This window comes from Sphaerisporangium rubeum (genome assembly GCF_014207705.1).
GTDB classification, from domain to species: Bacteria; Actinomycetota; Actinomycetes; order Streptosporangiales; family Streptosporangiaceae; genus Sphaerisporangium; species Sphaerisporangium rubeum.
This window is the reverse complement of the sequence record NZ_JACHIU010000001.1, coordinates 3,024,964-3,080,991: the sequence shown is the minus strand read 5'-3', so window position 1 is coordinate 3,080,991 and position 56,028 is coordinate 3,024,964. Positions and strand designations below refer to the sequence as shown.

Genomic DNA, 56,028 nt, shown 5'->3' with positions numbered 1-56,028 from the left:
TCAGCGGTCGCCGGGGGTGTCCAGCCGCGCGGACAGGCGTTTGGGGGCGATGAGGCGGTAGCTGTCCTCGATGAGCTCGGCGAGCTCCGGCCAGTCCTGGCCGGTGTCGAGGCGAGCGCCGACCCAGCCTTTGGCGCCGACGTACGCGGGGACGAAGTAGCGGTCCGGAGCGGAGGAGACCAGGGCCTCCTGGATGCCGGGGGCGGCCTTGAAGGTCATGGTGGCGCCGTCCTCACTGGTCATCACGAACAGTTTGTCGCGGACGCGGAACGACGGGGCGGTGTGGCCGCCGAAGGGCTTCTCCACGGCCTCCGGGAGGGCCAGGCAGATCTCTCGTACGCGTGCCAGGACGTCGTCGTCGCGCATGGCGGCCTCCCGTTTCCTCGGCGTTCACGAGGACCCTAGGGGAAGGGACCGACAGAACGGTGGCGTGGGTACGGCCGGCGGTGGGATCATGGCGGGGCGATGGGGACTTCCGGTGAGGATCGGCTGGCGGCGTTCGGTGCGCGGCTGGTCGAGGTGCACGACGCGTTACGGGACGAGCTCGACCGGTTGCGGGACGAGGCCGGGGCTCATCTGGCGGGCCGGGGGAAGCGGTCACGGGACCTGCGCGCGCACTGCCTGGCGTTCTGCGCGGCGGTCGAGCGACATCACACCGGTGAGGACGACGGCGCGTTCCCCGAGCTGGCGCGCGGCCATCCGCGGCTGCGGCCGGTGATCGAGCGGCTCGAACACGACCACACGATGGTGGCGGGCCTGCTGCGGCGCATGGAGGCCCTGCTCGACGGGGTCGCGCCGCCGGTGCCGGAGACGCAGGCACGCGAGGTGCTCGGCGAGCTGGACGGGCTGGCGGCGATCCTGGAGTCGCACTTCTCGTACGAGGAGCGGCAGATCGCGGCGGCGCTCGACACGCTGCGCGTCCCGGCGTGGACCGAGGTCACCCCGGCCTTCCTGCGGGTGCCGGGTGACGAGGAGACCGGCGGCTGACCTGACGACTCGCGCGGCGCGACCCGGCGAGGACGGCGGGCCGGCCGGGGTCGTTCAGGCGGTCTCGGTGGCCGGCTCGGACGGCGCGGGGCGGGTGGCGCGGCGGCGGGCGATCAGGCGGCGGCCGAGGGCCTGGCCGGGACGTTCGACGAGGCGGTGGGTGACGGTGGCGGCCAGCAGGACGGCCGTGGTGAACAGGGCCGCCATGGTGAGCTGGATGTGCAGGGGTGCGGCGCGCAGGTCGCCGGTGAGCTCGACGAAGTACTTCAGCAGCGGGTGGTGCAGCAGGTAGACCGAGTAGCTGACCGCGCCGAGCCACACCAGCGCACGCGGCAGGCGGCGGCCCCGCAGCGCCATGCCACCGGCGAACGTCGCCGCCGCGAGCGCGATCGTGAGGATCCAGACGTCCGGCCGCACCCACCACCAGCCCACCTGCACGGCCGTCACCGGGGCCAGCACCACGAGCGCGGCGGTCGCGGCGACCGGCCACAGCGTCCCCTCGCCGTCCTCCCAGCGGCGGATCGCGGTGCCGGCGAACATCACGGCGACCACGGCGAGCCCGAACCACGGCACGCGGCTGCTCAGCACGAGCAAACCCAGTGCCGTCAGGCCGAGCGCGCCGGCCGCCGCGACCGTGTACCGGCCCGCGACCAGGCAGGCCAGCCCGGCGGCGAACACCGCGCCTGCCACCCACGGCAGCCACGTGCCGGACAGCGGCGGCCCGGCCAGCAGCAGACCCGCGGCCACGGCGCCGAGGGCCAGCGGCACGGCAGGCGCGCGGTACGACCGGCCCGCGCGGGACGGGACGACGTACAAGGCGGTGACCAGCAGGTAGAACACCATCTCGTACGACAGCGTCCACATGGTGTCAGCGAGACCGCCGACCCCGAGGACGTCGAGCAGCATCGTGGCGTGCGCCGGCACCGCGGACGGGTCGGCCACCACGGTGGGACGTGGCGGCACCCACGGCGCGACGGCGAGCACCAGTGCGCAGACCGCGAGGTACAGCGGGTACAGCCGGGACAGCCGGCCGATCCAGAAGGCGCCGGGGTCGTCGTGCCGCCGCAGGGACGTCGGGATGATGTAGCCGCTCACCAGGAAGAACACCAGCACGCCGTAGATGCCGAGGCTGAACTGGTAGGAGCGCACGGAGGGGACCACCCACGGGATCATGTGCTCGCCGAACACCGCCATGGCCCCGAGGCCGCGCAACGCGTCCAGCCACGCCAGCCGTCCCGCCGTCACCCGTCCCGTCTCCCCACCGCTCGGCACACGCGCCAATGTACTAGCGGACCGGCGCGGTAGGGGTACCCCTGCGTGGCCGCCTGCCGGTTGAACCGCCGTGGTACGGCGGTGATGCTGGCGTGGGGGCAGGGCCGGCCTCCGTTCCCTGGCCGAGGAGGGTGTGCCGTGGTGCGGCGTCCTGATGTGCTGGTCATCGGTGCCGGGGTGATCGGCCTGACCACCGCGGTGTGCCTGGCGGAGCGGGGACGGCGGGTGGTGGTGCGCGCGGCGGAGCCGCCGCTGGAGACGACGTCGGCGGTGGCGCTCGCGGTGCTCATGGGGCCGTCGCTGGCGCCGCCGGACGAGGCGGACGCCTGGCCGCCGATCGAGACCACGACGCGGTGGCACCGTGAAGGGGTGGCGGCGTTCGCCGCGCTCGCGGAGCGGCCGGGGACCGGGGTGTCGGTCATGGCGGGCCGGTGGGTGAGCCACCGCGAGCAGGACGTGTCGTGGGCCGGAGGCCTGCCGGGGTTCCGGCCGTGTTCGCCGGAGGAGCACGCGGGGTTCGCCGAGGCGTTCTGGCTGTCGACGCCGGTCGTGGACATGCCGCGTTACCTCGGGTACCTCACCGACCGGCTGGCCGCCGCCGGGGGTGAGCTGGAGATCGGCAGGATTGAGTCACTGGCCGAGGCGGCGGCGCTGGCGCCGGTGGTGGTCGACTGCGCGGGTGCGCAGGCGGCTCATCTGGTGCCGGATCCCGATGTGCACCCGGTGCGGGGACAGCACGTGGTGGTGGAGAATCCCGGTCTCGACACGTACTTCTTCCAGTTCAGCCGGGCCAAGGCGATGACGATGTTCATGCCGCACGGCCCGCGCCTGGTCCTCGGCGGCACCGCGGGCCGCGACGACTGGTCGCGCACCCCTGACCCGGTGCAGACCGAGGAGATCATCGCTCGCTGCGCCGCCGTCGAGCCCCGGATCGCGACGGCCCGGGTCCTGTCGGTCGAGGTGGGGTTCCGTGCCTCCCGCGCCGCGATCCGGCTGGAGGAGGAGCTCATCGGCGGGTCGCGGGTGATCCACAATTACGGCCACAGCGGCGCGGCCGTCGCGTTCTCCTGGCCCTGCGCCGAGGCCGTGGCCGGCATGGTCCCGCTGGCCGCGCGCGTCTGAGGCCTTCACGGAGGATTAGATCCGCCAACGCCACCAATTGACCGAAACCTGGGGAAGTGTCCGGAAATAACTGACGCGAGATGTGCTGATTCTCGCGGTATTAGTGGCAATTATTTGGTTTTATCGGTGGGTGTCGCTTGCAGGGCTAACGGCCTTTAACGAGCGGCCGTTCGGCCCTGCCTGGTCGCGGCCCCTGGCGGCAATGTGGTCGAGGTGGCAAATGTGAGCACTGTCCCGTGCCGGGGCTCCGGCGCGGAGTGCGATTCCGGTCGGAGCCCAACGAAAGGGGAGAGACCGTATGTCTCCACCTGAATACGTCGTCGTGGGGATGGACGACACACCGCACGCCATCGCGGCGCTGCGCAGGGCCGGCGAGGAGGCACGGGAACGGCGGGCCCGGCTCGACGTCGTGCGGGTCGGCAAGGAGGACGAGGTCGTCACCGAGGCGGCGCGCAGAGCACTGGACGAGCTGGTGGCGTCGGTGCTGGGCCCGGCGGATCCGGTCGCGGCGCGCTGCCTGATCGCGTCCGGCCGGCCGGGGGACGTGCTCACCCGGCACGCGGCGGAGGCCGAACTGCTGGTGATCGGCGCCGGCTACGGCGGACGGCCGCTGGACGGCTCGACGGTCACGTCCGTGCTGAGCGGCGCGCCGTGTCCGGTGCTGGTCTGCACGGCGCCGGACCTGCCAGGCAGGATGTCCTACACCATACGGTTCCTCACCCCGGCACCCGCACCGGCGTGACGGTCACAGGCGAAGGGTGACCGTCACGACCCGGGGGGAGGTCGCGCGGCGAGGAGGTCAGTCCTGCTCAGGAGGCCGGACCACGGCGACGGGACAGCGCGCGTGATGCAGCACCCCGTGGCTCACCGAGCCGAGCACCGACGCGAGGGGGCCCTTGCCTCGCGAGCCGACGACGACCAGGTCGGCCTGCTCCGAGGCCTCGGTGAGCGCGGGAACGGGGTGGCCGACGACCACCTCGTCACGGATGTCGACCGCTGGGTTCTCCTCGCGCAACGCGTCCACGCGCTCGCGCAGCCGGCCCACCTCGGCGTCGAAGGACGCCTGGACCAGGTCGCCGAACGTCAGCGAGTACGGCGCCACCGGCGGCGAGGGCCAGGCGCTCAGCACGCGCAGCGGCACGCCGCGCAGCGCGGCCTCCTCGACGGCGAACGCCACGGCCGTCTCGGCGTGCGGCGACCCGTCGTACCCGGCCACGACCTCACCGCGCGGCCCTTCGGGAACCTGCCTGACCACGACGACCGGCCCGCGCGCGTGACCGGCGAGACCCATGCCGACCGAGCCGAGCAGCAGCTCGGCGAAGCCTCCCCCGCCCCGGCTGCCGATGACGACGAGCGCCGCCGTCTCGGACTCCGCACGCAGCGATCCGACCACCGTGCCGGCGACCAGGGCCGTGGTGACCTCGACCCCCGGCGTGTGCTTGCGCGCCGCGTCGGCCGCCTCGGCGAGGACCTCACGGTGCTCGCCGTCGGCGAGGTCCAGATGCGGCTCCTCCTCGCCGGCCCACGGCTCGCGCACGTGCACGACCCGCAGCGGCACCCCGCGCCGCGCCGCCTCCTCGGCGGCCCACTCGAGCGCCGCGGTGGCCGGCCCCGAACCGTCCACCCCGGCCACGATCGGTCCGGACATGATGACCTCCCTGTTCGAGGTCAAGTCCATCACATCTAGGGTACGCGGCCGACGCCGCAGAGGAAGTACGAGGCGATCTGCAGCAGAGGCGGGGTGACGTAGTCGGAGTCGGGACGCCACTCGTGCAGGTTGACGATGCCGGGGTCGGCGATCTCCAGACCGTCGAAGAACGGGGTGACCTGGCTCGACAGGCGTGGCACGAACGGAGCGGACGCGCTCTGGTAGACGCGCTCCACGCCGGGAGCGGCCGTGGGACGTTCGTCGATGACCACGTGGGAGAGCGCGAGGTAGCTGCCGGGGGCCAGCGACCGCGTGACGCGCGCGATGATGTCCTTCGGCGCGTCGGAGTCGGGGATGAAGTGGACGATGGCCAGCATCAGGACGGCGATCGGCTGGCTGAAGTCCAGGTGGGCCCGGATGTCGGGGTTGTCCATGATGTGGCCGGGCTCTCGCAGGTCCCCCTCGGCGACGAGCACCAGCGGGCTGTCCTGCAGCAGCGCGCGTGCGTGCGCGAGCACCTGCGGGTCGTTGTCGACGTACACCGTGCGCGCGCCTGGCGCGTACTCCCCCGCCACCTGGTGCACGTTGCGCTGGGTCGGCAGGCCGGCGCCGATGTCGAGGAACTGGCGAATGCCCTGTCCCGCGAGGTAGCGTACGGCGCGCTGCAGGAAGGCGCGGTTCTCGCGGATGCCTATCGGGACCTCGGGGACGAAACGCAGTACCTGCTGTGCGGCCTCGCGGTCCACCGGAAGGTTGTCCTTGCCGCCGAGGAAATAGTCATACATCCGCGCCGCATTGGGGATATTAGGGTTGAAACCGCCTCCGATCGCGGCAGGATTCATCGGTGTCCTCCTGGTCTCGGCGTCACGCGGTTGGATCCTAACCGTCCGGAGGCAAAAAACCCGACTTGTCGGTAAAAGCGTTGCAGTCCCCCCGCAGAATGTCATGATCCTCCCATGGCCGCAGACCGGACGCGCCGAGTACTCGGCGCGCAGCTCGCCGACGGGATCACCCGCGGCAACATGTGGGCACTGCTGGCGATGGCGACCGCCGGGACCGCGGTCATCTCGTTCCTGCCCTCGACCCAGCCGCACATCCTGACGACCGTCCTCGGCGTGCCGGACTCCGCGCAGGGCCGGGTCGTCGGCCTGCTCGGTTTCTCCGCCGAGCTGGCGATGATCGTCAGCCTGGCGTGGTACGGCGCGCTCGCCGACCGCTTCGGACGCCGGATCGTCGTGCTGGCCGGGCTGGCGCTGTGCGCGTTCGGCGTCGCGCTGTTCCCGTTCGCGGGGAACACGGCTGTGCTGGTCGCGCTGCGGGTGGTGTTCGGGCTCGGCGTGGCCGCGATCAACGCGATGCTGTCCACCGTCGCGATCGACTACGTGCGCACCCGGTCACGCGGCAAGTCGTACGGCCTGATCGGCGTGTTCGGCGGCATCGGCGCGGTGGTCGCCGTGCTGCTGCTCGCGCGGCTGCCGCAGATGTTCGAGTCGCGCGGCCTGGCGCCGGTGGCGGCGACGCGGCTGGCGTTCCTGCTCATCGCGGCCGGGATCGTGGTGCTCGCCGCGGTGCTGTGGGTGACGCTGGCCAAGCCCGCCGTCACCGCCGCCGGCGGCGAACGTGTGCCGCTGCCGCGCCTGGTGCGTGAGGGGGTGGTGCTGGCCCGCGACCCCGGAGTGGCCCTGTCGTACGCCGCGTCGTTCGTGGCACGGGCCGACCTCGCGATCGTGGTGGGCTTCATGACGCTGTGGATCACCGACTTCGCCGTGGCGGAACGCGGCATGTCCAGCGCCGAGGCCGTGGCACGCGCCGGCGCGGTGGTGGGGATCTCGCAGACGGTCGCGCTGCTGTGCGCGCCGGTGTTCGGCTGGCTCGGCGACCGGATGCCGCGGCAGAACCTCGTCATCCTCGCGCAGGCGGTGGCCGCCGCCGCGTACCTGTCGACGCTGCTGGTGAGCGACCCGCTCGGGTCCGGCATGATGATCGTCGCGGTGCTGATCGGTGTCGGCGAGATCGCCGGCATCACCACGGCGGGCCCGCTGCTGGCCCAGCAGGTGCCGGCCGCGGTCCGCGGGTCGGCGTTCGGGGTGCACACCCTCTGCGGCGCGGCCGGCATCATGATCGTCTCCGGGCTCGGCGGCATCCTGTACGACGTGTGGCGTCCCGCGGGGCCGTTCGTGCTGTCGGGGATCGCGGGCCTGCTGGTCGCCGCCTTCGGGCTCGCCGTCCGCGGCCGGGTCCACCCGCGCGCGGACGCCGGCACCGCACGCGAGACCCTGCCGGCCTGACGACCCGCCTGAGGGCCGTCCGGCGGCGACGCCTGGGAGTCGCGCTCCAGGATTCCCCTCAGGCTCTCCGGTTCCGGCGCCGCCGCCACTCCGTCACCCACCCGCACGGCCGGCACAGCAGCCGGCCGCAGGTCCTTGCCGCTAGCGTTTTTGAAAGCTCAACCAGCCCTCCGCCTGCGGCATATGCACGTGCACGGCCAATCGGCCGGAAACCTTCCGGTAATGTCCCGAAAACTATCGGCGGCCTCTACCTGCTGGATGCCGATGGCGGCGGCGCGATCGATAGGACTTCCCGAAAACTAGGTCTTGCGTGCCGAAATGTTTCTACTAGAGTCGTGGGGTGTTTCGCCTTGATACCAATCGCTTGTCCAAGCGGCCGGATCGAAGGAAGACCATGCCCGAGGACGTCCCCGTAGCCCGGTTCTCCCTCCTTCGGGGGTCGCGGTGAGCGACCCCCGGCGGGTCACGCGCGCCGCTCCGGCGCTGGCCTGCCACGGTCACCCGCGGATCCCCGCAGCCGAAGGCTGGGACCCGCCACGTCTCATCGGCGATACTGCCGAGGTGCTTCTCTCCACGGACCGCCTCACCGTCCGCCGGTTCCACACAGGCGACGCCGCCGCGCTCGCCGCCTACCGCTCCGACCCCGAAGTGGCCCGCTACCAGGTATGGGAGACCCCGTTCTCCCTGGAGCGCGCCGTCATCCTGACCGCCGCGTTCGCCACCGCCGACCCCGGCGAACCCGGCTGGTTCCAGTACGCCATCGACCTCGACGGCTCGCTCATCGGCGACATCGGCGTCAAACTCCACCAGAACCACATGCAGGCCAAGATCGGCTACACCCTCGCCGCCGCCTACCAGGGCAAGGGCTACGCCACCGAGGCCCTGACCGCGTTCCTCGGCCACCTGTTCACGGTCCGCCGTCTCCACCGCGTCTCCGCCGGCTGCGACGCGCGCAACCACCGCTCGGCACGCCTGCTCGAACGCCTCGGCTTCCAGCGCGAGGGCCTGCGCCGCAAGCACTTCTGGGTCAAAGGCGAGTGGACCGACGACCTGCTGTACGGCCTGCTCGCCTCCGAGTGGCCGCACACGCCGTCCCCCGGGGACACGCCGGCGTGACGCGGCCCGGCGCCACGGCCGTCGCGCCGGAGCACGCCTTCGCGGCACACCGGGTCGAGCTGACCGGGTTCTGCTACCGCATGATCGGCTCCGCCGCGGACGCCGAGGACGCCGTGCAGGAAACCATGGTGCGGGCCTGGCGTGCGTGGGACAGGTACGACGAGGCTCGTGCGAGCGTGCGGACGTGGTTGTTCGCCATCGCCGCCAACGTGTGCGCGGACATGCTGCGCGGCCGGGCCCGCCGTGCGGTCCCCATGGATCTCGGCCCGGCGGCGCGGCCGGGGTCCCCCGTCGGCGAGCCGCTGCCGGCGCACGCGTGGGTCCAGCCGGTGCACGACGACCGGGTGATCGGCACCGGCGGCGACCCCGCCGACGTGGTGGTGGCGCGCGAGTCGATCCGGCTGGCGTTCGTGGCGGCGCTTCAGCGCCTGCCGCCACGTCAGCGTGCCGTGCTGATCCTGCGCGACGTGCTCGCCTGGACGTCCGCCGAGGTCGTGACGCTGCTCGGCGGCACCGTGGCCTCGGTGAACAGCGCACTGCAACGGGCCCGCGCCACCATGCGTGACCACCTCCCCGCCGGTCCTCCCCCGCCGCCGGACCCCGTGCGCGCCGAGTTGTCCCGCCGGTACGCCGCCGCGTTCGAGCGCCACGACGTCGAGGCGCTGGTCGCGTTGCTGCACGAGGACGCCACCATGTCGATGCCGCCGTTCCCGTGGTGGCTGCGCGGCGTCGCGGACATCCGCCAGGCTCTCCTCCACAGCGATTTCTGCCGCGGCTCCCGCCTGCTTCCCACCGCCGCCAACGGATGCGCCGCGTTCGGTCACTACGTCCCCGCGGACCGCGACGGCGTGTCCGAGGGCCCGGGACGCCACCGGCCGTGGGCCCTGATCGTGGTGGAGGCGCGTGACGGCCGTTTCGCCGCCGTCCACTCGTTCCTCGACGCGGCCCACGACCTGCCTCGGTTCGGACTGCCGGCTTTCCTGCCGTAGCACCGATGAGTTCCGGCCGCCGTCGCGGTATACCCCGTGGAAGTGGCCGAACTCCGACACCGAGGTGACCTGTGACCGTGCGTCCCCTGCTCGACGACCGCGAAGCCCGTCCGTACGCCGCCATCCCCATCACCGCGTCCTTCTCCCGCTGGGGCGAGGTCAACGCTCTGGTCCCCGAGATGTTCACCTGGCTCGCCGCCGGCGGCCTGTCCCCCGCCGGCCCGCCGTTCTACCGCTACTGGGTGGCCGGCGACCGGGAGCGCGAGTTCCGCCTCGAGGTGGGGGTGCCGGTCGCCGAGCCGGTCGAGGGGGACGGCCGGGTCATCCCCGGCACGATCCCCGCCGGCCGGTACCTGGTGGCCGTGCACACCGGCCACCCCGACCGGCTGGCCGGCACCATCAAGGAGGTGGACGCGTGGGCCGCGGAGAACGGCGTCCGCTTCGACACCGGTGTGGAGGACGGCGTGGAGGTCTGGCGGGGACGTTTCGACTTCTGGCTGACCGACCCCGCCGAGTCCCCCGACCCGGAGACGTGGTCCACGGAACTGGCGTACCTCACCAGGTCGCCGACCGCTCAGGCATGAGATGACACCGGCGGCATCCCGGGGGGAAGGCGGGCTGCACGTCGGGGACGGGACCCGTGCCGGCCGCCGTACCCCTGACGGCTCGGACCGGCCGCGGCGACGGCGGGTCCCTTCACACCACCCCGTTCTCCCGTACGACGTCGCGGTACCAGAGGCCGCTGTCCTTGAGGGTGCGCCGCTGGGTGGCGAAGTCGACGTGCACGATGCCGAACCTGCGGTGGTAGCCCTCGGCCCACTCGAAGTTGTCCAGCAGGGACCACACCAGGTAGCCGCGGACGTCGGCCCCGGCCGACACGGCGGCGTGCACGGCGCGCAGGTGCGTGTCGAGGTAGGCGACCCGGTCGGTGTCGTGCACACGGGGGCCGGTCTCGTCCTCGGTGACGGTGTCGGGGAACGCGGCGCCGTTCTCGGTGACCATCAGACCGGCTTCGGGGTAGTCGGCCGACAGGCGGGCCAGCATGCGGGACAGGCCGGTGGGGACGATGGGCCAGCCCATCTGGGTGGTGGGGACGCCGGCGTCGGCGAACTCGATGTCCTCGGTGCCGGGGAAGGCCAGGTTGGCCGGCCGGCCGGGGCCGGACCGCACGACGCACGGGTTGTAGTAGTTGACGCCGATGACGTCGGCGGGCTGGTGGATGTCGCGCAGGTCGGTGTCGTGGATGTGGCCGAGGCCGGCGTGCCGCTCGGCGATGCGCAGCACCTCCTCGGGGTAGGCGCCGCGTTGCACCGGGTCGAGGAACTGCCGGTTGAGCAGGCAGTCCACGCGGTGCACCGCCTCGGCGTCCGCCTCGGACATCGCGGCGGCGGGGTCGGCGACCTGCTCAGGGGTGATCACCGGTGAGGAGTTGACGACGAGCATCACCTCGCGCGCGCCGGCCGAGCGCAGCGCCTGCGCGGCGAGGCCGTGACCGAGCAGGAAGTGGTGCGCGGCGCGCAGGGCCGGCGCCGCTCCGGTGCGGCCCGGCGCGTGCACGCCGGTGCCGTACCCGAGGAACGCCGTCACCCACGGCTCGTTCAGGGTGGTCCAGTGCGTCACCCGGTCGCCGAGCCTCGCGTGCACGGCCGCGGCGTACTCGGCGAAGCGGTACGCGGTGTCGCGTGCGGTCCACCCGCCTTGGTCCTCCAGCGCCTGCGGCAGGTCCCAGTGGTACAGGGTGGTGTACGGCGTGACGCCGCGCGCCAGCAGCGCGTCCACCAGACGGTCGTAGAAGTCCAGGCCGAGAGGGTTGACCGGACCGGCGCCGTCGGCCTGGATCCTCGGCCAGGCCACGGAGAACCGGTACGCCTCCAGGCCGAGGTCCGCGATCAGCGCCACGTCCTCGGGGTAGCGGTGGTAGTGGTCGCAGGCGACGTCGCCGGTGTGGCCGGAGGCGACCTTCCCCGGCGTGTGCGAGAAGGTGTCCCAGACCGAGACGCCGCGGCCGTCCTCCTGTGCCGCACCCTCGATCTGGTAGGACGCCGTGGCGGCACCCCAGACGAAACCTTCGGGGAAGACGGCCGGGCCTTCGGTCAGATAGGAAGGCAGGGTCCCCCGGCTGGTGACGGTCATGGTCATCCCTTCACAGCTCCTTGCATGATTCCTCCGATGACCTGCTTGCCGAGCAGGGCGAACACGAACACCAGCGGCAGGGTGCCGAGCGCGGTTCCCGCCAGGCTGAGCGCGTAGTCACTGACATATCCTGCCGCGAGCGTCGAGAGCGCGACCTGCACGGTCGGGTTCTCCGGGGTGAGCGCGACGAGCGGCCAGAAGTAGTCGTTCCACGCCGACATGAACGTCAGCATGCCGAGCACCGCGGCTGCCGGCCGCGCGGCCGGCAACACGACGTGCCAGAACAGGCCCCAGGTCGTGCAGCCGTCCACCCGGCCGGCTTCGAGCAACTCGGTGGGGAGGGCACGCGACAGGTACTGGGTCATGAAGAAGACACCGAACGCGTTGATCAGCGCGGGGACGACGAGCGCGTACATGGAGCCGGTCCACTCCAGCTTCACCATGAGCATGTACAGCGGGATGATGCCGAGCTGCGCCGGCACCATCATGGTGGCGACGGTGAGAAGCAGCAGGAACCTGCCGCCACGGAAGCGGAGCTTGGCGAAGGCGAAACCCGCCATGGTGGAGAAGAACATCACCGACACCGCGATCGTGCCGGCGACCAGCACCGAGTTCAGCAGCGCGAGCGCGAACGGCACGGTGTCGAACACGCGGGAGACGTTGGCGAACAGGTTGCCGCCGGGGATCAGCGGCGGCGGCACCTCGGCGAGCGCCGCGTTGTCGCGTGAGGCGACCACCACGCTGTAGTAGAGGGGAAGCGCCGAGAAGAACGCCACCGCGAGCAAGGTGAGGTAGGTGAGGGTGCGGGCCGGGCCCGGCGCGGTCCGCGGCATCACGTCAGGCTTCCTCTCGCTCGGCGCGTGAGCAGGTAGTTGACCGCGGCCGCCACGACGATGAACAGGAACATCATCCAGGAGATCGCCGAGGCGTACCCGAAGTCGAGCTTGGTGAAGTTCTCGTAGATGAACAGCGAGAGCGTCTGGTACTGCCGGTCGGGGCCGCCGGTGAGGCTGTAGACGCCGAACAGCAGCGGCTCGGCGAGCACCTGCATGGCCCCGATGGTCGAGGTGATGACCACGAAGACGACGGTGGGCCGGATCATCGGGATGGTGATCCTCCGGAGCTGCGTGAAACCGCTCGCGCCGTCGATGGTGGCGGCCTCGTACAGCTCGCGCGGCACCGCCTGCATGGCGGCGAGGAAGATGAGCGCGTTGTACCCGGTCCACCGCCACATGATCATGACGGAGATGGCCACGTGCGAGGACGCCGTGCCGGCGTTCCAGTCGACCGGCTGCGCGCCTGACCACGACAGCACCCAGTTGACGAGGCCGAAGTCGCGGCCGAAGAGCTGGCTGAAGATGACGACCACCGCGACGACACTGGTGACGTTCGGCAGCAGCAGCGTCACCCGGAAGATCGTCTGCGCGCGCAGCGGCCGGTTCAGCAGGTGCGCCAGCCAGATGGCGAGCGCGAGCTGCGGCACCGTGGACAGGACGCCGATGGACAGCGTGTTGAAGGCGGCGTTCCAGAAGTACTCGTCACCGAGCAGGGCCTGGAAGTTGCCGAGCCCGACGAAGGTGTGCGTGTCGGACAGCAGCGTCCAGTCGTGCAGGCTCACCCAGGCGGTGTACAGCAGCGGGAACAGGCCGAACGCGCAGAACAGCAGCAGGTACGGCGCGACGTAGGCGTACGGGGACGCCTTCATGTCGAGCCGGTGCGCGAGGACGCGCAGCCTCGCGCGGTCCCGCGGCGGGGGGAGCTGGGGCCGGCGGGACGGGGTCACCGCCGTGGAGGCGCGGGTCGCCATGGCGACCTCCTTTCGCGGGTACGCGTGCGGCGCGGCCGGTCCGGACACGGCGGACCGGCCGCGCGCCGGGGGCTACTTGATGCGGTCGAGGTCCTTGAGGACCTGCTGCCACGCGTCCTGCGGTGCCTGCTTGCCCTGCTCGATGCGCTGCAGGCCGTTGCCGAAGGCGGTGAGCACGTCACCGGCCTTCGGGCCGACGTGCTGCGGCTTGAGCGCCTTGGCGGCGTCGGTGAAGATCTTGCCGGTCGGCGCGTCGCTGAAGAACGGGTTGACGTACGACGTGATGGCGGGGTCGTCGTACAGCGCCGGGATGGACGGCAGCGCGCCGGCCTCGGTGAACAGCTTGAGCTGGGTGTCCTTGCTCGTCAGCAGGTCGATCAGCTCGGCGGCCTCCTTGGGATGCTTACCTTGCTTGGGGGCCATCAGGTGCGTGCCTCCCTGGTTGCCGCCACCGCCGCCGGGGACCGCCGCGACGTCCCACTTGCCGGACGTCGCGGGTGCGGCGTCCTTGATGCTGCCGGTCTTCCACGAGGGGCAGATGATGGTGGCGAACGAGCCCTTGGTGAGGCCGGTGTTCCACGGTGGGCTGAACGCGGCGAGCTCGGCGGACTGGCCGGCCTGGATCATCGCGACCGACAGGTCCCACGCCTTGCGCACGTCGGGGTTGGTGCCGGCGACCAGGGTGTTCTGTTCGTCGTAGAAGCCGACGGGGGCCTGGTCGACCATGGCACGGAAGTTCTCGCCGGGGCCGTCGAACCACTTGGCGCCTGCCACCTTGGCGGCGGTGAACTTCTTGCCGGCCTCCATGTACGCCTCCCAGGTGGGCCACAGCGCGGAGACCTCGTCGCGGCCGGTCGGCAGGCCGGCCTTCTCGAACAGGTCGGTGCGGTAGCACATGGCGAGACCGCCGACGTCGGTGCCGAGGCCGAGCAGCTTACCGCCGTCCGGCGACAGGCCCTGCCGCCACTTCCAGTCCAGGTAGTCCCCCTGGCGCTTGGTGAGGCCGTACTGGCCGAGGTCGTGGAACTTGTCGGCGAGCGGGGTGAACGTCGCGATGTACCCGGCCTCCACCGCGATGACGTCGGCCGCACCCGACCCGGTGGCGAGCTGGGTGGTGAGGTTGGTGTGGTGGTCGTTGAACTGCGCGCGGCGTTCGACGATCTCGACGTTCGGGTGCGTCTTCTTGAACTCCTCGTACAGCGGCGCGAAATGGAAGTCGCTGAACAGCGCGACGGTGAGCTTGATCTTCTCAGCCGGCCGCGCGGCGTCCGGCGAGGCGCCGGCGTCCGTGCCGCCTCCGCAGGCGGACAGGCCGAGAACCATGACGGTGGCGAGCAGAGGGGTGACCAGCCGGGGACGAAGCTTGCCCATTGAACCCTCCATGGGGGGCAATCGCAATGATCTTGAAGAGAGCGCTCCCCGAGAAGGGTCTTCCTCGGCCCCGCGCGTGTCAACAGCCGCCGTGGTAACGATCAGACACCCAGGCCAGCCGGACAGCCGGGAGTTGAGAGAGCGATCTCTTCGAGATCAAGCCATTTACGCAGCTCAACCGGCATGAGAACCCTTATCTGCAATCTTCAGAGAGCGCTCTCGAAAATTTTCGCGATCACCGCCGAGGACTCGGCCGCGCGACCCGGCAGGCTTGACAGCAGGCCACGCGAAGGCGCACTCTCAATTCTCCGGGAGCGCTCTCTCACCTCTCCCGCATCCCGGACGGGAGGCGCCGCGGTCCGCCCTCACACCCCCGGCGGCGGCCCGCGTCGCGCCTCCCATCTCACAAGGACGCCGGGGCCGTCCCGGCGCTCAGCACACGCCGTCCACCACCGTGTAGGTGTGCGTGGCGACCACCCGCGGCGGGAGGTTCTCGAAGGACCACTTCTCCTCGAACTCCCGGGTCAGCTTCGCGCTCTCCCGCGACGGCAACAGGACGGCGTACAGCCGGACGCGCCGGGGCTTTCCCTTCACCTCACCCAGATAGATCTCCTCCAGCTCCCAGCGGGCCGTGGCGCGGTCCGCTCGCGCGGGGTTCCAGGCGGGGAAGTAGCGGTCACCGCCTTCGGCGTAGACGCGGAGGTCGAAACCGGGAGGGACCCAGCCGGAGCCGGAGACGGGTCCGCAGGTGGAGATCTGACCAGTGGGGTCGAAGAACACGAACGGCGCGCCGGTGTCCACGGGGGCCGGTGACGAAGTCGAGAAGGTCGTGACGGGGCTCGTCGTGGACGGCGCGGTGGACGGGGGGCCGCCGGTGAGGTGCCACGCCGCGTAGGCCGCGACGGCGAGGCACAGCGGGACCGCGACGACGGCGGCGAGGCGGGTGCGGTGGACGGTGCGGGGCCGTCCGCCGGTCTCGGGCCGGCGGGAGACCTCCGGTACGGCGACCCACATGTCGGCGGAGAACGCCTTGTCGGGCAGTTCCACCGGCACCTGGGTGAAGTCCTCGGGGGACAGTCCCGCGTAGCCGTTCACCACCACGTCCTGGAACAGATCGCCGGTGACGGCGACGACGAGGTCCGCGCCGGGGGTGCCGGTGAGAACCGAACGCAGCGGCGGAGCGTCCACCAGGCGGCAGGCGTCCACCACGGCCTTTCCCACATAGCCCGTCGCCGCCTCGTGGACGACGCCTTGCGCCAGCGCGACCCGCACGCGTAACCGGCCGCCGCCGGCCGTGTTGCCGCCGGCTGTGTTGCCGTCGGCTGTGTTGCCGTCGGCGAGGCCGGACCCCAGCTCGCGAAGCAGGGTGCTGATGACGTGGGCCTCGTCCACCCCGGCGGGAAGCAGGACCAACTGCCCGTCGCCTCGGTCCTGACGGAGCACCGCGGCCGGGGACACGCCGGTACGGCTCAGTGCGCGGTCCAGAAGCCGCTTCAGCCGGGACTGCACAGCGAGTTGGCCCCGGTTGTCCCGGCCGCTGTACCCCTGGACGTCGACGGCGAGACACAGGCGGCGGACGGCCGCCGGCTGGTTCATGCGAGGCGCTCCTTCGGGTACGAGCGTTGACGACGCGAGTACGGTGAACCTGAGCGGGAGAGCGCTTTCCGGCGGCCGGAAGGATGGCGGATGATCGACGACGGGCTCGACGACATGGTACGAAATCCGAACCTCGATCAGAAGGTGCGGCCGCCGATCGGGGCCACGCCTCGGCACGCGGCGTGTCCGGTTCGCCGCCACATAAGAAACCTGTGACTGACGGGTAATCTTCGCTGAGTAATGTCGCCGGTCATGAGTTCCAGAACCCGGCGCGCACTCATCGCCGGCGCGTTCGCCGTCGCCCTCGGCACGCTCGCGCCTTACGCCGCCACCGCCGCCACACCCCCCGGCCACTCCGTCAAGATCACCGTGATGGCGAGTTCCGACATCCACGGGAACGCACTCAACTGGGACTACTTCAAGAACGCCGAGTACGACGACAGCGCGCACAACGACGTCGGCCTCGCCAAGGTGTCCACGCTCGTCAACCAGATCAGAGCGGACCGCGGCGCGGGCCGCACCCTGCTGTTCGACTCCGGCGACACCATCCAGGGCACGCCGCTCGACTACTACTACGCCAAGGTCGAGCCCATCACCGAGACCGGCCGCACCCACCCGATGGCCAAGGCCATGAACGCCATCGGGTACGACGCGGTGACCCTCGGCAACCACGAGTTCAACTACGGCCTGCCGCTGCTCGCCACGTGGATCAAGCAGATGAAGGCGCCGGTCCTCGGCGCCAACGCCGTGTCCGCGAAGACGGGGCTCCCCGCGTACCTGCCGTTCATCATCAAGACGATGAACGTCAAAGGTGAGAAGCCGGTCAAGGTCGGCGTGCTCGGTCTCACCAACCCCGGCGTCGCGATCTGGGACAAGGCCAATGTCGAAGGCAAACTCAAGTTCCTCGACCTGGTGGCCACCGCCAAGAAGTGGGTGCCGGTGATCCGCGCGCTCGGCGCGGACGTCGTGCTCGTCACCGCGCACGCCGGCGACAACGGCATGTCGTCGTACGGCTCGGAGCTGCCGGTCGAGAACGCGTCCGCCATGGTGGCCGAGCAGGTCCCCGGCGTCGACGCGGTGCTGTTCGGCCACGCGCACAACGACGTGCCGCAGCGCTTCGTCACCAACAAGGTCACCGGCGAGCAGGTGCTGCTCACCGAGCCGGGCCGGTGGGGGCAGCGGCTGTCGGTCGTGGACTTCACCCTGGCCAAGGAACGCGGCAAGTGGAAGGTGACCGGCAAGTCGTCGGCCACGCTGAACACCAACACCGCCGCCGAGGACCCGAGGATCGTGCGCCTGATGAAGGAACAGCACGACGCGACCGTGGGGTACGTCAACCAGGTCGTCGCGCAGTCCAAGGAGCAGTTGTCCGCCGCGGAGTCGCCGTACAAGGACACCCCGATCCTCGACTACATCCACAAGGTCCAGACCGACCTGGTCACCAGGGCCCTCGCCGGCACCCCCGACGCGGACCTCCCCGTGCTGTCCATCGCCGCGCCGTTCAGCCGCACCGCCGTCTTCCCGGCGGGCCCGGTGAGCGTCCGCGACATGGCCGGCCTGTACGTCTACGACAACACGCTGCTGGCGGTACGGCTCACCGGCGCGCAGCTCAAGGACTACCTGGAGTACTCCGCCAAGTACTTCAACCAGCTCGCCCCCGGCGCACCCGTGGACCTCGCCGGCCTCACCAACGCCGCGGGGACCCCCGACTACAACTACGACCAGCTCTCCGGCGTCACCTACGACCTCGACATCAGCGAGCCCGTCGGTCAGCGCGTCAAGTCCCTGTCCTACCAGGGCTCCCCCGTCACGCCTGACCAGCGGTTCGTCGTGGCCATCAACAACTACCGCCAGTCCGGCGGCGGCGGCTTCCCCCACGTGGCGACGGCCCCGGTCGTCTACAACGCTCAGGTGGAGATCCGCCAGGCCCTCATCGAGTACGCCACCGCGACCGGCGTCATCGACCCGGCCACCTTCGCCGACCCCAACTGGCGCCTCACCCGCGCCGGCGTCCCCGTCTTCTAGGACCCGTCCGGAACGTCCGTCCCGGCGCGGGCCGCCGGGACGGACGCACGCCGCTCCACCTCAGCCGGCCAGCCTTCCGGAACGGTGCCAGACGGCCCGGCGCCGGAAGGCCTCGGCGAGGTGGCCGAAGTTCTCCCGGTCGTTCAGGCGGGGGAACGGCTCGTCGGGTACTGGTGTGCCGAGGAACCGGCACAGTGGATCCCAGCCCTGCGACACCTCGTACACCAGGAGGCGGTCCGCGGGGATGGCCGCGCGCACCTCGCGGACGTGCTCGGTGAAGGCCTCGATGAGCCGTTCCCTGTCAGGCGGGCCGCCGCCGAACGACCTGGCGACGACCGCGCGGCCGGTCATCCGGTCGAAGGCGTCCAGGTCCGAGTGGCGCCACCGGCTCACCACCGCGGCGAGCCGGCCGAGCGGCGTGTGCGGCGGATCCATCCTCTTGAGGATCGTGGCCGCCATGCTCTCGTACCACTGCGCGGGGTCGCGCACCGTGAGCAGGACCTTCGCGCCGGGGTAGTACGCGGCGAGCTCACGCCAGTACGCGCACGCCGGCCAGTCGACGGTGGCCTCGTAGCCGCCGAGCACCGCGCCGAAGTCGGCCGAGCGGCCCTCGGCGATGTCCAGCCACTTGTAGATGTCCGCCGGGTGGGTCAGCACCTCGGCCATGTGGTAGCACGGCGTCAGGCCGAGTCGTTCCAGTGCGGTCTTGAGAGATAGTGTGCCTGTACGGCCGAATCCCGCGCCGATGACCCGCATGAAGCCCTCCCCCTGTCGAAATCCGCACGTCCGCCGCCGCTGAACCACGTTGTGTCCGGCGCGGCACGCCGCGCCGGGTTGTGCCGCCACCACCTGGGGGGCCACACTGGCGGTAGGAGGGGGTCTCCGCCACCCCCTGGAGGTGCCTATGCCCTTGACCGTGCGCCGCGAGCGCCTGGAGCCGTTCACCGTCATCACCATGGTCGGCGAGCTCGACGCGAACGGCCTCGCCAACCTGGGGGAAAGCGTCGACGCCGCGCTCGGCCACCGGTCCCCGAGGTTGCTGTTCGACCTGTCGCAACTGAGTTTCCTTGACTCCAGCGGGCTGCGGCTGCTGGTCCGCGCCTGCGCGCAGGCCACCCGCCACGGCGGCAGCTGCGCGTTGTGCAGCCTGCGTCCGGCGCCACGCACCATCATGGACGTCACCGGTCTCGGCTCCGTCTTCGACATCTACCCCAGCATGGCCGCCGCACTGGCCGGCGGCCCCGCGGAAAGCCGCGCCTCCCGCCGTATTCCCTGAGCGCGAAGCCGCGTCTCCCGCCGCGTTCCCTGAGCGCGAAGCCGCGCCTACCGCCGTATTCACTGAGCCCCTCACGCCGGCTCCATGAAAAGCCCGGCCTCCCGCCTCCGTCGCCGAGGCGCTCATGGCGGCTCACCCCCGCGGCCCGCCTCCCTCGCGCAGACCTCGTCCAGGTCGTCCAGCCGTCGCATGCCGTGCACGGCGCGCGCCATGCGCGCGTTGCGGCCGAGCCGTTCGGCGTTGCGCGCGACGAACCACCAGTAGCCCGCCGTGAAGGGGCACGCGTCGGCGCCGGTGCGCCGCGACGGCTTGTACCGGCACGGCCGGCAGAAGTCGCTCATCCTGTCGATGTACGCGCCACCCGCCGCGTACGGCTTGGTGGCGAGCAGTCCTCCGTCGGCGTGCTGCGACATCCCGACGACGTTCGGCAGCATCACCCAGTCGTACCCGTCGACGAAGCACCGGTGGAACCAGCCGGTCAGTTCCGCCGGGTCGAACCCCCGCTGCAAGGCGTAGTTGCCGAGCACCATCAGCCGCACGATGTGGTGGGTGAACCCGGTGTCCCGCACCTGCCGCAGGGCCCACGACAGGCACCGCGCCTCGACCGCGCCGGCGTCCAGTGCGGCGAACCACTCCGGCAGCGGCGCGCGCGCCGCGAGGCGGTTGAGCTCCCGGTAGTGGTCCCCGAAGTGCCAGTACAGGTGCCACATGTAGTCCCGCCAGCCGATGAGCTGCCGGATGTACCCCTCCGCGCCGGCCAGTGGCACCCGGCCCTCCCGGTACGCCGCCTCCGCGGCGCGCACGCACTCCATGGGGTCGAGCAGCCCGAGGTTCATGGCCGCCGACAACATGCTGTGCGCCATCTCCGGGTCCTCGCTCAGCATCGCGTCCTGGTACGGCCCGAACACCGGCAGCCGGTCCTCGACGAAGACACGCAACGCCTGGAGCGCCTCGTCCCGCGTGGCCGGGAACCTCCGTGGCCCGTCACGGCCCACGAACGCGACCTCCCCGTCGCGTTCCCACCGATCGAGATCGTGCCGCACCCGCTCGTCGATCTCGTCCTCCTCGGCCCGCCACGCCGGCGGCACCGGCACCCCGTCACGCGGCGGCGGACACCGGTTCTCGCTGTCGAAGTTCCACCGTCCCCCGGCAGGCCCGTCCCCCGCCATCAGCACGTCGAGCCTGCGCCGCGCCGATCGATAGAAATCCTCCATCACCAACCCCCGCCGCCCCACCCCCCGCACGTCCTTCGCCTCGTCCGCCTCGCTCTCCAGCCGGCCCAGTACGACGTCCGCTCCGTCCTCGGGTTCCCCCCGGCTCCTGACCCACGCCGCGAACTCCTCCTGCGTGGACGCGAACCCCCGCGCCGCCAGCACCTCCACATCGGGCCGACCCCGCACGAACCTCAGCGCCGCGTGACTGGTGGGGTGACACACCGAGACCCGCTCCCCCACCTCGTCCAGCGCCGCGCCGTACCCCTCCGCCTGAACGAACCGAACCCGCTCCCCGAGTTCCGCGGCCCGGTGCCTGAGTGCCGACAGCACCAGATGCGCCTTCTGCCGGTGGAACCGCCTGCGCCGCAGCACCCCACGCGCCTCGACCAGCAGCACCTCCTGCTCCCCCGAGTCCAGGAAGTGCGGCCCGAGCTGATCGGCGAACACCCACCGCCGTCCGTCCCCCACCTCTCCATGCTCATACAGCCCCTTCCCCTCTTCACCCCGAGGGGGTACCACCGTCACCGGATGGCCGTGACCGAAGCCGACAGCAGCGCCACCCTGAGAAAAGGTGACCCCGCCGTCGGCTCCCCGCACCTCGGTCAGTCGAGGCAGAATTCGTTGCCCTCCGGGTCGGTCATGATGATGTGGCCGCCGGCGAGCGGAGGTTCGGGCTCGTGGCGCTCCACCCGCTTGGCCCCGTGGGAGACGAGCCGTACGGCCTCCTCCTCCAGCGCCGCCATCCGGTCGTCGCCGGTCAGACCCGGTGCGGCGCGCACGTCGAGGTGCACGCGGTTCTTGACCTGCTTTCCTTCCGGCACTCGCTGGAAGAACAGCCGCGGCCCCGAGCCCTCCGGGTCCACCACCGCCGAAGCGGCGTTCCAGCGTTCCGGCGGCACCCCCATCGCCTCCAGGGCCTGCTCCCATGACGCGAAACCCGGCGGCGGGTCCTGAATGCGATAGCCGAGCGCCACGGCCCAGAACTCGGCGAGGCCGGCCGGGTCGGCGCAGTCGAAGGTGATCTGGACGTCGCGGGCCATGTCAGTTCCCCTTCCTGTCGCACGGCTCGGATTCACCGTGCCACGCCTCGCCTCGGCGGACGCGGCTCCGTGGCCACTCGGACCGGTGCGGTATGTGCTGCTCGCGGAGCGAAGCGCTCCGTGTCTGGTCGATCATGCGGTCAGTCTGCCCCCGATAGCGGACAGTTTCGGTCCGTGATGCGTGGGACGATCGAAGCGTGACCGCCGAGTCCACGACCGAACGGGTGCTGCGGCTGCTGAGCCTGTTGCAGCGCCGCGCGTCCTGGACCGCGGCCGAGCTCGCCGCCGAGCTGGAGGTCACCGGCCGTTCGGTGCGCCGGGACGTGGAACGGCTGCGCGCGCTCGGCTACCCCGTGAACGCCACGGCCGGCGTAGGCGGCGGTTACCGGCTCGGCGCCGGCACCCGGCTGCCGCCGCTGCTTCTCGACGACGAGGAGGCGATCGCCACCGCGGTGTCGCTGCGGCTGGCCGCCGGTGGCACGGTCGCCGGCGCCGGCGAGGCGGCCCTGCGCGCGCTCGCCAAGCTCGACCAGGTCATGCCACCCCGGCTGCGCGCCGAGACCCGTGCCGTGTTCGGCGCCACCGAGACCCTGGACCGTCCCGGCGCCGAGATCGACCCCGACCTGCTGGTGACACTGGCCCGTGCCTGCCGTGACACCGTGCGGATCCGCTTCCGCTACCCCGGCCGCGACGGCGTGCCGCACGAGCGCACCGCCGAACCGGTGCGCATGGTCTCCACCGGCCGCCGGTGGTACCTGATGGCCTGGGACACCGCACGCGACGACTGGCGCACCTTCCGCCTGGACCGCATGCACGACGTGGAACCCACCACCTGGCGCTTCCCGCCGAGACATCACCCCGATCCGGCGGCCTACGTGCAGCGGTCCGTGACCGAGACGCCGTACCGGTACCTGGCCCGCGTCCGCCTGCGCGCCACCGCGGCCGAGGTACGTGACCTGGTGCCACCCCGGGTGGGCCGCGTCGAGGAGGACGACGACGGCTGGTGCCTGCTCACCGTAGGCGGCGACGACCTGAACTGGCTGGCCGCACACGTGGCCCGCCTGGGCTTCGACGCACGGATCCTGGATCCCCCGGAGCTGCGCGAGGCCGTCACCGCGCTGGCCCGCCGCCTCACGGAGATGACCGGACCGGCAGGACCGTGACAGGACCGGGCAGCCCACCATGGATCCACCTCACCGGCGTCTCCGTCCACCGGTGGCTTGAGCCCTTGGCCGTCGCCGTCCTCGAGGTGACGCCGCTCGGACAAGGGTCCGGCACCGGTTGACCGCCTCAGCCCGGGTTGCGAATCTCGACAGCAGATCTCGCCGGTGAACCCCCTCGATCGGAGAACAGAGATGAGAGTCGGAGCAGGGAAGAAGCTCGTCGCCGTGCTCGCCTTGGGCCTCGCGATGGTCGTCGCGACCCCGGCGCAACCGGCCTCGGCGGCCGCGTACAACTGTTTCCTCAGTCAGAACCTGTGTCTCTTCTGGGGTACCTTCAACCAGGGCAGCTACGTCTACTTCGCTCCCGGCGTCAACGACGCCAACCTGAACGACAACACCTTCACGCAGAGCGGCTCCGGCCAGGGCCAGGCGGTGGGGAACAACACCCGCAGCGCCTCCAACTACAACTCCTCCCACGCCGTCGTCCTGTGCACAGGTGTCAACTACAGCGGGATCTGCCGCATCCTCGCCGCCTCCGACGACTGGAACCTCCCGAGCGACCTCGCGAGGAACGTCGAGTCGTTCTACTGGGTCGCCTGACGCGCGCTGACCCGCCGGACCACGCTGGGAAGGAGCGCGGCACGGCGGGTCAGGGGTTTCGCGGGACGGCCGGAGCCGGCGGAGCGGTGCCAGGGGGAAGGTGCGGGTCAGACGGCGGGTTCGGGGGTGCGGGAGTGGTCGAACTGGGTGCGGTGGAGTTGTTCGTAGCGGCCTTCGGCGGCGAGGAGGTCGGTGTGGGTGCCCTGTTCGACCACGCGGCCGTCCTCGATGACGAGGATCTGGTCGGCGGAGCGGATGGTGCTCAGGCGGTGGGCGATGACCAGTGCGGTGCGGCCTTCGAGGGCTTCGGCCAGGGCTTCCTGGACGGCGGCCTCGGAGGTGGAGTCGAGGTGTGCGGTGGCCTCGTCGAGGATGACGACGCGGGGACGGGCCAGCAGGAGACGTGCGATGGTGAGGCGCTGGCGCTCGCCGCCGGACAGGCGGTAGCCGCGTTCGCCGACGATGGTGTCGAGGCCGTCGGGAAGTGAGCGGATGAGGTCGTCGAGGCGCGCGCGGGTGAGCGCGTCCCACAGATCGTCCTCGGTGGCCTCGGGAGCGCCGAGCAGAAGGTTGGCGCGGACGGACTCGTGGAACAGGTGGCCGTCCTGGGTGACCATGCCGACGGTCTCGCGGACGCTGTCGGCGGTGAGGTCCCTGATGTCGACGCCGCCGAGGCGCACCGCGCCGCTGTCGACGTCGTAGAGGCGGACGGCGAGTTGCGCGAGGGTGGACTTGCCGGCCCCGGAGGAGCCGACCAGTGCGATCATCTGGCCGGGCTCGGCGTGGAAGGAGACGTCGTGGACGACCTCGGCGCCGCCGCGGGTGTCCAGGGTCGCGACCTCCTCAAGGGAGGCGAGGGAGACCTTGTCGGCCGAGGGGTAGGCGAAGCGGACGTGCTCGAAGGTCAGTGACACCGGGCCCTCGGGTGCGCGGCGTGCGCCGGGACGGTCGGTGATGAGGGGCTTGAGGTCGAGGACCTCGAAGACCCGCTCGAAGCTGACCAGAGCGCTCATCACCTCGACGCGCGCGCCGGCGAGCGAGGTCAGCGGCGCGTACAGACGGGTGAGCAGCAGCGCGAGGGCCACGACGTTGCCGGGTTCGAGCTGGCCGCGCAGGGAGTAGAAGCCGCCGAGGCCGTACACCAGCGCGAGCGCGAGCGCGGAGACCAGGGTGAGCGCGGTGACGAACACCGACTGGACCATGGCGGTGCGCACCCCGATGTCGGCGACCCGCCTGGCCCGCGCGGCGAACTCGGCGGACTCGCGCGCGGGACGGCCGAACAGCTTGATGAGGGTGGCGCCAGGCGCGGAGAACCGCTCGGTCATCTGTGTGCCCATGCGCGCGTTGTGGTCGGCCGCCTCACGCTCCATGCGCGCGAGCCGCGCACCCATGCGCCGTGCCGGCAGCACGAACACCGGCAGGAGCAGCAGCGCGAGCAGGGTGATCTGCCAGGACAGGCTGACCATGACGAAGACCGTGAGCGCGAGCGTCACGACGTTGCCGACGACGCCGGACAGGATGTTGCTGAACGTGTGGTGCGCGCCGATCACGTCGTTGTTGAGCCGGCTGACGAGCGCGCCGGTGCGGGTGCGGGTGAAGAACGCGACCGGCATGCGCTGCACGTGGTCGAACACCGAGGTGCGCAGGTCGAGGATCAGCCCCTCGCCGATGCGCGCCGACAGCCACCGCGACACCAGGCCGAGCCCCGCGTCGGCCAGCGCGAGCACGGCGATGATCACGGCGAGCCACACCACGACCGGCAGCTCGGCGCCGCGCACGATGGCGTCGACCACCCGGCCCGCCACCACGGGTGTCGCGACCGCGAGGACGGCGCCGGCGACGCTGAGGAGCACGAACCATGTCAGCATGGTGCGGTGGGGCCGCGCGAACCCGGCGATCCGCCGTAACGTGGCCATGGAGAACGGCCTTTTGTCCTGTTGTGCGTGCATCGCGTTGTACAGCGAATGCCACGCGGTCACTTCCATGTCCATCCCGCGAACCCCCGGGCCATCGACAGCGCCGGGACCTCCGGCACAGCTCCACACAGTAGGCGCCGGGTACGACATTTTCGGCCCGGCACAGCCGACCCTAAGACCTTAACAATGGTTGAGGTCAAGGCGGCCGAATGCGCCTCCGGCCAGGAGCCCGGTTTGCCGGAACGCAGACCGGAGGTTTGCCCTCCTCCGGGTGACCCGCGGCGGATGTCGTGTTTAGTGTGGTTCCGTATCGCGCCGTACTGGCGCATCCCGGGAAGCCATTGCGACGCTCCGTACGCCCCGGGCGACCGGCCCGAGGCGGTCCTCGAAAGCACGGAGTGATCCCATGCTCAGACGACTCACCGCACTCGGCATCCTTCTCACCGCCGCCATGGTCGCCGCCTCCGCGCCGAACCTCTTCTTCGGCGACGATGACGACGACTGGGACGACGACGACTGGGACGACGACTACGACTAGCGCGCACACACGCCGCCGGGACCCGTGACACACGGGTCCCGGCGCGCACACGGCGGCACCCCGCGAGACGGTTCTCGCGGGGTGCCGCGTTGGGGATGTCACCTCCCTTCAGGCGTGGTCAGGCGGTCGCGCCGCGCGCGTGGCCGGTCAGCCGCAGCGCCTGCCGGTGTTGATGCAGTTCACCGCCTTGTTCATGAGGTCGTCGGACATGACGTTGATGAAGTCGCCGTGGTCGGTCACCGGCTTGTGGAGCTGCTCGGGGAAGCTGTCGAGCGCGATGCCGGGGCCCGGCGGCACGTTGTAGGTGATGCGCTGCTCCAGCGCGGGGATCGCCTTGAAGCCCTCGGGGCAGCTGCCGTCCGCCGCGGCGAAGGTCACGTGCGTGCGGTGGTTGGCGCTGTCGATGTTGCTGCCGTCCCAGCAGCTCTGGAACTGCAGCAGGCGCACGATCTGGCTGCCGCGCGGGCAGATCGGGTACTTGTCGCGCAACTGGCGGTTCTCGAAGCCGGTGCAGGTCCAGCGCGCGTTGGCGTTGGTGGTGCCGTTGGTGAACGACTTGGCGTCACCGGTGATGATGCGCAGGAAGCGCGGCATGGCGACCACCTTGCTGACCGGGTTGCCGCGCAGGGTCAGTGTCACCGACGCCGGCCGCACGATCTGGCCGATGTTGCCGTCGAGGCCGCCGCCGGGCTTGTCGGCGTCGGGGCCCTGGCGGTTCTGCAGGCGGAGCACCGGCCAGTAGTGCGTGGACTTGTCGCCGTTGCTGCAGGTCGTGCCGGCGGCGGCGAGGCTCTCGTTGGTGGAGAAGCCGCTTGAGTCGAGGTTGCCGACGTAGTCGTGCACGTGGTGCGCGCCGTTGGTCACACCGGGGGCCACGATGACGTTGTCGCTGTTGTGGTGGCCGTTCTCGTTGCGTCCGCAGTTGGAGACGAACGTGCCGCGTGAGCCGTTCTGCTGCACGGCGGGCCGGTTCACGTTCGGCTGGACGCGGCGGATGTCGACGAAGTCGTCAGGGGACGGCCCGGTGGCGCCGCCGGTCGCGGTCGGGGACGGCGAGGCCGAGCCGGTGGGGCTCGCGGACGGGCTCGCGGACGGGTCGCCGGTCGGCGGCGCGGTCGGGTCGCCGGTGCCGGTGGGGTTCGGTGTGGGGTTCTGGCCGCCTCCGCCGGCGTCGCCGAGCGAGCAGTTCGCGAGTCCCTGCAGGTTGCCGGTGCGTACGCCGGCGCGGCGCAGGTTCAGGGTGATGCGGTTGAGGACGACGGCCCTCGCGAGTCGCAGCGGGGTCAGGACCGCGGCGCGTACCTGGTTGGAGTTGGCCCTGGCGCCGAGCCTGCTGAGGCGCTGGTTGGCCTGCGCGATCTGGCGGTCGAGGACGTCGAGGTCACGCTGCACGGCCCGCTGCGCTCCGGCGGGGACCTCCGGCAGCCGGTCGGCCACCGAGGGACAGGCGACCGTGCGGGCCGCACCGCCGTTCCCCGCGTTGCCGCCGTCGCCGTTCCCGGCGTTGCCGCCGTTGCCGCCGCCGGCGGAGGACGTGGGGGACGCCGTGGGCTCGGCGGTCGGCTGCGCGGAGGCGGTGGGTGAGGCAGGCGAGCTCGGGTTCTGGCCGCTCGCCGAGCCGGTGCGGACCGAGCAGGCCGCGAGGTCGCGCAGGTTGGAGCCGGGTTGCTGACCGGCACGTCCGAAGGCGATCGTGATGCGGTCCAGGGTCGCGCGGCGCTTGTCCTGCAGCGGGGAGAGGATCGCGTTCCGGATGAACGACGAGTCCCGCGCGCGGTTGTCGGCCAGGCGGCGGTTCGCCTCGGCGATCTGCGTGTCCAGCAGGGCCAGGTTCCGCTGCACCTCGGCGGACACGGCGGCCGGCACGTCGCCGAGCTGGTCGGCGACCGAGGGACAGTCGACGGCCTTGGCTCCACCCGCGGTGACGACACGCGAGGCGGCGGCGGGAGCGGCCGACAAGGACAGGTCCGCGCTCATCGGCCGCCCGGCCGGGGTAAGGCTCGCCAGGACCAGACTGAGGCCGGCCCCACCCAGAGCGATGCTCAGGACGGGCCTGAACCGCCGTCTGTGCTGGATTCGGATCATTCGAACTCCTCCCGGAGTCAGTTCTCAGGGCGGCGTGGTTGGTGCCCCGTCGGCGAGAGGTACGGCGCCTGCGGCGGTTCGGTTCGACGAGATCGCGGAAATCTCTCGGATTCATCACAGATCCCTGGTTTCCCATCTCTCCCAGAACTCTCGCGAAATCAGGTGAACCGTGCGGACGCGCGCGCCGTACCCGGTGGCGGTGACCTCGTGAAGGCACGGATGGGAGAACTGACCATGGGAAGCCTCGGCCTCACCACGAACGCGGGACGAGCGGCCGCGCTGACCGGCGCGGTACTCGCGCTCGGACTGCTCACCGGTTGCGGCGGCGGTGACGTCCCGAGCACGCCGGCCGCCGCGGGCCAGGCGGCCGCCCCCGTCAACCCCGGGCCGCCGGCGACGCTCAAGCAGCTCGCCAACCGCACCGGCTGCAAGAAGCCCGAGGTGCAGACCGACGCCGACGAGCTGCGTCAGGGGGTCTGCAAGACCGGCAAGGGCCAGTACACGGTGACGACGTTCTCCACCGACGACGGCAAGCAGCAGTGGCTGGACGAGGCCAGGAAGTGGGGTGGCTCCTACCTGGTCGGCACCCGCTGGGTCATCGCGGGCAACGACACCGGCCTGCTGCAGACCTTCAGTGAGAAGGTCGGCGGCAACCTGGTCACCGCCGCACCATGACGTCCCCGCACAGGACCGCTTCCCGGCCGGAGAGCGACGGGACCCCGCCTGGTGCGGCGTCCCGTGCGGCCGTGGAGCCCGCCTCCGTGCGGGGTGCCGTGACCACCGGGTCCCCGGAGAAGGTGAAAGCCATTGCTCCGGCGACCGCACCCCCCGGGGACCCCGGCATCACGGACGATCCGGCGCCGCCGAAGGACGCTCTCCCCTCGGCGGCCCCCGAGCCGCCCGCGCAGGCGGTCCTCCACCCGCCTGCGCGGGCCGTCCCCCGCCGCCGAGGCGTGCGGGCCGGCCTGCTGAGCCTGGCCGCCGCGGCGGCCCTCGCCGCGACCCTGCTGTTCACCGGTTTCGGCGCCTCCCGCGGCCCCGCGGGTGGCCCCGCGACGCTGGAGGACCTCGCCGCGCGCACCGGCTGCGCGAGGCCCAGCCTGCAGGTGGACGCCGCCGAACTGCGTCAGGGCATGTGCGCGACCCCGCAGGGCCGGTACTCCATCACGACCTTCGCCACCGACCAGGGCCGGGACCAGTGGCTCGCCGACGCCGTGGACTACGGCGGCGCCTACCTGGTCGGCACCCGCTGGATCCTCGTCGGCAACACCCAGCAGATGCTGGAGCACTTCAGGGCCCAGCTCGGCGGCACCATCCGCCTCGGCGGCCACCAGGGCCCCGGCGGCGACCCGGCCATGTCCGGCCACGCGGGGTGAGTGACGCTCTCAGTGCTCCTCGATCGACAGCGCGCCTGACGGACAGGACCGGACGGCGCGGCGCGCGGCGGGCTGTACGGCGGGAGGCGGGGCCGGATCGAGGACGACGACGGTGCCGTCGTCCTCGTCCTGGTCGAACAGCGCCGGAGCGGTGAGCACGCACATGCCGGCGCCGACGCAGCGCGACGTGTCGGCCGTGATTCGCATGAGGGCCGGTGCTCCTTTCGTTACCAGGTGACGGGGAGCGCGTGGACGCCGTAGACGGCCATCTTGGAGCGGAAGGAGACCTGGTCGGGGGGGACCGCCAGGCGCAGGCCGGGGAAGCGGCGGAACAGGGCCGGGTAGGCGATGCGCATCTCTATGCGGGCCAGTTGCTGGCCGAGGCACTGATGGATGCCGTGGCCGAAGGTGACGTGGCCGAGCGCGTCGCGGGTGATGTCGAGGGTGCCGGGGTCGCCGAAGCGCGCGGGGTCACGGTTGGCCGAGGCCAGGGACAGGGCGACGTTCTGGCCGGCCTTGATGGGACGGCCCTCCAGCTCCAGGTCCTCCAGAGCGGCGCGGACCGGGCCGACGTGCACGATGGTGAGGAAGCGCAGCAGTTCCTCGACGGCGGTGTCGATCAGGCCGGGGTTCTCGCGGAGCGCGGCGAGCTGGTCGGGGTGGCGCAGCAGGGTGTAGGTGCCGAGCGCCAGCATGTTGGCGGTGGTCTCGTGGCCGGCGATCAGCAGGAGGACGGAGACGCCGGTGATCTCCTCGGCCGTCAGCCCGCCGCCGGCGATCAGTCCGCTGATCAGGCCGTCGCCGGGGTCGCCTGAGTCGTCGTGCTTGCGGACCACCAGGTCGGTGAGGTAGTCGGTCAGGTCGTCCAGGGCCGCGCGGACCTGCTCGGGGGTGGAGTCGAAGCTGAGCAGCGTGCGTGAGTCACGCTGGAACCGGTCGTGGTCGGCGTACGGGACGCCGAGCAGCTCGCAGATGACCAGCGACGGGATGGGGAGCGCGAAGTCCTTCACCAGGTCGGCGGGTGCGCCGCCGCTCTCCATGGCGTCCAGGCGGTCGACAGTGATCTTCTCGATGCGGGGTTCGAGCTGCTTCATGCGGCGCACGGTGAACTGCCCGGTGAGCAGCTTGCGGAAGCGGGTGTGCTCCGGCGGGTCGAGGCGGAGGAAGAACCCAGGCAGTATCCGGCGTGCCTCCTGGATCAGCCGCCGCCCCACCGGCAGGTGCAGCAGATCCGCTCGTGTGCTGAACCGGGGGTCGGCCAGGACGGCGCGTACCGCCGAATGGCTCACCGCGAGCCAGCCGGCGTGGCCGTCGCCGAACACCATGGGCCGCACCGGGTCCTCTTCGCGCCAGCGGCCGAACTCCGGCGGCGGGTCGAGCGGGTTCTCCCGGGTCATCGGGTACGTGACGGGCTCAGGGTGGGTCATGACGCGCTCCTTGACATGGACGGTTTTCCTGTCCGGGCTTCGTTCCTGACCTCTCCCACGAAACAGTACCGGCTTTGAAATTGCAATGGATGAAAAAAAGCATGCGATGCAGTAAAGTTCCGGCATGGCCGAGCACCAGCCGTCCGGACTGAGAGAACGCAAGAAGCTGCGCACCCGCCGCCGGCTGTGCGAGGCCGCACTGCGCCTGTTCCACGTCAAGGGGTACGACGAAACCACCGTCGCCGAGATCGCGGCCGAGGCCGACGTCTCCCCGCGCACGTTCTTCAGCTACTTCGCCAGCAAGGAGGACGTGGTCTTCCACGACACCCGTGACCGTGCCGAGCGCGCGCTCACGGTGATCGCGTCGCGCGGGCCGGGTGAGCCGCTCGCCGCACTGCTGACCCGGGTGGCGGACGAGATCCTCACCCTGGACGACGACGACCTGCTGTTGCGCATGATCCCCGGCCGCGGCGGCATCGTCATGAGTGTCCCCGCGTTGCAGGCACGCGCGCTGCATCTGCTGTTCGAGTTCCAGCGCGAGCTGGCCGGCGGGCTGCACGAGGTGTTCCGCGGCGAGCTCGATGACGTCGAGGCGGCCACGGCCATCGGCGCGTTCGTCGGCGGCGCCAAGATGGCGGCCACCGCCGTGATGGACCGCGGCGGCTCACCGGAGGAGATCGCCGCGGCGGCCCGCCGCGGCGCCGAACTGGCGATACGCGGCCTGTACACCTTGGACCCCGAGGACTCGCCATAAAAGGGTAGCGAAGCTGGCTACCTCTTCTTCATCCTGGGCTTAATAGGTCTGATCCGGTCGATCAACCCGCTACCCGCCAGTATTACGACAAAATCATGCTCCAGAGGCGCCGGCACGGCGCTCTCTGGCAACGCGCGCTCGGCGCCTCGGGGTGCCGCGCGCGAAAGTCCCTGGCACAAATGGATTGCGGCGTGGCTGTTCCTGGTGTTCCGTCACGCTGTGGGGTACAGACATGAACGGTCGTGAGGCTCTACCGGACCGCCATGGGCCGGTCCGCTCCGTCAGCCCCCTCGTCGGCCGGCGAGACGCGTTACATGCCTTCTCGCAGAGCGTCGACGCGGCCGTGGCGCACGGTTTCCAGTTCCGTGCCATGGTCGGCGAGCCGGGTGCCGGCAAGACGCGTCTGCTGGCCGAGCTGGCGGACATGGCCGGCAAAGGCGGCCTGACCACGCTATGGGGCAGAGCGGCGGAGTTCGAGCAGGCCATGCCGTTCAGCGCGCTGGTGGACGCGCTGGACGACCACCTGGAGGCCCGCAGGGACGAGTTGTCGGGCCGGCTCGGCGCGGGGCAGGCGCGGCTGCTGGCGACGGTGTTCCCCGCGCTCGCGGCCAAGATGCCGCACGAGGCGGCCGACGCCGGCCAGGAGGCCGGCCAGCCCGGCATGGTGCGGTACCGGCTGTACCGCGCGCTGCGCCAGCTCATCGACGAGCTGGCCTCCCCTTCGGGCCTCGCACTGATCCTGGACGACGTGCACTGGGCCGACGACGGCTCGGCGGAGTTCCTGGACCACCTGGTGCGGCACCCGCCGCGCGGACGCGTGCTGGTCGCGGTGGCCTACCGGCCGGCGCAGGCGACGCCGCGGCTCGCGGCGCTCGCGCGCAGCGCCGGCGCGCGTGGCGGCGAGGTGACGGTCGGCCCGCTCGACGAGGACGAGGTGGAACAGTTCCTCGGCCCGGCGGTGAACCGCAGCCGCCGCGCCGCGCTGTTCGAGGCCAGCGGCGGCAACCCGTTCTACCTGGAAGCCCTGGCCAAGATGAGCCGGCTGAGCGTCGGCGAGCTTCCCCCCACCGTACGCGCCGCGCTGCAGGTGGAGCTCGGGGACCTCGCGCCGGCCTCGCTGCTGGTCGCTCAGGCCGCCGCCGTCACCGCCGACGAGTTCGAGCCCGCGCTCGCCGCGGTCGCGGCCGAGGTCGATGCGGCGCAGGCCCTGGACGCGCTGGACGACCTGTTCCTCCGTGACATCGTGCGTCCCGGCGCCGGCGGCAGGTTCCGTTTCCGCCACTCGCTGGTGCGCCAGGCCGCCTACGAGTCGGCCGCCGCGGGCTGGCGCCTGGCCGCGCACGCGCGCCTGGCCGCGCACCTGGCCGATCTCGGCGCTCCTGCGATCGTGCGGGCCCACCACATCGAGCGTTCCGGCGTTTTCGGCGACCGGCGTGCCGTCTCCGCGCTGGTGGAGGCGGCCCGCACCGTCGGCGCGCAGTCACCGGTGACCGCCGCGCACTGGCTGCGCAAGGCCCTGGACCTCATGCCGGCGGAACCCGGGAACCTGGAGGAACGGCTGGAACTGCTCATGGAGCTCAGCCGCGCGCTCGGCATCAGCGGGAAACTCAGCGAGAGCCGCGACACCGCTCGTGAACTGCTGCGCCTGCTCCCCGAGGACGATTACGCGCGCCGCGCGCGCGCCACGCGCTGGTGCGCGTTGATGGAACGCCAGCTCGACCGTCCCCTTGAGGCCAGAGCGCTGCTGCTGGACGAGTTGCGCCGCATGCCGGACCCCCACAGCCCGGTCGCCATCCCGCTGCGCATGCGCCTGGTCGCCGAGAGCATGATGCGCGCCGACTTCCGCGCCGCGCAGGCCGTGCTCGACCTGATGCCGGAGTACGAGGAGGACTGGCCGCCGGGCCTCGCCATGGCGGTCGCGGCGCTGCGTCCCATGCCGGCGTACGCGGCGGGACGCCTCACCGAGGCGCTGCGGCTCGCCGACGCGGCCGACCGCCTGATCACCGAGGCGCTGGACGAGCACCTGGCCGAATGGCTGGACGCGGTCGCCTGGACCTGCTGGGCCGGGAGCCACATCGGGAGGTATTCGGTGGCGCTGCGCCACTTCGGCCGCGCCGCCGCGGTGGCCCGGGCCACCGGCCAGGACTACATCCTGACCCACCTGCTCGCGGGCCGGGTCCGTGTTCTGATCGTCCTCGGCCGGCTTCCGGAGGCGCTCGACACCGCCGAGGAGTCGGTGGAAGGCGCACGGCTGCTCGAGTCGCGGCAACAGGCGGTGTTCGCGCTCACCGGACTCTGCCTGGCGCTGACCTGGTCCGGCGACCACGACGCCGCGATCCTGGCGGGTGAGGAGGCGGTCAGCACAGGGGTCGACCGTGGCGAGGTGTCCGGCAACCTGGCCCGCCAAGCCCTCGGCGCGGCCCTGGTCTGCGCCGGACGCCACGACGACGGCATCGCACTGCTCCTGGAGGCCTGCGACGGCTTCGTCGAACCCCGCCTGGACAAGGGCAACCTGCTGATCTGCTGCGAGTACCTCGCCTATGCCGAGGCCGCGCGTGGCCGCCACGAGGCCGCCGCGTCGTACGCGGAGCGCGCCGCCACCCTCGTCCAGCCGGAACTGCCGGCGTTCTCCGGCCTGGTCCCCCTCGCCGAGGCCCACGCCGTGCGCGCCGCCGACCCGATGGCCGCGGCCGGGCTCGCCGACCGGGCCGCCGGGATGCTCGCCGCCGGGGAACGCCGGATCGACGCCGGACGTGCGCTGCTGCTCGCGGGAACCGCCTACGGGGAGGCAGGCGAACGCGGCGAGGCACGCGCGCGGCTGCGCGACGCCAGCGAGATCTTCGCCGCATCGGAGGCGAAGGCACTCGCGGCGCAGGTCGCACGCGCGCAGCGCAGGCTCGGGGTGCGGGTGTCGGCCGGCGGCGGCGCGGGCCAGGCGTCCGGGCCGTTCGGGCTGTCCCCCAGAGAGACCGAGATCGCTCAACTCGTCGCCGAAGGTCTCACCAACCAGCTCATCGCCGCGCAACTCTTCCTCAGCGTGCGTACCGTGGAGACACATCTGTCGCATGTGTTCGCGAAACTCGGCGTCACCTCACGCGTGGGTGTCGCCACCAAACTGAACCGGGGCGGGCTCTGAGGGGGGACCAGGAGTCGGTAAGCCCCTCGTCACGTACGTATGTACGGGGTTTCCACGATGCCGTACGTGGCGGGCTGTTGGCATTGTTTGAGGTGGGTCGAGACCAGGAGGACGGTCAGATGGAACACCGCATTTCGCGCTTCACGCTTGACGGCGTGCCGGGGGCCGAGATCTCGGTGCATCCGTTCTCGACCGAGGACGAGCTCGGCCTGGCGCTCACTCGCTTCCGAACGGGGGAAAGCGATGACGTCGTGCTGCTCGTCCACGGCCTGACCTCGTCCAGCGACATGTTCATCATGCCGGAGCACCACAACCTGGTGAGCTTCTTGCTGGACAGCGGCTTCACCGACGTCTGGACGCTCGACTTCCGCATGAGCAACCGGTTCCCCTACAACATGGAGACCCGGCGGTTCACCCTGGACGACATCGCGGCCTTCGATCATCCGGCAGCCTTGGCAGAGCTCCGCCGTCACGTTGGGGCACGGCGGATCCATGTCATCGCGCACTGCCTGGGCTCGGTGTCGTTCATGATGAGCCTGTTCGGCGGGGCCGTCACCGGCGTCACGAGCATGGTCGCCAACAGCGTGGGGCTGACCCCGCGCGTTCCCTCCTGGGCCCGCGTCAAGCTCCGCTTCGGCCCGCCGCTGCTGGAGTACGGCCTGGGGCTGCCGTACCTCGACCCGCGGTTCGCCGGCGCTCCGGCGTTCAGCCGGCGCCGCATGCTGGCCCGCGCGGTGTCGCTCTTCCATCCCGAGTGCCGCGAACCCGCGTGCCACATGCAGAGCTTCATGTGGGGCAGCGGCAAGCCGGCGATGTACCGTCACGGCAACCTGGCGCCGGAGACCCATCTGCACGAACGGCTCGCCGACCTGAACGGTGCGGTCGACGTGAACTACTACCGGCACATCGTCAAGATGGTGCGTGCGGGACGCGCGGTGAAGTGCGACCCCGGGGAGCCGCGGCTCGCGTCCCTGCCCGACGACTATCTGGCCGGCGCGGGGCGGATCGAGACCCCCGTGCTGTTCGTCACCGGTGACCACAACGACGTGTTCACCGACTCCAACATCGTGTGCCACCGTGTCCTCTCCAAGCGCGCTCCGGGCCGGCACGAGCTGCAGGTGCTGCCGGGGTACGGGCACATCGACCCGCTGATCGGGAAGAACGCGCACGTGGACGTGTTCCCGCGCGTCCTCGACTTCCTGAAGCGCCACGCGGGCTGAGGCACCAAGATGATCACTAATATCCCGGGTGCGCCCTCGGGGGCGGAACACGCGGACGTCGTGGTGGTGGGATCCGGGTTCGGGGGCTCGGTCGCGGCGTACCGCATGGCCTCGGCGGGGCTGTCGGTGGTGGTGCTGGAGCGGGGACGTGCCTACTCCCCCGGCAGCTTCCCCCGCAGCCCCGCCGAGATGGGGAAGGCGTTCTGGGACCCGGTGGCGGGGCTGTACGGCCTGTTCGACGTGTGGAGCTTCGACGGCTGCGACTCGGTGGTGTCGAGCGGGCTCGGCGGCGGGTCCCTGATCTACGCCAACGTGCTGCTGCGCAAGGACGAGCGGTGGTTCGTCAACGAGGAGCCGCTGCCGCGCGGCGGGTACGAGAACTGGCCGGTCACCCGGGCCGACCTCGACCCGCACTACGACGCGGTCGAGAAGATGATCGGCGTCACGACCTACCCCCTGGAGAACCCCGCCTACAGCGACACCCCGAAGACCCGCGCGCTGCAGGACGCCGCCACCGAGCTCGGCCTGGACTTCCGGCTGCCGCCGCTGGCCGTCAGCTTCGCGCCGTCGCGGGACGCCGCACCCGGCATCGGCCTGCCGCTGGCGGACGGGCCGTACGGCAGCCTCCACGGGGTGCAGCGCCGCACGTGCCGGCTCTGCGGCGAGTGCAACCTCGGATGCAACGACGGGGCCAAGAACAGCCTCGACCACACATACCTGGCGGCGGCCCGCCATCACGGCGCGGACCTGCGCACCTTGCACGAGGTGCGCGGGATCCGGCCGAGGCGGGGTGGCGGGTACGCCGTCGACTACTCCACGCACACCCCCGGCGGCGGACCGGGGACCATCACCTGCGACCGGCTGGTGCTGGCCGCCGGCACGCTCGGCACGTCGTTCCTGCTGCTGCGCAGCCGGGCCGAGCTGCCGGGCCTGAGCGACCGGCTCGGCACGCGGTTCTCCGGCAACGGAGACCTGCTGACGTTCCTGCTGCGCGCCAAGGACCGCACCGGCAGCCGCACCATCACCGGCAGCAGGGGGCCGGTCATCACCAGCGCGATCCGGCTGGCCGACACCGCCGACGGCACCCGTGAGACGGGCCGCGGCGGCTACATCGAGGACGGCGGGTTCCCCGCGTTCGTCGACTGGCTGGTCGAAGGGGCCGACCTGCGTGGCGAGCTCGGCCGGGCCGCGCGGTTCCTGGTCGACCGCCTGCGCGCCATGGTCACCGGCGACACCAACATGTCCGCGGAGTTCGCCGACCTGGTGGGCCGCGGCGAGCTGTCCACCTCGTCCCTGCCGCTGCTCGGCATGGGCCGCGACGTGCCGGACGGCGTGCTGCGCCTGCGTGGCGGCCGGCTGGACGTCGAGTGGCACACCGAGACCGGCGAGGAGTACTTCGACCGGGTGCGCGCCACCATGGGCCGCATCGCGGACGTGCTCGGCGCCGAGTACGCCGACATGCCCGCGTGGATCAGCAAGCGGATCATCACGGTGCATCCTCTCGGCGGCGCGCCGATGGGACGTCATCCCGGTGAAGGGGTGTGCGACGCCTACGGGGAGGTGTTCGACCACCCCGGCCTGTACATCGCGGACGGCGCGGCGCTGCCTGGTCCCGTCGGAGCCAATCCGTCGCTGACCATCGCGGCCCTGGCCGACCGCATGTGCACCCGGATGCTGGAGAAGGGGCCGCCGTCCACGCGGTCCGCGAAGGCGACGAGAGAGGTTGAGTTCCACATGACCATGGGTGCCGGCCTGGTGGGGGAACCACCGGCCGAGACACGGCCCGCTCCGATGCCCGCGCCTGGCGAGCGCACGTCCCTTTCGTTCACCGAGGAGATGCGGGGTTTCCTGTCCCTCGGCGTGGACGACCCGCGTTCGGGTGACATGTCGGCCCGTTCGCACGGTGACCGGTTCTCCTTCGAGCTCACCATCACGATCGACGACGTCAACGGCTTCCTGGCCGAACCCACCCACCAGGCCCGCGCGGCCGGGTGGGTCGACTCCCCTGTCTGCGGCGGACGCCGCGCGGTGGAGCAGGGCTGGTTCAACCTGTTCGCCCCCGGCATGAGCCCCGACCGGCGTGAGATGCGGTACCGGTTGTGGTTCCTCGACGACGACGGAGAGAAGCGCACGCTGTCGGGGAGGAAGGACGTGCACCACGGGCCCGCCACCAGGCTGTGGCTCGACACCTCGACCCTTTTCACGCGTCTGCTGGAGGGTCACGTCCCTGAGGGCGAGGAGGACAAGGCCACCGTGCTCGGCGCGGGCACGCTGCACATCAGGCCGATGGACCTCGCCGCCACGTTGAAGAGCTTCGACACCGAGGGGCCGCGCGGCATGACGGCCGTGGCCCGCTTCGGGAAGTTCTTCGTCGGTGAGCTGTGGGACGTCTACGGACCGGGGTGAGGCGGAAACCCCGAGGCGGCCGGCCGGCGAGAGGGAGGTGGATCCCCTCGCCGGGCCGGCCGCCGGCTTTTGGCGGTGGTCCGCGCCGTCGGGTGGCCGTCGGGTGGCCGTCGGGTGGCGCGGTGCACCGCGCGGGCCTCGTGGTCCCTTACTTGGGAGGAGCAGGAGAGGGAGGCGGCGGCGTCGGCAGCGCGGCGTAGTCGACCTTGCCGGTGCTTTCGAGAAGCGTCATGTGCTTCATCACCACATCGACCGCTACCTGCGCGAACGCGCGGATCTCGTCGTTCTTGGTACCGGCGCGCACCAGCGCCACGGCGGCGAAGACCTTGCCGTGGGCCGCGCGCAGGCGGTCGGCGAACACCTTGTCGTACGCCTCACCCTCAAGCTGGGACAGCTCGTTCATCCATCCCTGCTGGTCGGCGTTCGGGGTGCTCGGGATCTTCACGTTGAGCTTCGCGGCCAGCGCGCGCACCTGCTCGTCGAGCTTGGTGTGGTCGGCGGCGAGCATGAGCCCGACCTCCTTGACCCGCTGGCTGGAGGCCCGTTCCTGCGCCTGCTGACCGGTCGGGATCTCCCACAGACCGGCCTGGCGCACCTTCGTGAGGAAGTCGCGGTCGGCCGGCCCGACGGGTCCGGACTCGGTGGTGGACCAGTCCGCCGGTGAATCGCCGCTCGCCGACCTGATGGCGTTCGGGGCGATGGTCAGCACCGTGATGGTGGCCACCACCAGGAATGTCAGTGCGCCGAGCACCTCGATGAGCCTCATGGGCCTGAACTGAAGCCGGTTCACCGAACGCCCTCTCCCTTCCTTGCATGTCCCGTTGTCCCGTTTGCGCGCGCTTGTTCGCAGGGAGGTACGCGGCGGGAGCGAGACGGGTTCAGGTTGGGGCGAGATTTCCTAATTTTGTGGAAGTTGTGCAATTTACGTACCGAGACGGGTGATCCACTGCCACCATGTGCCTGTGCAGCGTCATCGCAGTGTCCGGTCCGGGCCGGAAGAAGCACACGACGACTCCGATGAGCAACTGGTCGCGACGCTCTACCGCGAGTTCGGCGGGCCCCTTCTGCGCAACGTGCGCAGACTGACGGGAGGTGACCAGCAATGGGCAGAGGACGTCGTCCAGGAGACCGTCTTCCGCGCGTGGCGGAACGCGGGCAAACTGAACCGGGAACCCGGTCTGCTGTGGGCATGGCTGATGACGGTGGCTCGCCGCATCGTCATCGACACCCATCGCCAGCGTTCGGTCCGCCCTCAGGAGGTGGAGCCCGACAAGCTGGACACCGTCGCCATCCCGGACGGGTCTGAGCCCATGTTGTCCGCGATGGTGGTGTCCGAAGCCCTGTACAGCCTTTCCGAGGAGCATCGGGAAGCGCTCGTGCAGACGTACCTTCACGACCGTACGATCAATGAGGCGGCGGAAGTGCTGGGGGTGCCACCCGGGACGGTCAAGTCCCGGGTGTACTACGCGCTCCGCGCCCTGCAGAAGACGATGAAGGAGAGGGGGTGACCGGCTGATGGATTCACCCCCTCACGTCGAGGTGGCGGCCTACATCCTCGGCATTCTCAACGAAGAGGACTCGGCCACGTTCGACCGCCATCTGCTCGACTGCGCCAGCTGCCAGGACGAGCTACGGGACATGTACGACCTCCCCGACGCGCTCGACCTGATCAAGCGCGACGTGAAGCGCACGGTGAACGGCACGGGACTCGGCGCTCCCGGCGGCGCTGCGGCCGGATATCGCGTGAACGGGACGGCACGCGACGGCGTGAACGGCTCGATCCCCGAGCCTCGCGAGCTGCGTGAGCTGCGCGAGGCCCGCGACGGGGTGGTGCGCGACCTGCCGCCCGACCCGCGCGACCTGCGGGGGCTGCGCGACGCGCGCGACGGCGTGGTGCGTGAGCTGCCAGGCGCGGGCCGCGACCTGCCGGGCTCCCGCGACGACACGGCCGGCGACCTGTGGACGCCGAGCGGCCGGCCTCCCGGCCGGTACCCCGGCAACGGTCACCGGCGGCGCGACGAGGACTTCGACTACCTGCCGGGACGCTCCGACGACGAGCTGTCGCGGGTGCGCGACCGCCGGCGCAACGCGCTGTGGCTCGGCGTGGCCGCGGCCATGGTGATCGCGGTCGCCGGGGTCACCACGGCGCAGGTGTGGCCGCGCGACACGACGACACCTCCCGTCGCCGCGCCGTCGGTCACCGGCTCGCCGCTGGTGCGCGAGGGCACCAGCCCCGACACCGGGGTCAGCGGCACCGTGGCCATGACGGCACGCACCTGGGGGACCGAGGTCGCCTTCCAGCTCAGCGGTGTGACCGGTCCCGAGCGGTGCAGCCTCGTCGCGATCTCGCGCAACGGCGACCGCGACGTGGTGTCGGGCTGGCGTGTGCCTTCCGGCGGCGGTTTCGGCGTGCCCGACCACCCCGAGCCCATGCGGCTCACCGGCGGCACGGCCCTCGCCACCGCCGAGATCGCGCACTTCGAGGTGGTCAGGGACGACGGCGTGCGCCTGCTGGACATCCCCGTCGCCTGACGGCCCGGTCCCGGGGACACCGGGGAGGGAACCCGGGAGGGCCGTCGACGGCGCGGGGTCACCGCCTGCTTTCGCTCGGGGCCGGCGTCAGCCGCAGAGCGAGCGCGGGGCACATCTCGATGGCCCTGCGCGCCTCTCCTTCGAGCCTGGCGGGTACCGACGCGGTGCTCACCACGGGGTAGCCATGGGTGTCGAGCTTGATGAGCTCAGGCACCACGAGCGAGCACAGGCCGTGACCCTCGCACCGTGACCAGTCCAGGATGAGCTGCGCCTCCGCGGCCCGCGACAGCGGCTCGTCCGGCAGCGGCAGCACACCCTTGGTCGGCAGGCCGCACGTGCCGTACGCCGAGTGCGTCATCACGTCCTCGGCGAAGACGTCGATGGCCGACAGCACGAAACGCGAGGTGCCGTCCGGGTGGCCGCAGGCGCCGCGGCCACGCATGGTGGCCGCGGCCCGCTGCACAGCGTCGATGTGGCCGTGGCCCTCGGCGAGCGCGCCGAACGCCTGAGCGAGGTCCGGCAGGCCCATGTAGCACGGACCGCACTGACCGGCGCTCTGGCCGGCCATGTACCTCGCGACCCGCGCGGTCTCACCGAGCGGACAGGACTCCCAGCCGAGCGGGACCACGATGCCGGCCCCGAGCGCTCCACCGAGCGCCTCGAAGCCCGCGCGGGACACCTCGGCCCGTTCGACGGCCTCGGCGGACATCCACTTGCCGTGGTAGCCGCCGAGCAGGACACCCTGGCCGACGGTGGCGTCGCACAGGTCGAGGATCTCACGCAGCCGCACCCCGGTCGGCGTCTCCACCACCGCGGGACGGCGGGCCGAGCCGGTGACGCTGAGCATGACCGTGCCGGGTTCCGAGGGCAGGCCGACGGAGGAGTACATGTCCACGCCGAGCATCGCGAGCAGCGCGAGCTGCGCGTAGGTCTCGGCGTTGGACAGCAGCGTCGGCATGCCGCCGACGCCGCGGTCGGAGGACCGCACCTTGCGGCCCGGCGGGATGGGACGCTCGCCGTTGATGCCGCGCACCAGCGCGCCGCCCTCGCCGGAGATGAAGCGGTCCGGCATGCGCACCACGCGCACGGCGTCGGTGATGCCGCGTTCGTGGATGGCGTTGAGCAGGGACCGCTCCCCCGGGCCGCCGTGCGCGACCCCGACGACGATCTCGACGGCGGACAGCGCGCGGGCCACCAGGTCCGCGCCGTCCAGTATCAGGTGGGGTGCCCGGGTGAGCAGCACCTTGTCCTTGTGCGCCGCGGGCTCACCCTCGGTGGCGTTGACCACCACCGTGATGGGTGCGCCGCGGCGGCCCGCCGAGTCGACCACGGCACGCAGCTTGCGGGCGAAGGGGAAACCCGCGCCGCCGCGTCCGCGCAGGTCGCCGAGCTCGGCGAGCGCGATGAGATCGTCGATCGGCAGGCGCGGCATGTGGCCGTGCACCCGCCGGTGGGTGTCGTAGTCCAGACGCGGAGAGGCGTCCAGGCCGGCGGTGAGCCGGCCCGGGCCGATGCGGTAGACGTCGAGGACGCCGTACGTCGTCACCTGCGCACCTCTTTGCGCAACGTCACCCAGAACTCCTCGTCGAAGACGTCGTCCACCCGGATGGTCTCGGCCTTGCGGCCACCGCCACCCTTGCCCTTGCCGGCGAACCGCGCCGGGGCACGGTCGCGTGGGCCCACCGTCACCAGCAGGCGCACCAGCAGGACGAAACCAACCGCGATGATGGCGGCCACATAGCTCAAGGTGACCCAGTCCGCGGCGGCACGGCCCGCCGTGAGGCCGTGCACGATGGCGATCGGCCAGCACAGGTAGGCGGTGACGTGCAGCGCACGCCACAACCAGGGCCAGCGGATGCCGACGAAACGGCCGCGGAACGCCCCTGTGGCGGCGGCCAGGATGAGCAGATCGGCGGCGACCGTGCCGAGGGACACCGCGAAACCGGAGTCACCGAACGGCAGGAGCGCGCCGGACGCGGAGACCCGTCCCCGCATGATCTGCAGAACCACGTGCGTGATGAGGAACCCCACCGACGCGACAGCGAACCCGCGGTGCGCCGCCTGCATGAGAACACGGTGCCGTACCCGCAGCACCAGCCGGTCCGTGGCCGCCAACCCGATGACGACCGTGCCTGTCAGTCCAAGGAGCGTGAACACCCCCGAGTAGAAAATAAGAAAATCCTGCACCTGCACCAGGACCGAAGCTCCGAGAAGAGCCGTCCCAGCCAGAAGCGACGTGGTGGTGACCAGCCTGATCACGATTGGGGGTCGTGACCGAGACCTTTGCGGTGCCCGCCGGTGTCGCGTTTCCTTCATCCCGTCCTCCGCCAGAGCCGGTCTTGCAACCGGACATCGTGCCGCTGGGTGCCTACCGGGATCGATCGGGACATTTGCGCGCGCCGATCACATTAGCGCCTCTTGCGTCTCCCTGGTACCAGAACGTTACAGAAATTCGGGCACTTGAAAATCGCACCACGAGTGGTCCCGACCACTCCTCCACCCCGCCTGTCAACACGCACGCGGACGGGCCCTGACCACCGGAAAAGAAGTGGCCGGGTGTGCCGGAGCGCTCTAACGTTGAACGTCGTGAACAGACGCGGGGCGCAGACGATCAGTGACGATACCGGACGTCCGGTGCTCGGTTTCGTCGAAGGCACCCGCGCGGGCCGTCCGTGCGCCGACCTCGCGACGGCGCTCGGCCCCGGTGCCGAGCAGGCGGTGCTGCGGCAGCTGCCGGGCTGGGTGGTGGCCGGTGACGAGGGCCTCGGCCGGCGGCTGCTCGCCGCCGGCGCCAGTCCGCTGCGGCACGCGCACTCCTACTCGCGCGACCTGCGCGCCGATCCCGCTCCCGCCTGGTGGGCCGAGACGGGGTACGGCGTCGTGGCCTGTGACGCCGTGCCGGCCGCCGAGGTGTTCCCCGCCTGGCGCGCCGCGTACCGCACACCGGGCCACCCGGACCGGCGCGAGATCGGCGACACCGAGGCGCTGGAGCGCGAGCTGGCTCCGCTGCTTGCCGGCGAGTCCTACGGCGCGCTGCTGCCGTGCGGCGGGCTGCTGCTGCGCCACGACCGCGTGGTGGCCGGGGTGCTCGTGGGGATGCTCGACGGGGAGCCGCCGCAGGGCGGGCCGTGGGTGCTCGACGTGTTCCGCGACCCCGACCCGCGGTACGCCGGGCTCGGGTCGGTGATGCTGCGCCGCGCGCTGGCCCTGGCGACCATGCACGGCCTGCCGGCCCTCGGGCTCGCCGTCACCGACGGCAACCCGGCGCGGCGGGTGTACGAACGGCTCGGGTTCCGCCACACCGGGTCGTGGCTGAGTGTGATCGTGCCGGAGCGCGATCAGGCGGGCAGCAGCCAGACGTAGCCGGCGAACCGGCCGCCGACGCGGTCCCTGCGGTGGGAGTACAGGTCGGGGGTCTCGATGGTGCAGCGGTCGTCGTGGCGCACGTCGGCGACGCCGGCGCGGGAGAGCTGCGCGGCGATGCCGGCGCGCAGGTCGAGCGCGGGGGTGCCGGCGCGGGTCGCCGACCACGTCTCGGGGACGGCCGAGGCGACCTGCTCGCGCAGGCCGGCCGGCACCTCGTAGCACGCGCCGCAGGCGAGCGGGCCGATCACCGCGACCAGGTCGCGCGCGCCGTGCGCGCGCATCGCCGCCACGAGTGCCGGGACCACTCCCGCCGCGGTGCCGGCGCGGCCCGAGTGCGCGCCGCCGACGAGGCCCGCGGCCGGGTCGGCGAGCAGCACCGGCGCGCAGTCGGCGGCGAGCACGGCGAGAGCGAGGCCGGGACGGTCGGTGTAGACGCCGTCCAGCTCCGGCGGGTCCACGCCGAACGGCTCGGTGACGTACCCGACGTGGGGGCTGTGCACCTGCCGCATGAACACGACCTTGGCGGGGTCGAGGCCGAAGCCCCTGGCGGTGCGAGCGCGGTTCTCCGCGACCGCGACCGGGTCGTCACCCACCGACCCGCCGAGGTTGCGGGTGCCGTACGGCTCTCCGCTGACCCCGCCGTGCCGGTCGGTGAACGCCATGCGCACCCGGTCGATCTCAAGCACGGCGCCAGCTTACCGACCGGCCGGCGGCCGGCGCGGACCGGTCCGCCGCGATCACCCGGTCGTCCGGGGTCCGGCCTACTCTCCCGGGGCCGGCAGCAGGGACGCGTACAGGTCGCGGGTGCGCGCGGCGATGGCGGTCCAGGAGAAGTGCTCGACGGCGCGCTCGCGGCCGGCCTTCCCCATGGCGGCCGCGGTGCCGGGGTCGGCGAGCAGCGTGCCGACGCGTTCGGCGATGGCGGCGGCGAACGCGGCGGGGTCGCGGGGCTCGCCGTCGGCGAGGGGGTCGATCGGCACGAGCAGGCCGGTGGCGCCGTCTGCGACGACCTCGGGGATGCCGCCGGTGGCGGTGGCCACCACAGCGGTCTCGCAGGCCATGGCCTCGAGGTTGACGATCCCCATGGGCTCGTACACCGAGGGGCACACGAAGACGGTGGCGTGGGTGAGGAGCTGGATCACGTCGGGCTTCGGCAGCATCTCGGAGATCCAGACCACACCGGAGCGGCCCGACCTGAGCTCGTCGGCCAGCGCGGTGATCTCGGCCGCGATCTCGGGGGTGTCCGGCGCACCCGCGCACAGCACGACCTGCGCGTCCTCGGGGAAGTCCCGTGCGGCGCGCAGGAGGTGCGCGAGGCCCTTCTGCCGGGTGATCCGGCCGACGAACAGCACGTACGGCCGCGCGGGGTCGACGCCGTGCCGGGTCAGGACGGCGGTGCCGGGGTCCGGCGCGTACTCGGCGGTGTCGATGCCGTTGTGGATCACCGAGACCTTGGCGGGGGACACGCCGGGGTAGCAGGCCAGCACGTCGCGGCGCATGCCCTCGGAGACGGCGATCACCGCGTCGGCGGCGAGCAGCGCCTCGCGTTCGGCGAAGGACGACAAGGTGTAGCCGCCGCCGAGCTGCTCGGCCTTCCAGGGACGCAGCGGCTCCAGGCTGTGCGTGGTGATCACGTGCGGCACGCCGTACAGCATCTTGGCCGTGTGGCCGGCGAAGTTGGCGTACCAGGTGTGGCTGTGCACCAGGTCGGCTCCGGCGCAGCCGGCGGCCATCTCCAGGTCCACTCCGAGCGTCTGGAGCGCGGCGTTGGCCTCGGCCAGTCCGTCCGGCACGCGGTAGGCGTGGACGCCGGGTTCGGCGCGCGGGGCGCCGAAGCAGTGGACCCGTACGTCGGCCAGGTGGCGGAGCTCGCGGGCGAGGTATTCGACATGGACACCGGCCCCGCCGTAGACCTCCGGCGGGTACTCGCGGCTCAGCAGATCGACACGCATGAGTAGACCTTAGCCGCGAGAGATGTTTGAGCGGATTTGGTGGGGAAAAGCCGGGTAACGTCGTGTGCATGACGACGTCCAGAATCCTCGCGATCGTGCTGGCCGGTGGCGAGGGCAAGCGGCTGATGCCGCTCACCGCCGACCGCGCCAAGCCGGCCGTCCCCTTCGGCGGTATCTACCGCCTGGTCGACTTCGTGCTCTCCAACCTCGCCAACGGCGGCTTCCTCAAGATCGTCGTCCTGACGCAGTACAAGAGCCACAGCCTGGACCGCCACGTCTCGCGCACCTGGCGGCTGTCGGCCATGCTCGGCAACTACGTGACACCGGTGCCGGCCCAGCAGCGCCTCGGGCCCCGGTGGTTCTCCGGATCGGCGGACGCGCTGTTCCAGAACCTCAACCTGATCTACGACGAGCTTCCCGAGCACTGCATCGTGTTCGGCGCCGACCACATCTACCGCATGGACCCCCGGCAGATGGTCGACCAGCACATCGCCTCCGGCGCGGACGTCACGGTCGCCGCGATCCGGCAGCCGCTGTCCATGGCCGACCAGTTCGGCGTGATCGAGACCGACCCGGCGGGACGGCGCATCGTGGCGTTCCGCGAGAAGCCGACCGACGCGATCGGCCTGCCGGACGCACCCGACCAGATCTACGCGTCCATGGGGAACTACGTGTTCAAGACGCAGGCCATGATCGACGCGCTGCGTGAGGACGCGCTCGACCCGGCCAGCCGGCACGACCTCGGGGGGAACATCATCCCGATGTTCGTGAAGTCCGGCACCGCCGAGGTGTACGACTTCGCCGACAACGTGGTGCCGGGCTCCACCGAGCGCGACCGCGGCTACTGGCGTGACGTCGGCACGCTCGACGCCTACTACGAGGCCAACATGGACCTGGTGTCGGCGCACCCGGTGTTCAACCTGTACAACTTCCACTGGCCGATCTACACCGGGTACGACCCGCTGCCGCCGGCCAAGTTCGTGCACAAGGACGGCGACCGGGTGGGGCAGGCGCACGACTCGCTGGTCTCCCCCGGCGTGATCATCTCCGGCGGCACCGCCTGCCGGTCCATCCTGTCCCCCGGCGTGGTGGTGCACTCCCACGCTCAGGTGGAGGACTCGGTGCTCATGGGTGGCGTGAAGATCGGCAGGGGGGCCATCGTGCGTCGCGCCATCATCGACAAGAACGTGGTGGTCCCGGACGGCGCCAGGATCGGCCTGGACCTGGACTACGACCGCTCCCGCTTCGCGGTGACGCGCGAAGGAGTGGTGGTCATCGCGAAGAACGAGATCATCGAACGGTAGCCGCGGGGTCCCCGGGATTCCGGGGACCCGCGTGACGACCGGCCACATATCTGGGTAGGCGAGCAACATGAGCGAATATCAGCGCGGCCCGTACGACATGGGCGACGACGAGCAGCTGAGCGAGATCGAGGAGTTCACCGGCGACGTGCGCCTCGGCCACCACTTCGAGACCGAGGACCCCGAGGAGGCCGGCAGCATCTCGCGCCGCGTCCGGCAGGAGGTCCCCGACCGTCCCGAGCGCGCCGTGCGGGAGAACATGCGGCTGGTCGCGCCGGACGAGGGGGCCCACCCGGACGTCGACTCCGAGGAGTACGCCTCCTCGATCGGCCGGGACGACGACGACCTGTCGGCCGAGGAACGCGCGATGCGGATCGATCCCGAGTAAAAGCTGTGGCATGACGGGTTAAAGTCGCCGTGTGGGAAGATCACGACCGTTCTGGCGGCTGACCCCGGCCGAGCGCCGCGTGTGGGAGGCCTTCCCCACCGGCGCCTGGGTCGACCTGCGTACCGGCGACTCCGAGCTTGACGATCCCGTGCACGGCGGCATGTGGGGACGCGAGCGCACGGTGCGCGCCGAGGTGCTGACCGCGCTCCTGCTCGGAGCGCGGCCCGGCGAAGGCGGCCGGGTGGCGGGGCTGCGGCTGGCGGGAGCGCGGATCACCGGGGTGCTGAACCTGTCCGACGCCACCCTCACCGCCAAGCTCCACCTGCTGAACTGCCGTGTCACCGACTCGATCGCGCTGATGGACGCCACCGCCAAGGGCATCCGGCTGCGCGGCTGCGACATCCACCGCATCCGTGCGGCGCGCTGCACCGTGGACGGCCTGTTCGAGCTGGACTCCTGCACCGTGCACGCCGGGGTGCGGCTGGACAACGCGCGCATCACCGGCCAGTTCCGCCTCGCCAACTCCCACCTGTACGCGCCGGAGAACGACGCCTCCTCCAGCGAGAGCTTCAAGGCCGACCTGCGGCGCATGTACAGCGAGACCGAGCGGGCCGAGCGGGGCTGGGACCAGCACCACTGGTCCCTGTGGGCCGGAGGGCTCACCGTGGAAGGCGGCGCGTTCTGCCGGGACCTGCGCACCGAGGGTGGCCTGCGGCTGATCGGCGCGCGGTTCAACAGCGGCCTGTACCTGCAGCGAGCGGTGATCAGGGGAACCGGGAACCACGCCGTCTACGCCGACCACCTGGAGGCCACCAGCGTCGAGTTCAGCCAGGGGTTCACCGCCGACGGGACGGTCCGGTTGCGCGGCGCCAGGGTGACGGGGGTGCTGTCGTTCCACGACGCCGTGCTGTCGGCGCCGGGCCGGTGCCTGCACCTCAGCCACATGCAGGTGGACGAGCTGATCCTGCGGCCGGCGAGGATCGAGGGAGAGGTGAACCTCGGGTACTCCAGGATCGGGGTGCTGCTGGACCAGCCCGGCGCCTACCCCGGTCACGTGCGCCTCAACGGTTTCGCCTTCGAGTCGCTGCGCGGGGGTACGCGGCTTCGCGACCGGATGGACTGGGTGAGCCGCGATCCCGACGGCTACCGGCCGCAGCCGTACGAGCAGCTCGCCTCGTGGTACCGGCGGATCGGTCACGACCAGGACGCGCGGCGGGTGCTGCTCGCCAAGCAGCGGGCCAGGCGGGCCACTCTCGGGCTGCCGAGCAAGGTCGCGGGGTACCTGCTGGACGTCGCGGTCGGGTACGGCTACCGGCCGTGGCTGGCAGGCGCGTGGGTCGCGCTGCTGCTCGCCGCCGGGACGGCCGTCTTCACCGCCTACCCGCCGTCGCAGGTGGGGCTGGACGAACGGCGGATCTTCCACGCGTTCCCCTACACCCTGGACCTGCTCGTGCCGGTGAGCGTGTTCGAGCTGCGCGGCGCGTGGGAGCCGGTGGGGTGGACGCAGTGGGTGGCCAACCTGCTCATCACCTCCGGCTGGATCCTCGCCACCGCGCTGATCGCCGGCGCCACCCGCGTGCTGCGTCCCCCGGCCTCCTGAGCGGCCCGCGACCGGGCCGTGTCCCCGTGTTCCCCGAGTTCCCCCGAGTTCCCCGTGTTCCCGCGTTCCCGCGTTCCCCCCGGTCGAGGTCGTCGGTAATTCCCGGTGACCCCGGCGGTCAGCCGTCGTCGCCGTCGGGCCCGGACCGGCCGTCGTGGGAGGCCACGGTGGCGCGCACGCCGCGGACACCGGCGACCCGGGGGAATTCCTGGACGTTCTCCACCCGCAGGCGTGGCAGGGCCTCGGGGTGGTTGCGGCGGACGTAGTCGATCATGTGCTCGCGCATGTCGCACTTGAGGTCCCACACACTCGGCGCGTCCGAGGCGCTCATGAGCGCGCGCAGCTCCACAAGGCCGCTCGGCTGCACGCCGGTGACCTGCAGCGTCCAGTCCTTCTGGTCCCACAGGGGGTGCTCGCGCAGCGCGCGGTACAGCTCGGCGCGCAGTTCGGCCACCGGCACCGACCAGTCCACGCTGAACGTCACGTGGCCGATGACGCGGCTGCCGTGCCTTGTCCAGTTCTCGAACGGGGTGCTGGTGAAGTAGGACACCGGCAGGATCAGCCGCCGCTCGTCCCACAGCCGCAGCACCACGTACGTCAGGGTGAGTTCCTCGATCCTCCCCCACTCGTCGTCCACCACGACCACGTCGTCCAGCCTGATGGCGTCGCTGAACACCAGTTGCAGCCCGGCGATCAGGTTGCTCAGCGTCGACTGCGCCGCGATGCCGGCGACGACACCGGCGACGCCGGCCGAGGCGATGAGGCCGGCGCCGAGCGCGCGCACGGCGGGGAAGGTGAACATGATCGCGCCGAGGGAGATGAGGATGATGACGGCGGCGGCGACCCGGCGGACAAGGGTGATCTGGGTGCGGATGCGGCGGGCCCTGCGGTTGCGGTCGCCTTCGACGGAGTGCAGCCGGTCGAGCACCACGTCGGTGACCGCGTACGCGGCCTGGATGATCAGCCAGGCGGAGCTGACGATCAGCAGCACGGCCGTGGTCTGCTCGACCGCCGCCGTGAGGACCCGGCCGGACATGCCGGGTGCGTACACGATCTCGAAGGCCACCAGGCCCGCGGTGGCGAACCCGGGCCAGGTGCAGCGCTCGACCACGGGGCCCGCCAGGGAGAACCTGCCGTTCACCCTGCGGGATCTGAGCAGCCGCCTGAGCAGCTCCACCGTCACCAGCGCCGCCAGTACGGCGACGACCAGCACCATCCATTTCACTGCCGAGGACATCGGCCGTGCTCCTTCGTCGTGTCCGTCGTCCCGTGTTCCGGGAACCGGTCCGGACGGACCCTAACCGCTCCGCGAGGCCAAGAAGCACTCAGGGAGTGGTCGACTACCAGAGAAGCATCACAACTACCACGAAGGCGCACAACACCTGACACAGTCAGGCGCGCAGCCCGAGATCCCCCAGGGTCCGGCCGAGACGTGCCGACTCGACGCGCAGCCACTGGCCGAAGTCGTCGCCGTCCAGGTAGAGCGAGGTCCAGCCGTTGCGGCGGCAGTGCTCGCGCCAGGACGCCGTCGCGGTGACCGACCTGCACATGGCGACGAGCGCGTCCCTGTCGTCCGGCGGCAGGTCGCCGGGGCCGAGCAGGGCCCGCCAGTCGGCGCAGTACAGGTGGGTGTCGCACTCCAGCAGGGTCGGCGCGTCCAGGCCCGGAACCCGGTCGGGGGCCGACACGGCGAGCACGCGCAACTCCCCCGCGCGTACCCGGTGACGCAGTCCGGCCGGACTGCCGAGCACGGCGTCCGCCAGTCCGCCTGACGTCGCGCCTGCCGCGTCGTCGCAGCTCCGGCAGGCCACGTAGCGCGGCAGGCGCGGATCGACGCCGAGGCTCTGCGCGAGCATGCCGAACATGATGTGGTCCACGCCTCCCTCGGCGCGGCCGGCGACCGACATCGAGGACGGGTCGCGCCGCATGGCGTCGGCGAACGCGCCGAACGACCCGAGGCCGGACGCCGCCGGCACCGCGATCAGCTCCCACTCGCCGCACAGCCGGGCCAGCGGGGTGGTCCCGGCGAACGCCTGCGCCTGCCGTCCCGCACGCGCCAGCGCCACGGTCTCCAGTTCCACCACCAGCAGGCGCCGCGTCCCGGTACGTGTCCCGGTGAACTCGGTCAGCGCCGCGCTCCCCGGCCGGTCGGCCACCTGGACACCGCGCACCAGGCCCTCACGCCGTGCCAGACCACCGAGGCACCGGGCCGCACGGTCCGCGCCGCACCCCTGCGGGCCGGGGACCACGAGCGCGATGGTGGAGGCGGCGAGCGCGCGTTCCCGGGGACCGGGGACGGTTCCGCAGCCGGCGACCAGTGGGACGAGACCGGCGCCGAGCGCGAGGAACTGCCGCCGACGCATAGATCACGTCCTTTCCCCCGATATCAGGCTAAATGCCCAATATGACCCCACCCCACACGGCGACCACCCGGCCGCGCGGAGTGACGGAGCTGGGACGGCGGCGAGGGCCCCAGGCATGGCGGAGAGGACGGGAGGTGGTGTCAGCGGCGGAGAGGACGGGAGGTGGTGTGAGCGGCGGCGGCCCCGGAGGCCGCAGGCGCGTGACGGAAGAACGGGGTGGTGTCAGCGCCTGCGGCCCCGGGGCCGCAGGCGGGTGGCGGGGAGGACGGGGGCCGGGAGGGGGTCGCCGTCGAAGCCCTCGACGGTGCCGAACTCCTGGCCCTGCGACCACTCCTTGCGGAACCGCTCGATCTCCTCGTGGCTGCGGCCCACGAAGTTCCACCACATGACCAGCTCCTCCTCGAACGGCTCGCCGCCGATGAGCAGGACCCGCGCCGGCGTCGGCGCGTGGAAGGCCAGCTCGGTACGGCCGGTGCCGAGGTACAGCAACGGGCCGGGGTCGAGCGTCACCCCGTCGGCCTCGACGCCGCCGGACAGGGCCAGCACGGCGTACTCGAAGTCCGGCCGCACCGGGAAGACCACCTGCGCGCCGTCCTCGAACGTCAGCTCGGCCGCCACCAGCGGCGTGTAGGTGCGCGCCGGTGAGACCAGGCCGTCGAACTCCCCCATGACGACGGTCGCCTCGACCCCCGGCCGGGTCGCCACCGGCAGATCGGGGTGGTGGTCGAACGCCGGCGCGGTGTGCCGGTGCGCGTCCGGCAGCGCCACCCACAGCTGCACCCCGTGCAGCACGCCGTCGCCGGTGGACTCCTCCGAGTGGGAGATCGCGCGGCCGGCGGTCATCAGGTTCAGCCGGCCGGGGGTGATGACCTGCTCGCTGCCGAGGCTGTCGCGGTGCAGCACCTCGCCGCGCAGCAGCCAGCTCACCGTCTGCAGGCCGGTGTGCGGGTGCGGCGGCACCCGCATGAGGGCCCGCTCGGGGCCGTAGTGGTCGACGAAGCACCACGCGCCGACCATCCTGCGGTCGCGGTCCGGCAGCGTGCGGGTGACCCTCATGCCTCTCGGGCCGCCGAGCACGACGTCCCTGCCGGTCAGCGGCTCGCGCACGGGACCCTCAAGGGCCTCGGTCCCGCCGCTCCACGTGGTCTCACGTGGCTGCTGTTCCAGGTTGCTCACCTGACGACTGTACGGTCCCCGCACCGGGGGGCCACCAGAGGTACGTCCGATTTGTGACGTCAGACGCCTCCGGTGGCCCGCGCGGATCACTCCACGGTGACGCTCTTGGCCAGGTTGCGCGGCTTGTCCACGTCGCGCTCCAGGGCCACCGCGGCGTGGTAGGCCAGCAGTTGCAGCGGGATGCCGAGCAGGATCGGGTCCAGCTCGACCTCGTTCTTCGGCACGACGATGACGTCCTCGGCGAGGCCGCCGTCCGGCACGCGGTGGCCGACCATGAGCACCTTGCCGCCTCTGGCGCGGATCTCGCCGAGCGTGGTGAGGTTCTTGTCCAGCAGCTCGTCGTCGGGGACCACCGCGACCGTCGGCATCTCCGGGCCGATCAGCGCCAGCGGGCCGTGCTTCAGCTCGCTCGCCGGGTACGCCTCGGCGTGCACGTAGGAGATCTCCTTGAGCTTCTGCGCGCCTTCCCTCGCCACGGGGTAGCCGCGCACGCGGCCGACGAACATCATGCCGGGGCTGGTGGCGTACTTGCGGGCCAGCGCCTCGATGGCGTCCCCCTGTTTGACGATCTCCTGGATCTGGTCCGGCAGCTTGCGCAGGCCCTGCACGATGCGGCGGCCGTCGGCCGGGGACAGGTCGTGGATGCGGCCGAAGTGCAGCGCCATCAGCGCGAACGCCACGGCCGTCGAGGTGAACGCCTTGGTGGAGGCCACCGACACCTCGGGACCGGCGTGCAGGTAGACGCCGCCGTCGACCTCGCGCGCGATGGCGCTGCCGACCGCGTTGACGACGCCGAGCACCCGGCCTCCCTTGCGCTTCAGCTCCTGCACCGCGGCGAGGGTGTCGTAGGTCTCGCCGGACTGGCTGACCGCGACGTACAGCGTGTCGTGCTCGACGACCGGGCTGCGGTAGCGGAACTCCGACGCGGGCTCGGCGTCGGCGGGGATGCGGGCCAGCTCCTCGATGAGCTGCGCGCCGATCTGACCGGCGTAGTACGCCGACCCACAGCCGATGATCTTCACGCGGCGGAACGCGCGGGTCTCCCTGGCGTCGAGGTTGAGGCCGCCGAGGTGCGCGATGTTGAAGCGGTCGTCCAGCCGGCCGCGCAGCGTGCGCGCCACCGACTCGGGCTGGTCGGAGATCTCCTTGAGCAGGTAGTGCTCGAAACCGCCGGTGTCGTAGTGGCCGGCGTCCCAGTCGACGGTCAGCGGCTCCTTGGACGTGGCGCGCGCGTCCATGGTGAACGTGTGGAACCCGTCGGCCTTGAGCACGGCCAGCTCGCCGTCCTCCAGGTGCACCACCTGGCGGGTGTAGCGGACCAGCGCGGCGACGTCGGAGGCGCAGAACATCTCCTTCTCGCCGATGCCGAGCACGATGGGGCTGCCGTTGCGCGCCACCACGATCTCACCGGGCCGCTGCGCGTCGAGCACCGCGATGCCGTACGTGCCGACGATGCTCTTCAGCGCGCGGCGCACCGCCTCCTCCAGCGAGTCGGCGTCCTGCACGGTGCGCGCGAACAGGTGGGCCAGCACCTCGGTGTCGGTCTCGGAGACGAAGACCGCGCCGTCGGCCACCAGCTTGGCGCGCAGCTCGTCGGCGTTCTCGATGATCCCGTTGTGCACGACCGCGATGCGCTCGGCGTTGTCCAGATGGGGGTGCGCGTTCACGTCGTTCGGCACGCCGTGGGTGGCCCAGCGGGTGTGACCGATGCCGGTCCCGCCCTTGAACCTGGCGGGTACGGCCGCCGCGAGGTCGGCGACGCGGCCCTTGACCTTGCGGACCTTGAGCCCCTTGTTGCTCACCACGAGACCTGCGGAGTCGTAACCGCGGTACTCCAGGCGCTGCAACCCCTCCAGCAGGATCGGCGCCGCGTCCTTCGGACCGACGTACGCCACGATTCCACACATGTTTCCGACTCCTTGGCGCTACCCGTAGACGATGCGGCGCAGTTGCCGCAGCGACAGCTCCGGTGCCGCGACCCGGCGGGTGGACAGTTCCGCGGCGATGCCGGGAAAGATCCGCTCGTTGGTGAGCCCTCGGGCCTTCATCTCGCCGTGACGGCGCCGCACGTACTCCTCGGTCGACTCCGAGAAGTACGCCACGACCTCCGCCACGACTCGCGCCGCCTCCCCCGGCCCGAGCGAAGTCGTCCGGGTGAGATGCGCGATCAGGTCGTCATAGGACTGCCGTGTCGTGGACACAGGCCAGGACTCTACGCAGGAACACACGACCACGCCAAGATTCCTGCCCGAATCCGGGCAGGATAACGTCCGAACTCACCCTCACCTCGCTCATGATCTCAAACGTCGACCCCACACCAAGCTTCCTGCCCGCGCTACCCAAGATTCCGCCGGGCAACCATCGCCACACCGACCCCGAGAACCCGCTAGAGTTCGATCCATCGCCGGACGGCGGGCCACACCTCGTCCGATCCGGTAAAGTAGGACTCGCATCGAAGGGCATCGCGCTCGTCATCGATGCGCACGCGGACGTGGCTCAGCTGGTAGAGCATCACCTTGCCAAGGTGAGGGTCGCGGGTTCGAATCCCGTCGTCCGCTCTGATCCCGACACACCGGGGCGATTAGCTCAGTGGGAGAGCGCTACCTTGACACGGTAGAGGCCACTGGTTCAATCCCAGTATCGCCCACCACCCCCGTCCCCTCCCCGTGACACGACCCGGGGCTCGACGCGTCCTCATTCACCGGCGCAGCCGCGACCACAGCCGGTTCAGCGGCCCGGTCAGCGGCAGCACGAGCAAGGCGTAGTAGCCGAGACCGGGGATCGTCACCGCCAGCACGAACGCCACGACCAGCAGCGACGTCGCGAGGAACGCGGCCCTGACGAT

At 71.4% G+C, this 56,028-nt stretch carries 52 protein-coding genes and 2 tRNA genes (1 of these 54 only partly in view); 27 read left to right on the top strand and 27 right to left on the bottom strand.

Translation table 11 applies throughout. The features are described 5' to 3' along the window. Positions 1-366 (bottom strand): MmcQ/YjbR family DNA-binding protein, encoded by a 366-nt coding sequence (locus tag BJ992_RS13175; protein WP_184980817.1) that lies wholly within the window; start codon positions 364-366, stop codon positions 1-3. 99 nt (positions 367-465) lie between these two features. Between BJ992_RS13175 and BJ992_RS13170 the strand changes: the two genes are divergently transcribed. Next, positions 466-987, top strand: a complete 522-nt coding sequence (locus tag BJ992_RS13170; protein ID WP_184980815.1) for a hemerythrin domain-containing protein — start codon at positions 466-468, stop codon at positions 985-987. Between the two features lie 54 nt (positions 988-1,041). Here BJ992_RS13170 and BJ992_RS13165 read toward each other — a convergent pair whose 3' ends face one another. After that, positions 1,042-2,259, bottom strand: coding sequence for an acyltransferase family protein (locus tag BJ992_RS13165; RefSeq protein ID WP_343072640.1), 1,218 nt, complete (start codon positions 2,257-2,259; stop codon positions 1,042-1,044). Positions 2,260-2,400: 141 nt separating this feature from the next. Here BJ992_RS13165 and BJ992_RS13160 point away from each other — a divergent pair, with 141 nt between their 5' ends. After that, entirely contained in the window at positions 2,401-3,381 is a 981-nt protein-coding gene (locus tag BJ992_RS13160) for an FAD-dependent oxidoreductase (RefSeq protein ID WP_343072639.1), read from the top strand. 298 nt (positions 3,382-3,679) lie between these two features. Further along, on the top strand, positions 3,680-4,123 hold the full coding sequence (locus BJ992_RS13155) for a universal stress protein (protein WP_184980811.1): 444 nt from the start codon (positions 3,680-3,682) through the stop codon (positions 4,121-4,123). Positions 4,124-4,180: 57 nt separating this feature from the next. On the opposite strand, the gene BJ992_RS13150 is transcribed toward BJ992_RS13155, so the two are convergent. Together BJ992_RS13150 and BJ992_RS13145 are read right to left on the bottom strand one after the other, a co-directional pair. Next, on the bottom strand, positions 4,181-5,029 hold the full coding sequence (locus tag BJ992_RS13150; RefSeq protein WP_184980809.1) for a universal stress protein: 849 nt from the start codon (positions 5,027-5,029) through the stop codon (positions 4,181-4,183). 35 nt (positions 5,030-5,064) lie between these two features. Beyond that, positions 5,065-5,871 carry an SAM-dependent methyltransferase gene (locus BJ992_RS13145; RefSeq protein WP_184980808.1) on the bottom strand — a complete coding sequence of 269 codons (807 nt, stop codon included), beginning with the start codon at positions 5,869-5,871 and terminating at the stop codon, positions 5,065-5,067. Between the two features lie 114 nt (positions 5,872-5,985). Here BJ992_RS13145 and BJ992_RS13140 point away from each other — a divergent pair, with 114 nt between their 5' ends. The 4 genes from BJ992_RS13140 (at position 5,986) to BJ992_RS13125 (ending at position 10,006) form a co-directional block, all read left to right on the top strand. Continuing rightward, a complete protein-coding gene (locus tag BJ992_RS13140; protein WP_184980806.1) occupies positions 5,986-7,317 on the top strand; it encodes an MFS transporter in 1,332 nt (443 codons plus the stop codon). Between the two features lie 561 nt (positions 7,318-7,878). Next, on the top strand, positions 7,879-8,433 hold the full coding sequence (locus tag BJ992_RS13135) for a GNAT family N-acetyltransferase (protein WP_184980804.1): 555 nt from the start codon (positions 7,879-7,881) through the stop codon (positions 8,431-8,433). Beyond that, entirely contained in the window at positions 8,430-9,422 is a 993-nt protein-coding gene (locus tag BJ992_RS13130) for a sigma-70 family RNA polymerase sigma factor (RefSeq protein WP_343072638.1), read from the top strand. The genes BJ992_RS13135 and BJ992_RS13130 overlap by 4 nt, the downstream gene beginning before the upstream one ends. A gap of 71 nt (positions 9,423-9,493) precedes the next feature. Continuing rightward, complete coding sequence (locus tag BJ992_RS13125; RefSeq protein ID WP_343072637.1) at positions 9,494-10,006, top strand: GyrI-like domain-containing protein; 513 nt, start codon at positions 9,494-9,496, stop codon at positions 10,004-10,006. 112 nt (positions 10,007-10,118) lie between these two features. Here the strand turns inward: BJ992_RS13125 and BJ992_RS13120 are convergent, their stop codons facing one another. The 5 genes from BJ992_RS13120 to BJ992_RS13100 all read right to left on the bottom strand — a co-directional run bounded on the left by BJ992_RS13120 (position 10,119) and on the right by BJ992_RS13100 (position 16,329). Then, positions 10,119-11,555, bottom strand: a complete 1,437-nt coding sequence (locus BJ992_RS13120; protein WP_221475418.1) for a GH1 family beta-glucosidase — start codon at positions 11,553-11,555, stop codon at positions 10,119-10,121. Positions 11,556-11,557: 2 nt separating this feature from the next. Then, entirely contained in the window at positions 11,558-12,388 is an 831-nt protein-coding gene (locus tag BJ992_RS13115; protein WP_184987989.1) for a carbohydrate ABC transporter permease, read from the bottom strand. Further along, entirely contained in the window at positions 12,388-13,362 is a 975-nt protein-coding gene (locus BJ992_RS13110) for a carbohydrate ABC transporter permease (RefSeq protein ID WP_184980799.1), read from the bottom strand. Before BJ992_RS13110 ends, BJ992_RS13115 begins: the two co-directional genes overlap by 1 nt. 72 nt (positions 13,363-13,434) lie before the next feature. Then, complete coding sequence (locus BJ992_RS13105; RefSeq protein WP_184980797.1) at positions 13,435-14,733, bottom strand: ABC transporter substrate-binding protein; 1,299 nt, start codon at positions 14,731-14,733, stop codon at positions 13,435-13,437. A 432-nt stretch (positions 14,734-15,165) separates the two neighbouring features. Then, complete coding sequence (locus BJ992_RS13100; RefSeq protein WP_184980795.1) at positions 15,166-16,329, bottom strand: hypothetical protein; 1,164 nt, start codon at positions 16,327-16,329, stop codon at positions 15,166-15,168. Between the two features lie 90 nt (positions 16,330-16,419). On the opposite strand from BJ992_RS13100, the gene BJ992_RS33770 reads away from it, so the two are divergent. Both BJ992_RS33770 and BJ992_RS13095 read left to right on the top strand, forming a co-directional pair. Then, positions 16,420-16,545, top strand: coding sequence for a hypothetical protein (locus BJ992_RS33770; RefSeq protein WP_281390353.1), 126 nt, complete (start codon positions 16,420-16,422; stop codon positions 16,543-16,545). 36 nt (positions 16,546-16,581) lie between these two features. Beyond that, a complete protein-coding gene (locus BJ992_RS13095) occupies positions 16,582-18,354 on the top strand; it encodes a 5'-nucleotidase C-terminal domain-containing protein (RefSeq protein WP_184980793.1) in 1,773 nt (590 codons plus the stop codon). Between the two features lie 60 nt (positions 18,355-18,414). Here BJ992_RS13095 and BJ992_RS13090 read toward each other — a convergent pair whose 3' ends face one another. Continuing rightward, entirely contained in the window at positions 18,415-19,110 is a 696-nt protein-coding gene (locus BJ992_RS13090; protein WP_184980791.1) for a sulfotransferase family protein, read from the bottom strand. Positions 19,111-19,258: 148 nt separating this feature from the next. Here BJ992_RS13090 and BJ992_RS13085 point away from each other — a divergent pair, with 148 nt between their 5' ends. After that, positions 19,259-19,630 (top strand): STAS domain-containing protein, encoded by a 372-nt coding sequence (locus BJ992_RS13085; protein ID WP_184980789.1) that lies wholly within the window; start codon positions 19,259-19,261, stop codon positions 19,628-19,630. Between the two features lie 122 nt (positions 19,631-19,752). On the opposite strand, the gene BJ992_RS13080 is transcribed toward BJ992_RS13085, so the two are convergent. Together BJ992_RS13080 and BJ992_RS13075 are read right to left on the bottom strand one after the other, a co-directional pair. Next, the gene (locus BJ992_RS13080; protein ID WP_184980787.1) at positions 19,753-21,312 is read right to left on the bottom strand and encodes a cryptochrome/photolyase family protein; all 1,560 of its coding nucleotides are present in this window, start codon (positions 21,310-21,312) and stop codon (positions 19,753-19,755) included. 134 nt (positions 21,313-21,446) lie between these two features. Continuing rightward, entirely contained in the window at positions 21,447-21,884 is a 438-nt protein-coding gene (locus tag BJ992_RS13075; protein WP_184980785.1) for a VOC family protein, read from the bottom strand. A 197-nt stretch (positions 21,885-22,081) separates the two neighbouring features. Here BJ992_RS13075 and BJ992_RS13070 point away from each other — a divergent pair, with 197 nt between their 5' ends. After that, the gene (locus tag BJ992_RS13070) at positions 22,082-23,047 is read left to right on the top strand and encodes a WYL domain-containing protein (RefSeq protein ID WP_184980782.1); all 966 of its coding nucleotides are present in this window, start codon (positions 22,082-22,084) and stop codon (positions 23,045-23,047) included. 192 nt (positions 23,048-23,239) lie between these two features. After that, entirely contained in the window at positions 23,240-23,647 is a 408-nt protein-coding gene (locus tag BJ992_RS13065) for a peptidase inhibitor family I36 protein (protein ID WP_184980780.1), read from the top strand. 107 nt (positions 23,648-23,754) lie between these two features. Here the strand turns inward: BJ992_RS13065 and BJ992_RS13060 are convergent, their stop codons facing one another. Next, a complete protein-coding gene (locus BJ992_RS13060) occupies positions 23,755-25,638 on the bottom strand; it encodes an ABC transporter ATP-binding protein (RefSeq protein ID WP_184980778.1) in 1,884 nt (627 codons plus the stop codon). Between the two features lie 331 nt (positions 25,639-25,969). Here BJ992_RS13060 and BJ992_RS33765 point away from each other — a divergent pair, with 331 nt between their 5' ends. Further along, on the top strand, positions 25,970-26,101 hold the full coding sequence (locus BJ992_RS33765; RefSeq protein ID WP_281390352.1) for a hypothetical protein: 132 nt from the start codon (positions 25,970-25,972) through the stop codon (positions 26,099-26,101). A gap of 147 nt (positions 26,102-26,248) precedes the next feature. Here the strand turns inward: BJ992_RS33765 and BJ992_RS13055 are convergent, their stop codons facing one another. Then, positions 26,249-28,078 (bottom strand): DUF1996 domain-containing protein, encoded by a 1,830-nt coding sequence (locus BJ992_RS13055; protein ID WP_184980776.1) that lies wholly within the window; start codon positions 28,076-28,078, stop codon positions 26,249-26,251. Positions 28,079-28,348: 270 nt separating this feature from the next. Between BJ992_RS13055 and BJ992_RS13050 the strand changes: the two genes are divergently transcribed. Both BJ992_RS13050 and BJ992_RS13045 read left to right on the top strand, forming a co-directional pair. Beyond that, positions 28,349-28,861 (top strand): hypothetical protein, encoded by a 513-nt coding sequence (locus BJ992_RS13050; protein WP_184980774.1) that lies wholly within the window; start codon positions 28,349-28,351, stop codon positions 28,859-28,861. After that, a complete protein-coding gene (locus tag BJ992_RS13045; protein ID WP_184980771.1) occupies positions 28,858-29,562 on the top strand; it encodes a hypothetical protein in 705 nt (234 codons plus the stop codon). Before BJ992_RS13050 ends, BJ992_RS13045 begins: the two co-directional genes overlap by 4 nt. Before the next feature lie 9 nt (positions 29,563-29,571). On the opposite strand, the gene BJ992_RS13040 is transcribed toward BJ992_RS13045, so the two are convergent. After that, on the bottom strand, positions 29,572-29,769 hold the full coding sequence (locus BJ992_RS13040) for a ferredoxin (protein ID WP_184980769.1): 198 nt from the start codon (positions 29,767-29,769) through the stop codon (positions 29,572-29,574). 20 nt (positions 29,770-29,789) lie between these two features. Beyond that, complete coding sequence (locus tag BJ992_RS13035) at positions 29,790-30,989, bottom strand: cytochrome P450 (protein ID WP_184980767.1); 1,200 nt, start codon at positions 30,987-30,989, stop codon at positions 29,790-29,792. A 124-nt stretch (positions 30,990-31,113) separates the two neighbouring features. On the opposite strand from BJ992_RS13035, the gene BJ992_RS13030 reads away from it, so the two are divergent. The 4 genes from BJ992_RS13030 to BJ992_RS13015 all read left to right on the top strand — a co-directional run bounded on the left by BJ992_RS13030 (position 31,114) and on the right by BJ992_RS13015 (position 38,505). After that, the gene (locus tag BJ992_RS13030; protein ID WP_184980765.1) at positions 31,114-31,743 is read left to right on the top strand and encodes a TetR/AcrR family transcriptional regulator; all 630 of its coding nucleotides are present in this window, start codon (positions 31,114-31,116) and stop codon (positions 31,741-31,743) included. 232 nt (positions 31,744-31,975) lie between these two features. Next, complete coding sequence (locus BJ992_RS13025; protein WP_184980763.1) at positions 31,976-34,879, top strand: helix-turn-helix transcriptional regulator; 2,904 nt, start codon at positions 31,976-31,978, stop codon at positions 34,877-34,879. 119 nt (positions 34,880-34,998) lie between these two features. Continuing rightward, positions 34,999-36,099, top strand: a complete 1,101-nt coding sequence (locus BJ992_RS13020; protein ID WP_184980761.1) for an alpha/beta fold hydrolase — start codon at positions 34,999-35,001, stop codon at positions 36,097-36,099. Positions 36,100-36,159: 60 nt separating this feature from the next. Next, positions 36,160-38,505, top strand: coding sequence for a GMC oxidoreductase (locus tag BJ992_RS13015; protein ID WP_343072636.1), 2,346 nt, complete (start codon positions 36,160-36,162; stop codon positions 38,503-38,505). A gap of 148 nt (positions 38,506-38,653) precedes the next feature. On the opposite strand, the gene BJ992_RS13010 is transcribed toward BJ992_RS13015, so the two are convergent. Further along, the gene (locus BJ992_RS13010) at positions 38,654-39,271 is read right to left on the bottom strand and encodes a DUF4142 domain-containing protein (RefSeq protein ID WP_184980757.1); all 618 of its coding nucleotides are present in this window, start codon (positions 39,269-39,271) and stop codon (positions 38,654-38,656) included. Between the two features lie 196 nt (positions 39,272-39,467). Between BJ992_RS13010 and BJ992_RS13005 the strand changes: the two genes are divergently transcribed. Both BJ992_RS13005 and BJ992_RS13000 read left to right on the top strand, forming a co-directional pair. Beyond that, the gene (locus tag BJ992_RS13005; RefSeq protein WP_184980755.1) at positions 39,468-40,013 is read left to right on the top strand and encodes a sigma-70 family RNA polymerase sigma factor; all 546 of its coding nucleotides are present in this window, start codon (positions 39,468-39,470) and stop codon (positions 40,011-40,013) included. A 7-nt stretch (positions 40,014-40,020) separates the two neighbouring features. Beyond that, complete coding sequence (locus BJ992_RS13000; protein WP_184980753.1) at positions 40,021-41,037, top strand: anti-sigma factor; 1,017 nt, start codon at positions 40,021-40,023, stop codon at positions 41,035-41,037. Positions 41,038-41,095: 58 nt separating this feature from the next. Here the strand turns inward: BJ992_RS13000 and BJ992_RS12995 are convergent, their stop codons facing one another. After that, positions 41,096-42,583 carry an NADH-ubiquinone oxidoreductase-F iron-sulfur binding region domain-containing protein gene (locus tag BJ992_RS12995; RefSeq protein ID WP_343072635.1) on the bottom strand — a complete coding sequence of 496 codons (1,488 nt, stop codon included), beginning with the start codon at positions 42,581-42,583 and terminating at the stop codon, positions 41,096-41,098. Further along, positions 42,580-43,296, bottom strand: coding sequence for a hypothetical protein (locus BJ992_RS12990; RefSeq protein ID WP_184980751.1), 717 nt, complete (start codon positions 43,294-43,296; stop codon positions 42,580-42,582). The genes BJ992_RS12995 and BJ992_RS12990 overlap by 4 nt, the downstream gene beginning before the upstream one ends. A gap of 327 nt (positions 43,297-43,623) precedes the next feature. Between BJ992_RS12990 and BJ992_RS33760 the strand changes: the two genes are divergently transcribed. Further along, positions 43,624-44,400, top strand: coding sequence for a GNAT family N-acetyltransferase (locus BJ992_RS33760; protein ID WP_184980749.1), 777 nt, complete (start codon positions 43,624-43,626; stop codon positions 44,398-44,400). Here the strand turns inward: BJ992_RS33760 and pgeF are convergent. Next, positions 44,376-45,065, bottom strand: coding sequence for a peptidoglycan editing factor PgeF (gene pgeF, locus BJ992_RS12980; RefSeq protein ID WP_184987985.1), 690 nt, complete (start codon positions 45,063-45,065; stop codon positions 44,376-44,378). The two genes, BJ992_RS33760 and pgeF, sit on opposite strands and share 25 nt — an antisense overlap. Before the next feature lie 99 nt (positions 45,066-45,164). Next, entirely contained in the window at positions 45,165-46,355 is a 1,191-nt protein-coding gene (gene glgA, locus BJ992_RS12975; RefSeq protein WP_184980747.1) for a glycogen synthase, read from the bottom strand. A 68-nt stretch (positions 46,356-46,423) separates the two neighbouring features. Here glgA and glgC point away from each other — a divergent pair, with 68 nt between their 5' ends. From glgC to BJ992_RS12960, 3 genes are all read left to right on the top strand, one after another. Then, a complete protein-coding gene (glgC, locus tag BJ992_RS12970; RefSeq protein ID WP_184980745.1) occupies positions 46,424-47,659 on the top strand; it encodes a glucose-1-phosphate adenylyltransferase in 1,236 nt (411 codons plus the stop codon). 67 nt (positions 47,660-47,726) lie between these two features. After that, on the top strand, positions 47,727-48,044 hold the full coding sequence (locus tag BJ992_RS12965) for a DUF5709 domain-containing protein (RefSeq protein WP_246496621.1): 318 nt from the start codon (positions 47,727-47,729) through the stop codon (positions 48,042-48,044). A 31-nt stretch (positions 48,045-48,075) separates the two neighbouring features. Then, positions 48,076-49,644 carry a hypothetical protein gene (locus BJ992_RS12960; protein ID WP_184980743.1) on the top strand — a complete coding sequence of 523 codons (1,569 nt, stop codon included), beginning with the start codon at positions 48,076-48,078 and terminating at the stop codon, positions 49,642-49,644. A gap of 118 nt (positions 49,645-49,762) precedes the next feature. Here BJ992_RS12960 and BJ992_RS12955 read toward each other — a convergent pair whose 3' ends face one another. From BJ992_RS12955 to BJ992_RS12935, 5 genes are all read right to left on the bottom strand, one after another. Next, positions 49,763-50,881, bottom strand: coding sequence for a mechanosensitive ion channel family protein (locus BJ992_RS12955; protein ID WP_184980741.1), 1,119 nt, complete (start codon positions 50,879-50,881; stop codon positions 49,763-49,765). A 154-nt stretch (positions 50,882-51,035) separates the two neighbouring features. After that, positions 51,036-52,007 carry a Bug family tripartite tricarboxylate transporter substrate binding protein gene (locus BJ992_RS12950; protein WP_184980739.1) on the bottom strand — a complete coding sequence of 324 codons (972 nt, stop codon included), beginning with the start codon at positions 52,005-52,007 and terminating at the stop codon, positions 51,036-51,038. A gap of 222 nt (positions 52,008-52,229) precedes the next feature. Beyond that, a complete protein-coding gene (locus BJ992_RS12945; protein WP_343072634.1) occupies positions 52,230-53,183 on the bottom strand; it encodes a pirin family protein in 954 nt (317 codons plus the stop codon). Between the two features lie 86 nt (positions 53,184-53,269). Then, positions 53,270-55,090, bottom strand: a complete 1,821-nt coding sequence (gene glmS / locus BJ992_RS12940) for a glutamine--fructose-6-phosphate transaminase (isomerizing) (RefSeq protein ID WP_184980737.1) — start codon at positions 55,088-55,090, stop codon at positions 53,270-53,272. Between the two features lie 18 nt (positions 55,091-55,108). Continuing rightward, complete coding sequence (locus tag BJ992_RS12935) at positions 55,109-55,384, bottom strand: hypothetical protein (protein ID WP_184980735.1); 276 nt, start codon at positions 55,382-55,384, stop codon at positions 55,109-55,111. Between the two features lie 284 nt (positions 55,385-55,668). Between BJ992_RS12935 and BJ992_RS12930 the strand changes: the two genes are divergently transcribed. Next, positions 55,669-55,741, top strand: a tRNA-Gly gene (locus BJ992_RS12930). A gap of 17 nt (positions 55,742-55,758) precedes the next feature. After that, positions 55,759-55,833: transfer RNA gene (locus BJ992_RS12925), tRNA-Val, on the top strand. Positions 55,834-55,881: 48 nt separating this feature from the next. On the opposite strand, the gene BJ992_RS12920 is transcribed toward BJ992_RS12925, so the two are convergent. Further along, positions 55,882-56,028 carry the final stretch of a TMEM175 family protein gene (locus BJ992_RS12920; RefSeq protein WP_184980733.1) on the bottom strand. It continues 453 nt past the right edge of the window, so 147 of the gene's 600 nt are visible here — the last part of the coding sequence; its start codon lies off the right edge, out of view — the gene reads right to left on this strand; the stop codon is at positions 55,882-55,884.

Excerpts from the sequence above, each read along its gene's own strand:
- BJ992_RS13175 (WP_184980817.1), bottom strand. The coding sequence starts at position 366 with ATGCGCGACGACGACGTCCTGGCACGCGTACGAGAGATCTGCCTGGCC.
- BJ992_RS13170 (WP_184980815.1), top strand. The coding sequence starts at position 466 with ATGGGGACTTCCGGTGAGGATCGGCTGGCGGCGTTCGGTGCGCGGCTG.
- BJ992_RS13155 (WP_184980811.1), top strand. The coding sequence starts at position 3,680 with ATGTCTCCACCTGAATACGTCGTCGTGGGGATGGACGACACACCGCAC.
- BJ992_RS13150 (WP_184980809.1), bottom strand. The coding sequence starts at position 5,029 with ATGTCCGGACCGATCGTGGCCGGGGTGGACGGTTCGGGGCCGGCCACC.
- BJ992_RS13145 (WP_184980808.1), bottom strand. The coding sequence starts at position 5,871 with ATGAATCCTGCCGCGATCGGAGGCGGTTTCAACCCTAATATCCCCAAT.
- BJ992_RS13140 (WP_184980806.1), top strand. The coding sequence starts at position 5,986 with ATGGCCGCAGACCGGACGCGCCGAGTACTCGGCGCGCAGCTCGCCGAC.
- BJ992_RS13120 (WP_221475418.1), bottom strand. The coding sequence starts at position 11,555 with ATGACCGTCACCAGCCGGGGGACCCTGCCTTCCTATCTGACCGAAGGC.
- BJ992_RS13115 (WP_184987989.1), bottom strand. The coding sequence starts at position 12,388 with ATGCCGCGGACCGCGCCGGGCCCGGCCCGCACCCTCACCTACCTCACC.
- BJ992_RS13110 (WP_184980799.1), bottom strand. The coding sequence starts at position 13,362 with ATGGCGACCCGCGCCTCCACGGCGGTGACCCCGTCCCGCCGGCCCCAG.
- BJ992_RS13105 (WP_184980797.1), bottom strand. The coding sequence starts at position 14,733 with ATGGGCAAGCTTCGTCCCCGGCTGGTCACCCCTCTGCTCGCCACCGTC.
- BJ992_RS13100 (WP_184980795.1), bottom strand. The coding sequence starts at position 16,329 with ATGAACCAGCCGGCGGCCGTCCGCCGCCTGTGTCTCGCCGTCGACGTC.
- BJ992_RS33770 (WP_281390353.1), top strand. The coding sequence starts at position 16,420 with ATGATCGACGACGGGCTCGACGACATGGTACGAAATCCGAACCTCGAT.
- BJ992_RS13095 (WP_184980793.1), top strand. The coding sequence starts at position 16,582 with ATGAGTTCCAGAACCCGGCGCGCACTCATCGCCGGCGCGTTCGCCGTC.
- BJ992_RS13090 (WP_184980791.1), bottom strand. The coding sequence starts at position 19,110 with ATGCGGGTCATCGGCGCGGGATTCGGCCGTACAGGCACACTATCTCTC.
- BJ992_RS13085 (WP_184980789.1), top strand. The coding sequence starts at position 19,259 with ATGCCCTTGACCGTGCGCCGCGAGCGCCTGGAGCCGTTCACCGTCATC.
- BJ992_RS13075 (WP_184980785.1), bottom strand. The coding sequence starts at position 21,884 with ATGGCCCGCGACGTCCAGATCACCTTCGACTGCGCCGACCCGGCCGGC.
- BJ992_RS13065 (WP_184980780.1), top strand. The coding sequence starts at position 23,240 with ATGAGAGTCGGAGCAGGGAAGAAGCTCGTCGCCGTGCTCGCCTTGGGC.
- BJ992_RS13060 (WP_184980778.1), bottom strand. The coding sequence starts at position 25,638 with ATGGACATGGAAGTGACCGCGTGGCATTCGCTGTACAACGCGATGCAC.
- BJ992_RS33765 (WP_281390352.1), top strand. The coding sequence starts at position 25,970 with ATGCTCAGACGACTCACCGCACTCGGCATCCTTCTCACCGCCGCCATG.
- BJ992_RS13055 (WP_184980776.1), bottom strand. The coding sequence starts at position 28,078 with ATGAGCGCGGACCTGTCCTTGTCGGCCGCTCCCGCCGCCGCCTCGCGT.
- BJ992_RS13045 (WP_184980771.1), top strand. The coding sequence starts at position 28,858 with ATGACGTCCCCGCACAGGACCGCTTCCCGGCCGGAGAGCGACGGGACC.
- BJ992_RS13040 (WP_184980769.1), bottom strand. The coding sequence starts at position 29,769 with ATGCGAATCACGGCCGACACGTCGCGCTGCGTCGGCGCCGGCATGTGC.
- BJ992_RS13035 (WP_184980767.1), bottom strand. The coding sequence starts at position 30,989 with ATGACCCACCCTGAGCCCGTCACGTACCCGATGACCCGGGAGAACCCG.
- BJ992_RS13030 (WP_184980765.1), top strand. The coding sequence starts at position 31,114 with ATGGCCGAGCACCAGCCGTCCGGACTGAGAGAACGCAAGAAGCTGCGC.
- BJ992_RS13025 (WP_184980763.1), top strand. The coding sequence starts at position 31,976 with ATGAACGGTCGTGAGGCTCTACCGGACCGCCATGGGCCGGTCCGCTCC.
- BJ992_RS13020 (WP_184980761.1), top strand. The coding sequence starts at position 34,999 with ATGGAACACCGCATTTCGCGCTTCACGCTTGACGGCGTGCCGGGGGCC.
- BJ992_RS13010 (WP_184980757.1), bottom strand. The coding sequence starts at position 39,271 with ATGAGGCTCATCGAGGTGCTCGGCGCACTGACATTCCTGGTGGTGGCC.
- BJ992_RS13000 (WP_184980753.1), top strand. The coding sequence starts at position 40,021 with ATGGATTCACCCCCTCACGTCGAGGTGGCGGCCTACATCCTCGGCATT.
- pgeF (WP_184987985.1), bottom strand. The coding sequence starts at position 45,065 with ATGGCGTTCACCGACCGGCACGGCGGGGTCAGCGGAGAGCCGTACGGC.
- glgA (WP_184980747.1), bottom strand. The coding sequence starts at position 46,355 with ATGCGTGTCGATCTGCTGAGCCGCGAGTACCCGCCGGAGGTCTACGGC.
- glgC (WP_184980745.1), top strand. The coding sequence starts at position 46,424 with ATGACGACGTCCAGAATCCTCGCGATCGTGCTGGCCGGTGGCGAGGGC.
- BJ992_RS12965 (WP_246496621.1), top strand. The coding sequence starts at position 47,727 with ATGAGCGAATATCAGCGCGGCCCGTACGACATGGGCGACGACGAGCAG.
- BJ992_RS12955 (WP_184980741.1), bottom strand. The coding sequence starts at position 50,881 with ATGTCCTCGGCAGTGAAATGGATGGTGCTGGTCGTCGCCGTACTGGCG.
- BJ992_RS12950 (WP_184980739.1), bottom strand. The coding sequence starts at position 52,007 with ATGCGTCGGCGGCAGTTCCTCGCGCTCGGCGCCGGTCTCGTCCCACTG.
- glmS (WP_184980737.1), bottom strand. The coding sequence starts at position 55,090 with ATGTGTGGAATCGTGGCGTACGTCGGTCCGAAGGACGCGGCGCCGATC.